The organism is Streptomyces sp. NPDC052721, from assembly GCF_040678315.1.
In the GTDB taxonomy this organism is placed as follows: domain Bacteria; phylum Actinomycetota; class Actinomycetes; order Streptomycetales; family Streptomycetaceae; genus Streptomyces.
In genome coordinates, this window is record NZ_JBFATL010000002.1 from 1 (window position 1) to 56,842 (window position 56,842).

Annotated in this window: 50 protein-coding genes and 3 pseudogenes (1 of these 53 cut by a window edge); 25 read left to right on the plus strand and 28 right to left on the minus strand. The window is 71.1% G+C overall.

All coding sequences use genetic code 11. From position 1 onward, the window contains the following. Positions 1-92 precede the first annotated feature (92 nt). On the minus strand, positions 93-857 hold the full coding sequence (locus AB0L21_RS02020; protein ID WP_365782028.1) for a DUF4142 domain-containing protein: 765 nt from the start codon (positions 855-857) through the stop codon (positions 93-95). Positions 858-1,082: 225 nt separating this feature from the next. Between AB0L21_RS02020 and AB0L21_RS02025 the strand changes: the two genes are divergently transcribed. The 3 genes from AB0L21_RS02025 to AB0L21_RS02035 all read left to right on the plus strand — a co-directional run bounded on the left by AB0L21_RS02025 (position 1,083) and on the right by AB0L21_RS02035 (position 3,574). Further along, a complete protein-coding gene (locus AB0L21_RS02025) occupies positions 1,083-1,769 on the plus strand; it encodes a DUF6445 family protein (protein WP_365699000.1) in 687 nt (228 codons plus the stop codon). An 81-nt stretch (positions 1,770-1,850) separates the two neighbouring features. Next, positions 1,851-2,516 (plus strand): SDR family NAD(P)-dependent oxidoreductase, encoded by a 666-nt coding sequence (locus tag AB0L21_RS02030; RefSeq protein WP_365699001.1) that lies wholly within the window; start codon positions 1,851-1,853, stop codon positions 2,514-2,516. A gap of 110 nt (positions 2,517-2,626) precedes the next feature. Next, on the plus strand, positions 2,627-3,574 hold the full coding sequence (locus AB0L21_RS02035; RefSeq protein WP_365699002.1) for an MIP/aquaporin family protein: 948 nt from the start codon (positions 2,627-2,629) through the stop codon (positions 3,572-3,574). 79 nt (positions 3,575-3,653) lie between these two features. Here the strand turns inward: AB0L21_RS02035 and AB0L21_RS02040 are convergent, their stop codons facing one another. The 4 genes from AB0L21_RS02040 to ctaD form a co-directional block, all read right to left on the minus strand. Next, positions 3,654-4,286, minus strand: a complete 633-nt coding sequence (locus AB0L21_RS02040; protein ID WP_365781670.1) for a hypothetical protein — start codon at positions 4,284-4,286, stop codon at positions 3,654-3,656. A gap of 25 nt (positions 4,287-4,311) precedes the next feature. Further along, on the minus strand, positions 4,312-4,665 hold the full coding sequence (locus AB0L21_RS02045) for a hypothetical protein (protein ID WP_365781672.1): 354 nt from the start codon (positions 4,663-4,665) through the stop codon (positions 4,312-4,314). A gap of 87 nt (positions 4,666-4,752) precedes the next feature. Next, the gene (locus AB0L21_RS02050; RefSeq protein WP_365699005.1) at positions 4,753-5,103 is read right to left on the minus strand and encodes a cytochrome C oxidase subunit I; all 351 of its coding nucleotides are present in this window, start codon (positions 5,101-5,103) and stop codon (positions 4,753-4,755) included. Next, positions 5,100-6,824 (minus strand): cytochrome c oxidase subunit I, encoded by a 1,725-nt coding sequence (gene ctaD / locus AB0L21_RS02055; RefSeq protein ID WP_365699006.1) that lies wholly within the window; start codon positions 6,822-6,824, stop codon positions 5,100-5,102. The genes AB0L21_RS02050 and ctaD overlap by 4 nt, the downstream gene beginning before the upstream one ends. 272 nt (positions 6,825-7,096) lie before the next feature. Here ctaD and sigJ point away from each other — a divergent pair, with 272 nt between their 5' ends. Then, the gene (gene sigJ / locus AB0L21_RS02060; RefSeq protein ID WP_365781674.1) at positions 7,097-8,041 is read left to right on the plus strand and encodes an RNA polymerase sigma factor SigJ; all 945 of its coding nucleotides are present in this window, start codon (positions 7,097-7,099) and stop codon (positions 8,039-8,041) included. 115 nt (positions 8,042-8,156) lie between these two features. Beyond that, positions 8,157-9,350: an FAD-dependent oxidoreductase gene (locus AB0L21_RS02065; RefSeq protein ID WP_365699008.1), complete on the plus strand. Its 1,194-nt coding sequence runs from the start codon at positions 8,157-8,159 to the stop codon at positions 9,348-9,350. Between the two features lie 275 nt (positions 9,351-9,625). Here the strand turns inward: AB0L21_RS02065 and AB0L21_RS02070 are convergent, their stop codons facing one another. From AB0L21_RS02070 to AB0L21_RS02110, 9 genes are all read right to left on the minus strand, one after another. Continuing rightward, positions 9,626-10,108 (minus strand): DUF5994 family protein, encoded by a 483-nt coding sequence (locus AB0L21_RS02070; RefSeq protein WP_365781676.1) that lies wholly within the window; start codon positions 10,106-10,108, stop codon positions 9,626-9,628. Between the two features lie 16 nt (positions 10,109-10,124). Continuing rightward, the gene (locus AB0L21_RS02075; RefSeq protein ID WP_365699010.1) at positions 10,125-10,430 is read right to left on the minus strand and encodes an SCO5918 family protein; all 306 of its coding nucleotides are present in this window, start codon (positions 10,428-10,430) and stop codon (positions 10,125-10,127) included. 88 nt (positions 10,431-10,518) lie between these two features. Further along, positions 10,519-12,042 (minus strand): DEAD/DEAH box helicase, encoded by a 1,524-nt coding sequence (locus AB0L21_RS02080; protein ID WP_365699011.1) that lies wholly within the window; start codon positions 12,040-12,042, stop codon positions 10,519-10,521. 178 nt (positions 12,043-12,220) lie between these two features. After that, positions 12,221-12,424 (minus strand): cold-shock protein, encoded by a 204-nt coding sequence (locus AB0L21_RS02085; RefSeq protein WP_007383480.1) that lies wholly within the window; start codon positions 12,422-12,424, stop codon positions 12,221-12,223. Positions 12,425-12,652: 228 nt separating this feature from the next. Then, on the minus strand, positions 12,653-12,991 hold the full coding sequence (locus tag AB0L21_RS02090; RefSeq protein WP_365699012.1) for a MerR family transcriptional regulator: 339 nt from the start codon (positions 12,989-12,991) through the stop codon (positions 12,653-12,655). Between the two features lie 144 nt (positions 12,992-13,135). Then, the gene (locus AB0L21_RS02095; protein WP_365781678.1) at positions 13,136-13,774 is read right to left on the minus strand and encodes a response regulator transcription factor; all 639 of its coding nucleotides are present in this window, start codon (positions 13,772-13,774) and stop codon (positions 13,136-13,138) included. After that, positions 13,771-14,970, minus strand: a complete 1,200-nt coding sequence (locus AB0L21_RS02100) for a sensor histidine kinase (RefSeq protein WP_365781680.1) — start codon at positions 14,968-14,970, stop codon at positions 13,771-13,773. The genes AB0L21_RS02095 and AB0L21_RS02100 overlap by 4 nt, the downstream gene beginning before the upstream one ends. Before the next feature lie 5 nt (positions 14,971-14,975). Next, positions 14,976-17,177 (minus strand): MMPL family transporter, encoded by a 2,202-nt coding sequence (locus AB0L21_RS02105; RefSeq protein WP_365781682.1) that lies wholly within the window; start codon positions 17,175-17,177, stop codon positions 14,976-14,978. Positions 17,178-17,325: 148 nt separating this feature from the next. Then, on the minus strand, positions 17,326-17,757 hold the full coding sequence (locus AB0L21_RS02110; RefSeq protein WP_365781684.1) for a CBS domain-containing protein: 432 nt from the start codon (positions 17,755-17,757) through the stop codon (positions 17,326-17,328). A gap of 196 nt (positions 17,758-17,953) precedes the next feature. Between AB0L21_RS02110 and AB0L21_RS02115 the strand changes: the two genes are divergently transcribed. From AB0L21_RS02115 to AB0L21_RS02125, 3 genes are all read left to right on the plus strand, one after another. Continuing rightward, entirely contained in the window at positions 17,954-18,397 is a 444-nt protein-coding gene (locus AB0L21_RS02115; protein ID WP_365781686.1) for a DUF2267 domain-containing protein, read from the plus strand. Positions 18,398-18,524: 127 nt separating this feature from the next. Then, entirely contained in the window at positions 18,525-19,301 is a 777-nt protein-coding gene (locus tag AB0L21_RS02120; protein ID WP_365781688.1) for an SDR family oxidoreductase, read from the plus strand. Between the two features lie 1,074 nt (positions 19,302-20,375). Then, the gene (locus AB0L21_RS02125) at positions 20,376-22,139 is read left to right on the plus strand and encodes a SpoIIE family protein phosphatase (RefSeq protein WP_365699019.1); all 1,764 of its coding nucleotides are present in this window, start codon (positions 20,376-20,378) and stop codon (positions 22,137-22,139) included. A gap of 1 nt (position 22,140) precedes the next feature. Here the strand turns inward: AB0L21_RS02125 and AB0L21_RS02130 are convergent, their stop codons facing one another. Beyond that, positions 22,141-22,923 carry a GntR family transcriptional regulator gene (locus AB0L21_RS02130; protein ID WP_365781690.1) on the minus strand — a complete coding sequence of 261 codons (783 nt, stop codon included), beginning with the start codon at positions 22,921-22,923 and terminating at the stop codon, positions 22,141-22,143. An 80-nt stretch (positions 22,924-23,003) separates the two neighbouring features. On the opposite strand from AB0L21_RS02130, the gene AB0L21_RS02135 reads away from it, so the two are divergent. The 3 genes from AB0L21_RS02135 (at position 23,004) to AB0L21_RS02145 (ending at position 26,512) form a co-directional block, all read left to right on the plus strand. Beyond that, on the plus strand, positions 23,004-23,873 hold the full coding sequence (locus AB0L21_RS02135; protein ID WP_365781692.1) for a carbon-nitrogen hydrolase family protein: 870 nt from the start codon (positions 23,004-23,006) through the stop codon (positions 23,871-23,873). Between the two features lie 63 nt (positions 23,874-23,936). Then, on the plus strand, positions 23,937-25,301 hold the full coding sequence (locus tag AB0L21_RS02140; protein ID WP_365781694.1) for an APC family permease: 1,365 nt from the start codon (positions 23,937-23,939) through the stop codon (positions 25,299-25,301). A 419-nt stretch (positions 25,302-25,720) separates the two neighbouring features. Continuing rightward, positions 25,721-26,512 (plus strand): DNA-formamidopyrimidine glycosylase family protein, encoded by a 792-nt coding sequence (locus tag AB0L21_RS02145; protein WP_365781696.1) that lies wholly within the window; start codon positions 25,721-25,723, stop codon positions 26,510-26,512. A 110-nt stretch (positions 26,513-26,622) separates the two neighbouring features. Here the strand turns inward: AB0L21_RS02145 and AB0L21_RS02150 are convergent, their stop codons facing one another. Together AB0L21_RS02150 and AB0L21_RS02155 are read right to left on the minus strand one after the other, a co-directional pair. Then, entirely contained in the window at positions 26,623-26,931 is a 309-nt protein-coding gene (locus tag AB0L21_RS02150; protein ID WP_365781698.1) for a hypothetical protein, read from the minus strand. 167 nt (positions 26,932-27,098) lie between these two features. Beyond that, positions 27,099-27,944 carry an RNA polymerase sigma factor SigF gene (locus AB0L21_RS02155; RefSeq protein WP_365699024.1) on the minus strand — a complete coding sequence of 282 codons (846 nt, stop codon included), beginning with the start codon at positions 27,942-27,944 and terminating at the stop codon, positions 27,099-27,101. Between the two features lie 188 nt (positions 27,945-28,132). On the opposite strand from AB0L21_RS02155, the gene AB0L21_RS02160 reads away from it, so the two are divergent. Then, positions 28,133-28,555, plus strand: a complete 423-nt coding sequence (locus tag AB0L21_RS02160) for an ATP-binding protein (protein ID WP_365699025.1) — start codon at positions 28,133-28,135, stop codon at positions 28,553-28,555. Positions 28,556-28,629: 74 nt separating this feature from the next. On the opposite strand, the gene AB0L21_RS02165 is transcribed toward AB0L21_RS02160, so the two are convergent. Beyond that, a complete protein-coding gene (locus tag AB0L21_RS02165; RefSeq protein ID WP_014673915.1) occupies positions 28,630-28,800 on the minus strand; it encodes a hypothetical protein in 171 nt (56 codons plus the stop codon). Between the two features lie 133 nt (positions 28,801-28,933). Next, positions 28,934-29,329 carry a CBS domain-containing protein gene (locus AB0L21_RS02170; protein WP_365699267.1) on the minus strand — a complete coding sequence of 132 codons (396 nt, stop codon included), beginning with the start codon at positions 29,327-29,329 and terminating at the stop codon, positions 28,934-28,936. Between the two features lie 166 nt (positions 29,330-29,495). Here AB0L21_RS02170 and AB0L21_RS02175 point away from each other — a divergent pair, with 166 nt between their 5' ends. From AB0L21_RS02175 to AB0L21_RS02190, 4 genes and pseudogenes are all read left to right on the plus strand, one after another. Continuing rightward, positions 29,496-30,056 carry an HdeD family acid-resistance protein gene (locus tag AB0L21_RS02175; RefSeq protein WP_365781700.1) on the plus strand — a complete coding sequence of 187 codons (561 nt, stop codon included), beginning with the start codon at positions 29,496-29,498 and terminating at the stop codon, positions 30,054-30,056. Positions 30,057-30,505: 449 nt separating this feature from the next. After that, a pseudogene (locus AB0L21_RS02180) lies at positions 30,506-30,812 on the plus strand (sigma factor); the annotation flags it as partial. Between the two features lie 215 nt (positions 30,813-31,027). Continuing rightward, entirely contained in the window at positions 31,028-32,323 is a 1,296-nt protein-coding gene (locus tag AB0L21_RS02185; RefSeq protein ID WP_365781702.1) for a hypothetical protein, read from the plus strand. Positions 32,324-32,389: 66 nt separating this feature from the next. Next, positions 32,390-33,193 (plus strand): calcium-binding protein, encoded by an 804-nt coding sequence (locus AB0L21_RS02190; RefSeq protein ID WP_365699028.1) that lies wholly within the window; start codon positions 32,390-32,392, stop codon positions 33,191-33,193. Positions 33,194-33,717: 524 nt separating this feature from the next. Here AB0L21_RS02190 and AB0L21_RS02195 read toward each other — a convergent pair. Continuing rightward, positions 33,718-34,575, minus strand: a complete 858-nt coding sequence (locus AB0L21_RS02195; protein WP_365781704.1) for a hypothetical protein — start codon at positions 34,573-34,575, stop codon at positions 33,718-33,720. Between the two features lie 616 nt (positions 34,576-35,191). Between AB0L21_RS02195 and AB0L21_RS02200 the strand changes: the two genes are divergently transcribed. Both AB0L21_RS02200 and AB0L21_RS02205 read left to right on the plus strand, forming a co-directional pair. Beyond that, a complete protein-coding gene (locus AB0L21_RS02200) occupies positions 35,192-36,451 on the plus strand; it encodes a protein kinase (RefSeq protein WP_365781706.1) in 1,260 nt (419 codons plus the stop codon). 727 nt (positions 36,452-37,178) lie between these two features. Next, positions 37,179-38,636: an FG-GAP and VCBS repeat-containing protein gene (locus tag AB0L21_RS02205; protein ID WP_365781708.1), complete on the plus strand. Its 1,458-nt coding sequence runs from the start codon at positions 37,179-37,181 to the stop codon at positions 38,634-38,636. Between the two features lie 95 nt (positions 38,637-38,731). On the opposite strand, the pseudogene AB0L21_RS02210 reads toward AB0L21_RS02205, so the two are convergent. From AB0L21_RS02210 to AB0L21_RS02235, 6 genes and pseudogenes are all read right to left on the minus strand, one after another. After that, positions 38,732-39,316: pseudogene (locus AB0L21_RS02210) on the minus strand (SUKH-4 family immunity protein); the annotation flags it as partial. A 4-nt stretch (positions 39,317-39,320) separates the two neighbouring features. After that, positions 39,321-39,743, minus strand: a complete 423-nt coding sequence (locus tag AB0L21_RS02215) for a PIN domain nuclease (protein ID WP_365699032.1) — start codon at positions 39,741-39,743, stop codon at positions 39,321-39,323. Continuing rightward, on the minus strand, positions 39,740-39,955 hold the full coding sequence (locus AB0L21_RS02220; protein WP_351239434.1) for a type II toxin-antitoxin system VapB family antitoxin: 216 nt from the start codon (positions 39,953-39,955) through the stop codon (positions 39,740-39,742). Before AB0L21_RS02220 ends, AB0L21_RS02215 begins: the two co-directional genes overlap by 4 nt. A 565-nt stretch (positions 39,956-40,520) precedes the next feature. Continuing rightward, entirely contained in the window at positions 40,521-41,126 is a 606-nt protein-coding gene (locus AB0L21_RS02225) for a hypothetical protein (RefSeq protein ID WP_365781710.1), read from the minus strand. Then, a complete protein-coding gene (locus AB0L21_RS02230; RefSeq protein ID WP_365781711.1) occupies positions 41,123-41,482 on the minus strand; it encodes a hypothetical protein in 360 nt (119 codons plus the stop codon). The genes AB0L21_RS02225 and AB0L21_RS02230 overlap by 4 nt, the downstream gene beginning before the upstream one ends. Then, complete coding sequence (locus AB0L21_RS02235) at positions 41,479-46,566, minus strand: caspase family protein (protein WP_365781713.1); 5,088 nt, start codon at positions 46,564-46,566, stop codon at positions 41,479-41,481. Before AB0L21_RS02235 ends, AB0L21_RS02230 begins: the two co-directional genes overlap by 4 nt. 756 nt (positions 46,567-47,322) lie before the next feature. Here AB0L21_RS02235 and AB0L21_RS02240 point away from each other — a divergent pair. From AB0L21_RS02240 to AB0L21_RS02270, 7 genes and pseudogenes are all read left to right on the plus strand, one after another. Continuing rightward, on the plus strand, positions 47,323-47,676 hold the full coding sequence (locus AB0L21_RS02240) for a hypothetical protein (protein ID WP_365781715.1): 354 nt from the start codon (positions 47,323-47,325) through the stop codon (positions 47,674-47,676). Then, the gene (locus tag AB0L21_RS02245; protein WP_365781717.1) at positions 47,673-48,965 is read left to right on the plus strand and encodes a hypothetical protein; all 1,293 of its coding nucleotides are present in this window, start codon (positions 47,673-47,675) and stop codon (positions 48,963-48,965) included. The genes AB0L21_RS02240 and AB0L21_RS02245 overlap by 4 nt, the downstream gene beginning before the upstream one ends. Continuing rightward, positions 48,962-49,840, plus strand: a complete 879-nt coding sequence (locus tag AB0L21_RS02250) for a hypothetical protein (protein ID WP_365781719.1) — start codon at positions 48,962-48,964, stop codon at positions 49,838-49,840. Before AB0L21_RS02245 ends, AB0L21_RS02250 begins: the two co-directional genes overlap by 4 nt. Before the next feature lie 1,186 nt (positions 49,841-51,026). Beyond that, positions 51,027-53,558: a hypothetical protein gene (locus tag AB0L21_RS02255; protein ID WP_365781721.1), complete on the plus strand. Its 2,532-nt coding sequence runs from the start codon at positions 51,027-51,029 to the stop codon at positions 53,556-53,558. A gap of 571 nt (positions 53,559-54,129) precedes the next feature. Next, on the plus strand, positions 54,130-54,543 hold the full coding sequence (locus AB0L21_RS02260) for a hypothetical protein (RefSeq protein ID WP_365781723.1): 414 nt from the start codon (positions 54,130-54,132) through the stop codon (positions 54,541-54,543). Then, the gene (locus AB0L21_RS02265) at positions 54,530-55,165 is read left to right on the plus strand and encodes a hypothetical protein (protein WP_365781725.1); all 636 of its coding nucleotides are present in this window, start codon (positions 54,530-54,532) and stop codon (positions 55,163-55,165) included. The genes AB0L21_RS02260 and AB0L21_RS02265 overlap by 14 nt, the downstream gene beginning before the upstream one ends. 201 nt (positions 55,166-55,366) lie before the next feature. Beyond that, positions 55,367-55,542 (plus strand): annotated as a pseudogene (locus AB0L21_RS02270) (IS481 family transposase); the annotation flags it as partial. 52 nt (positions 55,543-55,594) lie between these two features. Here the strand turns inward: AB0L21_RS02270 and AB0L21_RS02275 are convergent. Both AB0L21_RS02275 and AB0L21_RS02280 read right to left on the minus strand, forming a co-directional pair. Then, on the minus strand, positions 55,595-56,380 hold the full coding sequence (locus AB0L21_RS02275; protein ID WP_365781728.1) for a phosphotransferase: 786 nt from the start codon (positions 56,378-56,380) through the stop codon (positions 55,595-55,597). A 19-nt stretch (positions 56,381-56,399) separates the two neighbouring features. Further along, positions 56,400-56,842: the 3' end of an aldo/keto reductase gene (locus AB0L21_RS02280; RefSeq protein ID WP_365781730.1), read on the minus strand. Its footprint extends 466 nt past the window's final position; only the last 443 of its 909 coding nucleotides appear in the window; its start codon lies beyond the right edge, outside the window — the gene reads right to left on this strand; its stop codon occupies positions 56,400-56,402.

Consider the following 56,842-nt stretch of genomic DNA (forward strand, 5'->3'; position numbering starts at 1 on the left):
GTACGAGGGCCCGGGCCCGGCACGCCGAGAGCACGCACCTGACGCCGCGCGGCCCGCCCTCCGGGCGGACGACGGGAGTTTGACGACAGGACCTACGGCGCCGTCGGGGCCGGGCTCGGGCTCGCCCCCGGACCGGCGTTCCCGCCGCCCGTGTTCCCGCCGCCCGCGATGCCGTCGATGTCCACGGGGGTGGACGTGGCGGTCGGCGGCGGGGTGAGCACCACCTCCGGCTGGCCGACGGCCGGGGGCGGCGGGGTGACGTCGGAGTCGGGGAGCTTCGGCGGGGTGGTCTGCTGGAAGAGGGTCTGGTCGAAGTCGACCAGGCCCGTCTTCTCCATCACGGTGATGTGGTCCAGCACGGTGTCGTTGGCCTGGTCGGCGAGCGCCCGCACCAGCGAGTTCTTGGTGGTGGAGCGGATCTTCGCGACCGTGTTGAAGATCGAACCGTGCGTCATCCGCAGGATGTTGGCGAAGTCGGTGTCGAACTGCTTGCCGCTGTCGCTCTTCAACTGGTTGACGAAGCCGACCTGTTGCGGACTCGCCACGTTGGGCAGCGTGATGTTCAGCATCGGCGCGATCTTGCGGCAGGTGGTGTCCAGCGCCGCGTGCCCGTCGATCAGGTGCTGGCTGGCCGTGATCACCCCTTTGGAGCTGCCCTTCTGCAAGCCGATCTGCCCCACCGGGTACTCCCACAGGCCGGCCGCCCGCACCTTCACCACGAAGTCCCGGTCGGCCTCGGTCAGCGGGCCCCACTGGGTGTCGGCGATGACCCGCGACGGCGAGCTGGAGACGGTGCTCAGCCCGAGCACGCTGGGGTAGGCGAGGGCCGCGAGGGTCAGGGTCATCGCACCGCCCACGAAGAGAGTTCCCGTCGCGTTCCGCGAAAAGCGCACCGTTCCTCCTGCCTGTGAGTCCCGCCCATGGTTCGGACGCACAGCAGTACGGATGCGGAGGCGGTTCGTATCAGTGCTCGCGAGTAAAGAATCTCCCGGGTGCGGTTGGCGGAAGGTTGACCGCTCCCCGGTACAAGGTTGACCACTCCTCGGGAGAAGGCAGACCCGGGCCGCCCCTAGATTCACCGCATGCCCCCACCGTCACCGCCCCGGCCCCCCGCCGCGCTGCCCGTCCTGCCCTACCGCAAGCCCACCAAGGGCCGCGACTACTGGGTGCTGGACGACGTCCTGCCGGACGCCGACGCCGTACGGGAGCGGTGCCTGGCCAAGGACGACTGGGTCGAGGGGTATCCGTACACCTCCGAGACCTGGCCCGGCCTGCGCGCCATGCCCGGCCTGGAGCCGGGTGAACTCGCCCGGATCGAGCGGCTGGTGAGGAAGGCGACCGGGGCGAAGGAGCTGTGGGTGCAGCGGACGCCCGGCGGCGGCACCCTCAACCACAACTGCGTCCAGGTGGTCGGCGAGGGCGAGAGCGAGCCCCGCCCGCACACCGACTCCCGCGCCCTGTGCCGGTACGCGGCCGTGCTCTACCTCAACCCCGGGGTCCCCAAGGACTGCGGGACCGCGTTCTACCGCCAGTCGCTGCCCGGCGGCCGGCTCGGCGGCAACATCGTCCAGGCTCCGCACACCAACCTCGTGGAGGCGCTCGGGACGCGGTACGTCCCGGCGGACCACTTCGAGGAGGACGTCCGCGTCCCGCACCGGTACAACCGCCTGCTGCTCTACCACGCCAACCTGGTGCACAGCGCGACCGGTTACTTCGGCCGGACGCTGGAGGAGAAGCGGATGACGGCGGTGTTCTTCTGGATGGCCTGACCGGTACGGCCGGCACCGCCCGCCCTGGTGTGTGGCCGCGGGCGGTGTGAGGAGGCCGGGTGTGCGGTACGGATGACCGGTATGAGCAGTGTCGCCATCGTGGGAGCCGGGCCGGGGCTCGGGACCGCCGTCGCGCGGCGGTTCGGGCGGGAGGGGTTCGCCGTCGGGCTCGTCGCCCGGGACCGGGGGCGGCTGGACGCCATCGCCGGCGCACTCGTGGCCGAGGGCGTCACCGCCCGCGGGTTCGCCGCGGACGTGCGCCGGCCCGAGCAGCTGGCCGCGGCGCTGGGCGAGCTGGCCGACGCCCTCGGGACCGTCGAGGTGCTCCAGTACAGCCCGGTGCCGCACCGCGACTTCATGCGGCCCGTGCTGGAGACCCGGCACCGGGACCTGGTGGGGCCGATCGAGTTCTCCGTGTACGGGCCGGTGGCCGCCGTGCAGCAGGTGCTGCCGGGCATGCGGCGGCTCGGGCGCGGGACGATCCTGTTCGTCAACGGAGGGAGCGCCGCCGCACCCCATCCCGAGCGCGCCGGCACCTCGATCGCCTTCGCGGCGGAGAGCGCGTACGGGCATCTGCTGCACGACCGGCTGGCGGGCGAGGGCATCCATGTCGCCCAGCTGATCATTCCCGGGGCCATCACGGCAGGTCACGCGCGCAAGGACCCGGATGTGCTCGCGGAGAGGCTGTGGACCCTGCACCGGGAGCGGCACGGGTTCCGGCACTACGCCGACGACCTCGACAGCTGACCGGCCGTGGACGGGGCGCTGACCGGCCGGAAGCGGTCACCCTGCGGGGAGTGACATTGTGAGCCAATATGGGGCTATTGGCCGCTTTGCTCTCTTCAAAGGGGGCCTCAATGGCTGTGGAAATCCCTCCGCTCGTCAAACCGTCACGGCTCAGAAGCCGGGGCGGGCTGCTGGGCGAGTGCCTGGCGGAGTTCCTCGGAACCTTCGTCCTCATCGCCTTCGGCTGCGGTGTGGTCGCGATGGCCGTCGCGGCACTGCCCGGTTCGGGCCGGGCCGCCACCCCCACCACGATCTTCCTCGCGGCCGGTGACTGGCTCCTGATCACCTGGGGCTGGGCGCTGGCCGTCGTCTTCGGCGTCTACGTGGCCGGCGGCGTCAGCGGCGCCCATATCAACCCGGCCGTGACCCTGGCCATGGCCGTGCGTCGCGGCTTCCCCTGGGCCAAGGTGCTGCCGTACTGGTTCGCGCAGGTCGTCGGCGCCCTCACCGGTGCCGCGCTGGTCTACCTCGTCTACCACAACGCGATCAGCGCCTACGACAGCGCCGCGACGGGGCCGAAGGTGAACGGGCACACGAACGCCACGTTCTCGATCTTCGCGACGTTCCCGGCCCCCTACTTCCACGGCGGGATCTGGGGGCCGCTGATCGACCAGATCGTCGGCACGGCGTTCCTGCTCATGCTGATCGCGGCCGTGCTCGACCTGCGCAACCAGGCCGTGAAGGCCAATCTCGCCCCGCTGATCGTGGGCTTCGTCGTCGCCGCGATCGGCATGTCCTACGGCGCGAACGCCGGCTACGCCATCAACCCGGCCCGTGACTTCGGGCCGCGCCTGCTCACCTACGCGGCGGGCTGGGACAGCCTGGCGTTCCCAGGGAGCGTGTCCGGCTCGTTCAGCGCGTACTGGTGGATCCCGATCGTCGGTCCGCTGATCGGCGGCCTGATCGGGATCCTGATCTACGACCTGTTCATCGGTGACGTGCTGCTCGTCCGCTCCGAGCTGGCCCAGCTGCCGGAGCCGGGCCGGTCGACCCCGGTACAGACCACCGACGAGGAGTAGCCGTCCAGGCTCCGGCCCGGGTCCGGGGCGCGGGCTCCCTGCCCCGGCCCGCACCGGCGCCCGGAGCTGAACCGGAACCTCAGCCGGTCCGAGTGGCCGGCCCGCGGCGCGCCCCGGAAGGCCGGCGGGTCGCCACGGTCGTGACCACCCGTACGGCGCTGGGCCTGCGGGGTGTCGAACCGAACCCGAACCGCACGGGCGGCACGACCGGCGCGAGCGGGCCTTGGTCCCGGCCGCCGTACACCGTGCCGGCCGACACGACCGGAAGCAGGTCGAGGGCGCCGTACCACTCGCGCCGCCCGCCGCCCGCGCTGCCCCGGGTGCGCACGCCGAGCAGCAGTCTCGCGGGCGGGTAGGTCACCACGGTCCAGGCCGGCCGGGCGGCGAGCGGCGCGGGGACGGCGCGCAGGAGCCGGCCCGTGAGGCCGCGCCGGCCGGTGGTGAGGCGCAGGTCCAGCGGGCCGGCCGTGATCTCCCAGCGCCGGCCCGCGACCCGCACGGTGACGGGCGTGACCCGCACGTCGTCGAAGGCGTAGGTCGCGGCGATGAAGTCGGCGGTCCGCCGGGAGGGCGCCAGCAGCAGCCGGTGCCCGTCCGCCCGCTCGACCATGACGTCACTGAACCGCCCGAACGGCGACCGGGCCCAGTGGCCCAGCACCACACGGGTGCCGGACGCCGTCCCGGTCCCGATGATCCACCCGTCGAAACGCATCCGCGTCTGCCGGCCGGGCATCGCGTCACCGCGGCTTTCCGTACCGCCACCAGGCCGCCAGCCAGCCGGCCTGCATCGCCGCGTCGAGCAGGTACGTGGGCCGGATCCGGCCGAGGGGTACGTAGACGAGGTCCACGGCCAGCAGGGTCACGGCGGACCCGATGCCCGTCCGGCGCGCCTGGCCGAGGGATTCCGGGGCCGGGCCGGTGCGCAGCAGGCTCCAGCCGGTCGTGGCGAGCAGCCCCGCCGTCGTCCGCTGGAGCCAGACGTCGGTCTTCGGCCCGAAGACCCGCTCGAAGCTCCGCAGGTGCAGCAGGGGCCACCCGCCGCCGACGAGATTGAACAGGCCCTGGGCCCGGGCGACGGTCAGCGCACTCATCGGCTTCCTCCCGGTCACCTCATGTCCCCCTGGACACCACCGGCCCCGAGTGACCCGCGCGTGCCCCGGCAAACCGGCCGGCGCGGGTCAGAGGGCCAGAAGCAGCGCGGCCAGGGTGGTGAAACCGGCGCACACCGCGAGCGCCACGCCCACGCAGCGCCGCCGCAGCTCGGCGTACCGGTGCTCGTACTCCGCCCGCAGCGACACGCACCGGGCCGCGATGCGTTCGAGGTCGGCCCGTGCCCGCAGCAGGCTGTCGGCGACGTACCGCCGCTCGACCTCCTCGCGCTGTGCCGTCGTCAGCCACTCCAGGGAGCCGGCGAACTCACGCGCGCGCTGCTCCGCCTCCGCGACCCTGGCCTGCCACAGCAGGTAGCCCTCGACCTCGTTGCCGAGGTCGCCGCTGACTCCGGCCCCCTGCTGGGGCGGACCGCTCACCCCCGGCCCCGGTCGCTCGTGATCGCGACGGTGTGGCCCTCCTGCTCCCGCATCGCGATGTCCGGGTGGTGCAGGTCGAACGCCGGGGACTCGCTGCGGATCCGCGGCAGGGTGAGGAAGTTGTGCCGGGGCGGCGGGCAGGAGGTCGCCCACTCCAGCGAGCGGCCGTAGCCCCACGGGTCGTCCAAGCCGACCGGCTTGCCGTACTTGGCCGTCTTCCAGACGTTGTAGAGGAACGGCAGGATCGACAGGCCGAGCAGGAAGGAGCTGATGGTCGACACCGTGTTCAGCGCGGTGAAGCCGTCGGCGGCCAGGTAGTCGGCGTACCGGCGCGGCATGCCCTCGGCGCCCAGCCAGTGCTGGATCAGGAACGTGCCGTGGAAGCCGGTGAACAGGGTCCAGAAGCAGATCTTGCCCAGGCGCTCGTCGAGCATCTTGCCGGTGAACTTGGGCCACCAGAAGTGGAAGCCGGCGAACATCGCGAAGACCACCGTGCCGAAGACGACGTAGTGGAAGTGGGCCACCACGAAGTAGCTGTCCGTCACGTGGAAGTCCATGGGCGGGGAGGCCAGGATGACACCGGTCAGGCCGCCGAAGAGGAACGTGACGAGGAAGCCGCTCGCCCAGAGCATCGGCGTCTCGAAGGAGAGACTGCCCTTCCACATCGTGCCGATCCAGTTGAAGAACTTGACCCCGGTCGGCACGGCGATCAGGAAGGTCATGAAGGAGAAGAACGGCAGCAGCACGGCCCCGGTGGGGAACATGTGGTGCGCCCACACCGTGACGGACAGGCCGGCGATGGCGATGGTCGCGGCGACGAGACCCATGTAGCCGAAGATCGGCTTGCGGGCGAAGACCGGGATGACCTCCGTGACGATCCCGAAGAACGGCAGCGCGATGATGTACACCTCGGGATGGCCGAAGAACCAGAAGAGGTGCTGCCACAGGATCGGTCCGCCGTTGGCCGCGTTGAACACATGCGCGCCGAACTTGCGGTCCGCCTCCAGCGCGAACAGCGCGGCGGCCAGCACCGGGAAGGCCAGCAGGACCAGGACAGCGGTCAGCAGCACGTTCCAGGTGAAGATCGGCATGCGGAACATGGTCATGCCCGGGGCGCGCATGCAGATGATCGTGGTGATGAAGTTGACCGCGCCGAGGATGGTGCCGAAGCCGGAGAAGGCCAGGCCCATGGCCCACAGGTCACCGCCTAGGCCCGGGGTCCGGGTCGCGTCCGACAGGGGGGTGTAGGCGAACCAGCCGAAGTCGGCGGCCCCGTTGGGGGTGAGGAAGCCGCCCACCGCGATGAGCGAGCCGAACAGGTACAGCCAGTAGGCGAACATGTTCAGCCGGGGGAACGCCACGTCGGGCGCGCCGATCTGCAGCGGCATGATCCAGTTGGTGAAGCCGGCGAACAGCGGGGTGGCGAACATCAGCAGCATCACGGTGCCGTGCATCGTGAACAGCTGGTTGTACTGCTCGGGGGAGATCATCTGCAGCCCGGGACGGGCCAGTTCGGCCCGGATGATCAGCGCCATGAGTCCGCCGGCCAGGAAGAACGCGAACGACGTCGTCAGATAGAGCGTGCCGATCGTCTTGTGGTCGGTGGTCGTCAGCCACTTCACCACGACATTGCCGGGCTGCTTGCGCCGGACCGGCAGCTCGTTCTCGTACGAGTCCTCGGCTGGGGCGCCACCGCCCTGGGGTTCGTTGAGGATGCTCACAAGTCGTCCGTCTCCCGATGCTCGCCGTCCGCCCACGACAGGACGTCGGTCACCCGCCATCCTCGCCACGCGAGCCCGCCCCCGGGCCCCTGAGCGTGCGACGTGCCGCCATTCGGATGACGGATACACCCGACCGGCCCAACGAGCCCCGGCCGCACCCCCACCCGACACCGCCCCGGCCCTCCCCGCGCCTTCTCTCACAGGGGGCGTGCCGAGCGGTGGGTTTGATCGTCCCGGGGTCCGCGGAGGCCGTGGCGGCTAGGATCCCGGGCATGGCCCTGACCCTGAGCGACGTGGAGCGGTTCGAGGCGTCCAGGCCCCGGCTGGAGGCCATCGCCTATCGCCTGCTCGGCTCCGCGACCGAGGCCGAGGACGCCGTGCAGGAGACGTTCCTGCGCTGGCAGGCCGCCGGCGCCGGCCACATCGAGGTCCCCGAGGCCTGGCTGACGAAGGTGCTCACCAACCTCTGCCTCAACCAGCTCACCTCGGCCCGCGCGCGGCGCGAGACCTACGTGGGCCAGTGGCTGCCCGAGCCGCTGCTCGCCGGAGACCCGATGCTGGGCCCGGCCGACACCGCGGAACAGCGCGAGTCGGTGTCGTACGCCGTTCTCACCCTGCTGGAGCGCCTGTCCCCGGGCGAGCGGGCGGTGTACGTGCTGCGGGAGGCCTTCGACTACCCGCACCGGGAGATCGCCGGGATCCTCGACATCAGCGAGGCCGCGAGCCAGCAGATCTTCCACCGGGCCAAGAAGCACGTCGCGGACGGCAAGGCCCGCACCGAGATCGACGAGGCCGCCGCCCGGCGGATCGTCGAGGAGTTCCTCGCCGCGGCCACCAGCGGCCGGACCGAGCCGCTGGTACGGCTGCTCACCCAGGACGCCGTCTCGATCGGCGACGGCGGCGGCAAGGTCCCGGCCCGCACGAAGGCCTTCGAGGGGGCGCTCGCGGTCGCGAAGTTCATGCGGGGCCTGTTCAAGCCCGGCAAGGCCAAGCGCCGTCTGGTCGGCGGCTCGCCCGAGGTCTACGCCACCACGGCCAACGGCGAGCCGGCGGTCGTGGCGGTCCTCGACGGACGGGTCATCGGCGTCATCTGCCTGGAGGTCACCGCCGACGGCATCCGCGCGTTCCGCGGCCAGGCCAACCCCGACAAGCTCGAACGCGCGACCCGGCACTGGGCGGCCACCGACCACGGCGAACCCCTGCTCCACGCCTTCTGATCCCAGGCTCCGCCTTCTCTGCTCCCGATGTGAGGTGCTTCACACCGCGTTCCTGTCAGGAAACGGCGGGCCGCCCGGTTCAAGGGGGGAATCCGCTCAAGACAGGAGTCAGGAAATGCAGCACCGCATCGTCGTCCTCGGAGCCGGATACACGGGCGCCATCACCGCCGGGCGCCTCGCCAGGCGGCTGCGCCCCGAAGACGTCGCCATCACCCTCGTCAACGCCGAGCCCGACTTCGTGGAGCGCGTCCGGCTGCACCAGCTCGCGACCGGCCAGGACCTCAAGCCCCGCCCGTTCAGCGAGATGTTCGCGGGCACCGGTGTGGAGCTGAGGATCGCGCGGGTCACCGGCGTCGACGTCGACCGCAGGACCGTCGCCGTCACCGACGCGAACGGCGCAGGGGAACTGGAGTACGACACCCTCGTGTACGCCCTCGGCAGCGGCTGGAACGACCAGGGCGTCCCCGGCGCGGCCGAGCACGCCCACGAGATCGCCGGCCGCGCCGGAGCGCTGCGGCTGCGCGAGCGCCTGGCCCGGCTGGCGGCCGGGCAGCCGGTGGTCGTGGTCGGCGGCGGCCTCACCGGTCTGGAGGCGGCGGCCGAGATCGCCGAGGCCCGCCCGGACCTCGATGTCGCCCTGGCCGCTCGCGGCGGCCTCGGCGACTGGCTCTCCGACAGGGGCCGCGCTCACGTGCGCAAGGTCTTCGCCGGGCTCGGCGTCACGGTGCACGAGCACACCGCCGTCACCGCCGTGGCGGCCGACCACGTCACCACCGCCGACGGCGCCTCGATCCCGGCCGCCGTCACCGTGTGGACCACCGGCTTCGCCGTCCACCCGATCGCGCGGGCCACCGGCCTGGAGGTCACCGGCAGCGGGCAGATCGTGGTCGACCGGTCCATGCGCTCGGTCTCGCACCCGGACGTGTACGCCGTCGGTGACGCGGCCCTGGCGATGGGACCCGGCGACAAGCCGCTGCGGATGTCGTGCGCCTCGGGCGTCCCGGCCGCCTGGCAGGCCGCCGACGCCATCGCGGCGCGCCTGACCGGCGGCAAGCTCCCGAAGGTGCCGCTGCGCTACTTCAACCAGTGCGTCTCGCTGGGCCGCAAGGAGGGCCTGATCCAGTACGTCACCGCCGACGACCGCGCGGTGCGGGCGGCTCTGACCGGTCGGATCGCCGCCGTCTACAAGGAACTGGTCTGCAAGGGCGCGGCCTGGGGCGTCGCCAACCCCCTCCTCGTACCGGCCCCGAGGCGGCGCGTGGTGCGGGAGCGGGCGGATGCGGTGGCACCGGCGAACGCACCGGCCTGAGCCCGGGGTTCCGCCCGATGTTCCGCTTCGGGCGCGCGCGAAGGGCGTCCGGCGCCGGCCGTGCGGGCCACACCGGTTGTCGTCGGCGGTTCGGCGGCGACAACCGGGCGGCGCGGGCCGTGGCGGCCTCGCGCGGCACGCGGCTCGTGGCCGAACCGTGTGCCGCACGGGACGCGGTGCGCGTGTCCGGCCCGCTCCGGGGACGGGTGCCACATCCCGGGTCGCCCACACCCCCGAACCAGGATTCACCCCGCTCCCCGTCCGTGGACCGTGACTCAGGTGCCGTCGCCGTCGAATCCGGCCTCGGCGAGTGCCAGCATGTGCGCGGCGGACAGAGCGTTCCCCGGGTCGGCGGCCGTGGTCAGCAACCAGGTCGCTGCCGCGACGGACGAGCCGGGCGGCACGACCAGCAGTTCGCGGCGGCCCACCGCGCCGTGGCCCAGGACGATGGCATGCGCCTCCGCGTCCACGGCCGACAGGGCGACTTCGATGACGCGGCCGGCCACCCGGACCAGGGGTGGGACGTCGGGCCAGGCGACGGCGTCCACGCAGACGCGCGTGACGGTGCCGAGACCGGGGCCCAGGGCACCGACCAGCGCCGGGAGCTCCAGTTCCAGCAGGTCGCAGCGCGGCCACCAGGCCCCGCCGAGGGGACCGCGGCCGACCCCCGGGATGAGGGTCAGCCGGGCGGCCGGCATCCGGTAGGTACGGGGACCGTCCGGGGGGACACCCTCGGCCGGCGTTCCGGTGACGTCCACCGCGCGGACCGGGACGTCACCAGCCCCAGGCGCCCTCGTCGGCGCGCGTGGCCGGGGCGGGCGTTGCAGGCGCGGCCGGCGTGGCCGGGGGCGCGTCGTGGCAGGTGAAGCCGAGCCGGGTCAGTGCCCGGCGCATCTCGCCCGACGTGAAGTCCCGGCGGTCCTGCTTGGTGATCACTTCCCCGACCTGCATGACGGGGTAGACGCGGCGGCCGATGCTCACGGAGACGCCGGTGACCGGTTCGGGTGAGACACCGCTCATCGACTGCTCGACCTCGCTCTTGATCAGGTCGAAGGGGAAACGGGCGATGACACAGCGCATGGCGGACTCCACAGGGTTGGGGGGCAGACAGCGGAGGGATCGACCGTAGGCTCGCCCCGAACGCGGGGAGCGAATCCCGGTACCTGGACTACGAGTTGTTCGTGGGGGCGGAGCGACGGGCGCGGGGGGCCGCCCCACGGCCCGCGGCCCGCCTCCGACGGCCGCGCGCGGCGGATGCCGTGCGCTCGTTCCGTTCGGCGGCCGGAGCGGTGACCGTGACGGGTACGCCGGAGGGGGTGCGGGCGCCGGTGATGCGGTGCAGTTCGGACTCGCCCGGGCGGACCCGGACGGTGCGCGGAGTGATGCCGGCGTCGGTCATCAGGCGGTCCATCGCGCGCCGCTGGTGCGGCAGGACGAGGGTGACGACCGTGCCGGACTCGCCGGCCCGGGCGGTACGGCCGCCCCGGTGCAGGTAGTCCTTGTGGTCCCCGGGCGGGTCGACGTTGACGACGAGGTCGAGGCCGTCGACGTGGATCCCGCGGGCGGCGACGTTGGTCGCCACCAGGACCGTGACGTGGCCGTCCTTGAACTGGGCGAGCGTGCGGTTGCGCTGCGGCTGGGACTTGCCGCCGTGCAGGGCCGAGGCGCGCACCCCGACGGACAGCAGGTGCTTGGCCATCCGGTCGACCGCGTGCTTCGTGTCCAGGAACATGATGACCCGGCCGTCGCGGGCGGCGATCTCGGTCGCGGCGGTGTGCTTGTCGTCGTCGTGCACGTGCAGCAGATGGTGCTCCATGGTGCTGACGGCTCCCGCGGACGGGTCGACCGAGTGCACCACGGGGTCGTGGAGGTAGCGCCGTACCAGGAGGTCGATGTTGCGGTCCAGGGTGGCCGAGAACAGCAGCCGCTGGCCGCCGTCGGCGACTTGGTCGAGCAGGGCGGTCACCTGCGGCATGAAGCCCATGTCGGCCATCTGGTCGGCCTCGTCCAGGACGGTGACGGCGACCTGGTCCAGCCGGCAGTCCCCCCGCTCGATGAGGTCCTTCAGGCGGCCGGGTGTCGCGACGACGATCTCGGCGCCGCCGCGCAGCGCGCTGGCCTGACGGCCGATGGACATGCCGCCCACCACGGTGGCGAGCCGCAGCCGCAGGGCGCGGGCGTAGGGGGTGAGCGCGTCGGTGACCTGCTGGGCCAGTTCCCGGGTGGGGACGAGGACGAGGGCGAGCGGCTGGCGGGGCTGGGCCCGCTGCCCGTCCAGGCGGGCCAGCAGCGGCAGACCGAAGGCGAGCGTCTTGCCCGAGCCCGTGCGCCCCCGGCCCAGGACGTCCCGGCCGGCCAGCGCGTTCGGCAGCGTGGCCGCCTGGATCGGGAAGGGTACGGTGACGCCTTCGGCGCCGAGCGCGGCCAGCAGACGTGCGGGCATGTCCAGCTCGGCGAACGTCTCGACCGCCGGCAGCGGTTCGGTGAGGGTGACCGGCAGGGCGAAGTCCTGCCGGCGGGTGCCGGAGCGTGCGCCCGCTCCGCTCCTTCGTCCGGTGACCGGACGGGGGCTCTGCCGACCCTGCTCCTGCGTGCGGGAGCGGCTGCCGCGCGTGCCACCGGCCGTCCGGGTGGACGTCCGGTCCGCGCGGAAGCGACCTGAGTCGCCGCCGGTGCGACGGGTGCGGTTCATGAGGGAACCTTCCTCGATGCGGCGCATCGAGGAATTCCGCTCAGCGGCGAACGAGCCGCGCGTGGATTCACAAGAATGAGCCGAGGGAAATGCGAAAATCCGGACCGGGCCGGGAAAGCAATGGGCTGGGGCCCGCACCCCGAGAGCGCGGGCCCCAGCACCATGTGGCGCGTCAGCGTCAGGCAGGAACGATGTTCTCGGCCTGCGGGCCCTTCTGGCCCTGCGTGACGTCGAAGGTAACCTTCTGGCCTTCCTGAAGCTCGCGGAAGCCGGAGGTGGCGATGTTCGAGTAGTGGGCGAACACGTCGGCGCCGCCGCCGTCCTGCTCGATGAAGCCGAAGCCCTTTTCCGCGTTGAACCACTTCACGGTGCCAGATGCCATATTGAATCTCCCTCGGGGGCAATGCCGGACTCCGCACTTTACGGAGCCGAGTCGCCGCAATGATCACCCCTCCGGAAGAATCCGGAAAGCTCTGCAAAGAAAAAATCTCTGGCAACCAAAACTGCAACTGCTATCACGCTAACACAGGCCGGCCGGAAGCCCCACGCGTTTTCGCCATCGTCCAGGAATTCTCATCCCGCCGCCGTCCGGATTTCTGTAGTGGCGGGTCTAGGTATCCGTACCGCGTTCATCGAGCCGCCGGCGCATGTCCCGGTTCATGCGGAGGGCGTCGTCGAGCTCGTCCTCCAGGGAGATGATGCGGCACGCGGTCTCGATGGGTGTGCCCTGGTCCACGAGCTCCCGGGCGCGGGCGGCGATGCGCAGCTGGCGGCGCGAGTACCGGCGGTGGCCGCCCTCGGAACGCAGCGGGGTGATCAGTTCGGCCTCGCCGATGGCCCGGAGGAAGGCGGGCGTGGTGCCGAGAACGTCGGCGGCACGCCCCATCGTGTAGGCGGGGTAGTCGTCGTCGTCCAGGTTGCCGGCGGCGGGGGCGTTCTCAGCGGGCATGGCACCTTCGTTTCGGGGACGCGGCCAGGAACCCGGGCGTGCGCGGCACCCGTGCTCCGAGGCGTTCGTCACCCTCCGCGTCGTCCGACAACCCTAACTCCGGCAGTCCAGCAGATCTGTCCTCGCCGGGACAGAATCCCTTCCCTACGGCCGCCGCAGGAGCCCCCGCTCCATGGCCACCACCACCGCCCTCGTCCGGTCGTTCACGTCGAGTTTGGCGAACAGGCGCAGCAGGTGCGTCTTCACCGTGGCCTCGGCGATCATCAGGCGCCTGCCGATCTCGGCGTTGGTGAGGCCGTCCGCGACGGCGTCGAGGACGTCGGTCTCGCGGTCGGTCAGCGGGTCGTGCACGGGCCGCCGCATCCGCGCGACCAGTTTCTCGGCGACCCGGGGAGCGAGGACCGTCTCGCCGCGCGCCGCCGCGTGGATGGCGTCGACCAGCTGCTCGCGGGTGGTGTCCTTGAGCAGATAGCCGATGGCACCGGCCTCCACGCCGCGCTCGATGTCGGTGTCGGTGTCGTAGGTCGTCAGGATCAGCACCCGGGTCCGCGGGTACCGGGCGACGATCTCGGTGGTCGTGGCCACCCCGTCGAGCACGGGCATCCGCAGATCGACCAGGGCCACGTCGGGGTCGTACCGCTCCACGAGGCCGAGCGCCGCGCGCCCGTCGCCCGCCTCGCCGACGATCTCGATGCTGTCCTCGCCGGCGAGCAGCGCGAGGACTCCGGCCCGCATGACGGTGTGGTCGTCCACCACGACGACGCGCAGTGTTCCCGTGCTCATGCCTCCACCTCGCCCGTCAGAGGGACCACCGCCAGGATCCGCGTCCCGTCGCCCACCGAACTCGTCACCGTGAGCCTCCCGCCCAGTTCCGCCAGACGCTTGCGCATGCCGTCGAGCCCGAAGCCCCGCGACTCCTCCACCACGAACCCGGTGCCGTCGTCGGTGACCTCCAGCTCCACACCGTACGGACGCCGGGCCAGCACCACCCCGACCGTGGACGCGCGGGCGTGCTTGCGCACGTTGGCCAGGGACTCCTGGGTGCAGCGCAGCAGCGCGATCCGGGTCTGCTGGTCGCACTCCAGGTCCGCGAGGTCGGCGACCACGGTGAGCCCCGTGTCCTCCGCGAAGCGGTCCAGCGTACGGCGCAGGGTCCGCGCCACCGAGCCGGCCGCCACCCGGCCCGGCCCGGGCTGCCCGGCCGAGCCGACCAGCTCCCGGGCCTCGGCCAGGTTCTCCCGGGCGGTGGACTCGATCGACCGCAACTGCTGGGCGCTGCGCGCCGGATCGCCGGCCATGCCCTCCCGTGCCGCCTCCGCGAGCACGATGATCGAAGCGAAGCCCTGCGCGAGCGTGTCGTGGATGTCCCGTGCGATGCGTTCCCGTTCGTCCGCCGCGCCCTGGCGCTGGTGCGCCTCGGACAGCTGTGCCTGGGTCCGCTCCAACTCCTCGATGAGCCGGGCCCGTTCGCTGCTCTGCGCGACGACCGAGTGCGCCCACAGGCCGATCAGCACGCCCACCGCGACCACGATCAGGGTGGAGACCACCGTCTCGCCGAAGAACTCCGCCGACCAGCCCTGCCGGACCAGGGCCCCGGCCAGCGTGGATCCGGTGGCCAGTGCGAGGAAGACCATCGAGACCCGTGGCGTGCGCCCGAACATCCAGTAGTGCGGCAGCGTCACCATGAACAGCGCCGCGTAACTGCTGCCCAGACACGCCAGCCCGCCGAGTGCGAGCACGAGCACCGACAGGTAGACGTTCGGACGGACGACGGGATTTCCGGGGAAGCGGTCGAGCGCCGCGTAGCACAGCACCACGCAGGCCAGCAGTCCGAGCGCCCGGTACGCGCTCCCGCCGGGCGGGGCCGTCGCCACCAGCCCGACGGCCATCGCCCCGAACAGCGCCCAGCACACCGTGTTCCACCGGCGCAGCGACGTGGCCCAGAAGGCACCGGGCGAGGGGTCGGCGAGAGCGGTCATACCGATCAACGTACGTCGACCACCGCTCGCCCGTCCGCCGGATGCGCCGGAGCATCGGCCCCGCGTCCGGCCGCCCGCGCGGGCCACCAGCTCGCCTCGCCGAGCAGCAGCATCGCCGCCGGCAGGACCATGATCCGGACGATGAACGCGTCGAGCAGCACGGCGACCGCGAGGACGAAGCCGATCTGTTTCATCTCGATGATGTGCAGGAAGACGAAACTGACGAAGACGGTCGTCATCACCACCGCCGCGCTGGTCACCACGCTCGCCGACCCGCGGATGCCGTCGAGCACGGCCTGCCGCGTGGATGCGCCCGCGAGCACGGCCTCCCTGATCCGGCTCACCACGAACACCTGGTAGTCCATCGAGAGTCCGAAGAGGATCACGAAGAGGAACAGCGGTACGCGCGAGCCGATCGAGCCGGTGGAGTGGAAGTCCAGCAGCCCCTCGGCCCACGTCCCCTGGAAGACGAGGACGAGCAGCCCCAGCGAGGCCGCCGCGGACAGCAGGTTCAGCACGACCCCGATGAGGGCCAGCACCAGCGAGCGGAACGCGTAGGCGGTCATCGCGAACGTCACGAGCAGCAACGCGCCGAGGACCAGCGGGAGCGTGCCGTTCTGGTGGGCGGGATAGTCGGTGTACCGGGCCACGTCACCGCTCACTGCGGACTCCGCCCCGCCGACCCGGCCGACGGTCGCGGGCAGGTACTTCTCGCGGAGCCGGTCCAGGGAGTCGTACGCCTGCTCGGAGTTGCCCAGGTACGGCACCCTCAGCTCCAGCACGCTGATCCGGTGGTCGGCCGAGGTCCGCACGGGGGAGGCGCCGCTGAACAGCGGGTCGGCGCCGGCGCGCCGGGCCAGCTCGCGCAGCGCCCCGGCGACCTGACCGGAGCGCGCGGCGTCGGCGCGTACGACGACCTGGTGCGTGACCCGCTGCTCCGGGAACGCCTCGTTGAGGCGGTCGTAGACCCGCATGGCCGGGATGTCCCGGGAGTGGGTGTCCCGGCTCATCTCCGTGATCTTCAGCCCGGCCAGCGGGGTGGCGAGCGCCAGCAGGGCGAGGACGGAGACGCACAGGGTGGCCGACGGGTGCCTGCGCGCCGGCCGCAGCAGGGCGTTCCACACCCGGCCGCCGCTGTCGGCGTCGCGTGCCCGGCGCGGCGGCTTCCCGCGCCCGGCCCGGCGCAGCGCCCTGCGCTCGGCCCGCTGCCCGAGCTTGACCAGCAGCGCCGGCAGCGCCGTCAGCGAACTGGCCACCGCGACCAGGACGACCACGATCGTCCCGGTGGCCAGCGAGGAGAAGATGACGTCGGAGGCGAGGTACAGCGTCGCGGTGGACGCCACGACCGCGCACCCCGAGACCACGACCGCCCGGCCCGAGGTCGCCGCGGCCAGCTCCACCAGCGCCTCGGCGCTCAGCCGGCCGGCCGCGCGGGCGCGCTCCTCGCGTTCCCGCTTGAGATAGAAGAGCGTGTAGTCCACGCCGACCGCGAGGCCGATCATCAGGATGACGTTCGTGCCGACACCGGCGTCGGGGGAGAGGTGCGAGGCCACCATCGACAGGCCGACGGCCGCCGCGATCGACGACAGCGCGAGCAGCAGCGGCACCCCCGCCATCGTCACGGACCCGAAGACGACCAGCAGGGTGACCAGGGTGACGGGAAGGGTGATCTTCTCGGAGAGCGCCAGGTCATGGCCGCGCTGCTCGTCCACGCCCTTGCTGATGGAGGGACTCCCGGTCTCTTCGAGGAGCAGCCCTGGATGAGCCTTCCCCACCGCCTCCGTCTGGGCGGTCAGCGCGTCGACCTTGTCCTTCGCGTCCCGCTCCTCGCCCTTCAGGGCCACCGCGACCCTGAGGATCCGACGGTCCCCGGACCACACCGGGTCGGCCACGCCGGCGACCTCGGGCAGCCGCTCCATCCGCGAGGTCAGCTCCTCGGCGGCGCCCCGGGCCGCTGCCCGGTCGAGAGGGCCCGACCGTGCCGAGATCAGCACCTGCTCGGTCGAGAGCCGTTCCAGATGCCCCTCGGCGGCCATCGCCTCCGCCCGCCCGGCCTCCCCGACCCGGTAGTCGGCCGTCGTCGCGCTGTGCGTGCCGACGGCACCACCGGCCCCCAGGCACACCCCCACGAAAACGAGCCAGCCGACCACGGCCCGCCAGGGGTGCCGGGCGCTCCAACGCGCCATCCGTACGGTGAGTGAATTCATACGGAAAGGCTTGCCGCTGGGGGCAACTCGGGGACAGAGGTACCTGGTTGAACCTGCCGTCCACCGATCGGTGGACGGGGGCGCGCGCTCACCCGTCCCCGGGCCCGCGGCAGCCGGCGCGGGCCCGGGGACGGGGCGGCCGGCTCGGCTATGTGTTGGGGTCCGCCGCGCTGATCTCGCTCAGCGCGGAGTTGGTGTCGCGCTCGACGGCCAGGTCGCCCAGGGAGACGATGCCGACCACGCGGTCCCGGTCGGGATCGACCACCGGCAGGCGGCGTACCGCCTTCTGCCGCATGAGGTCGACCGCGCGGTCGACCGGGTCGTCCGGGGTGACCGTGGTCAGGTCGGTGCTGCACGCGTCCTGGACGCGCACGCCGCTGACGTCACCGCCCTCCGCGAGGATCCGCACGGTGAGGTCCCGGTCGGTGACCAGGCCACGCGGGTGGCCTTCCTCCGTCACCAGGACCGCGCCGATGTCCTCGTCCCGCATACGGCGGGCGACGTCGGCGACGTAGGTCTGCGGGTCGACCTCGACCGGCGGGGCGGTCATCACTTCCCGCACCATGTGTGCTGTCGCCATGGCAGAACCTCCCGAATGTGTGTCTCGTCGTGTCGGCTCTCGTTCGTGCCGGTGCGCTAGCCGGACTACCACGAATACGGCGATCCATGTCTGCTTCGATGCGATATGTGGGGCTGTGTACGTATCTGCCTCCATGGGCACCCGTCAGTCACTCCCACCCCTTCGGCAACACCTGACCGCACCAGCGGGAGGAAGCATGATCAGCCATCAGCATCTGGTGGAAGAGGTGGCGGCACGGGCCCGTCTCGGCGACGAGGAGGCCGCCGACGCCGCCGTTCACCTCGTCCTCGCGGCGCTGAGCAGTCGCCTGGACCCACCGCACCGGGAGCATCTGCGGCAGGCCGTACCGCCCCATGAACGCGGCGCGCTGGAAATCGGTGCGCTGCGGCACGGTGCCGACGTACGGCGCGGTGGCGAGGCGCCGCACGGCCCGGCCGACCCGCTCGACGCGTTGCTGGCCGACGTGGCCCGGCCCGTGGACGCCACCCCGGAGCAGGCGCTGTTCCTGGCGCGGACGGTCGTCTCCCGGATCACGGCCGCGGACACCGGCCTGGAGGCCGACCTGCGCGGCGCCCTTCCGGACGAGTTCGGACCGCTGTTCACCGAACCCGGCCCGCAGTCGGAGCCGCCGGGCCGGTGACCGGGGGAGGCTCCGCCACCTGATCCGCGCGCCGCGGCCTCGCCGTCGGCCGCACCGATTGGACTTGCCGGTCCATTTTTTGCGGCGCACAGTGGCCCGCACACCGCGAGACAAGGGAGATCGCGCCATGAGCGGACGGCTGCGGAACAAGACGGCGCTGGTCACGGGATCGACCAGCAACATCGGACAGGCGATCGCCGAGGCGTTCGCCGCCGAGGGGGCGCACGTCATCGTGTCCGGGCGGAACCAGGAACGGGGGACACAGGTCGTCGACGGGATCCGGGCGTCCGGCGGCCGGGCCGACTTCCTGGCGGCGGACCTCGACGGCAGTGCCGAGGCCGCCCAGGACCTGGCCGCCCGGGCCCGCGAGACCCTGGGCGGGCGGATCGACATCCTGGTCAACAACGCGGGCGTCTACCCGGCCCCCGGCACCACCGCCACCGATGAGAAGACCTTCGACGAGGTCTACGCGGTGAACGTCAAGGCGCCGTTCTTCCTCACGGCGGCCGTCGTCCCGGGCATGACGGAGTCCGGCGGCGGAGCGATCATCAACCTCGGCTCGTGGATCGCCCGCCTGGGCGTTCCTCTCGGCGCGCTCTACAGCTCCACCAAGGGAGCCATGGAGACCCTCACCCGGGCGTGGGCCGCGGAGTTCGGCCCGCTGGGCGTGCGGGTGAACGCCGTCTCACCGGGCGTGATCCAGCCCCCGGCGCCGGAGGGCGGCGAGCCCCATCCGGGCGAGATCATGATGAAGGGCACGCCGGCCGGCGGCCTCGGCACGCCGGACGCCATCGCCCACGCCGCGGTCTGGCTGGCCAGTGACGAGGCGGCCTTCGTGCACGGAACGGTGGTGGACGTCGACGGAGGCAGGACAGGCGTCGCCGTCGTCGCCGCGTCACGCTGACCAGTCGCTGATCAAGAAGATCGTAAGGACCACGCGCTCCGCGTCCCTCCGCTGCCGCCTTCCGTTCCGGAGGGGCGCCCGGTGCTGGTCAGTGCGCCGGGGTCTCTTCTGTCCCATGGGGGGATGTCGTCCACCCGTCCACCCGTCCGCCTGAGACCGGTGCCGAGGCGAGCCCGCCGCTCGCCCCCCGCCCGCTGCGAGGACCTGGCGTAGGCCGCGGCGCGGCAACCGCGGCCCTGTCGGCAGGCGGCGGGTTCTTCCGGTCTCCGGACGCGCCGCCGGGCCGGGCGCGGTCGCGACCGGGGTGGCTGTGCCGGGGCCGTTCAGCCGGGTGCCGGACGCGCGCGGGACGAGGGGTGCCTCAGCACGCGTTCGGGTCTGGCCGGGGGGCTGCCGGGCACCGCCGGTTTCCGGACGCGCCGCCGGGCCGGGCGCGGTCGTGACCGGGGTGGCTGTGCCGGGGCCGTTCAGCCGGGTGCCGGACGCGCGCGGGACGAGGGGTGCCTCAGCACGCGTTCCGGTCTGGTCGCGGGACTGCCGGTCACCCCCGCCGGGCCTGCCGGGCGTTGTCTTCGGTACCGCCCTGACCGGCGCCGGCACGGGCCTGATCACGCCGCCCCGTTTCGCCGCGCCGGCCGCGCGCACGCCCATGGAGCGCCTCGGCCGGACCATGGGCGCCGCCGGACTCGGCCGCGAACGCGGCGACGCGGGCGGGCCTCTCCTCCTCGCCGCGGTCGCCTCGTTCACCACGCTCACCCATGGCTTCGGCGCCCTCGCGGCGCTGGTCGGGGCGGGCGCGCCGGCCCGGGACCGAACGGTGAATCGGCCGCTCCCGCCCCGGCTCGCCCTGGCCGACGTACGGCCGAGTGGTACGGGCAGCCGCGAGGCGAGGCCGTCCACCTCGCCGGCGGGGGCCGGGACGCGTGCCCGGGCAGCCGGTGCGTGCGGCTGTCCGGGCCGGTGCGCCGGTGGTCAGGAGGGTTCCCGGCCGCGACGGGGCATACGGAAGACCAGGCGCCGACGACACCAGGCGACGCACACGCGCGGCGACCCGCGAACACAGGAGGCCACGACATGGCAGGGGCGGAAAGAACCGGGACCGACCGGCAGCGGCAGGGGGCGGAACCCCGTGCCCGTGTCCGGCTGGCCGACGCGCTGGAAGCCATCGGTGCCGGAGCCTACGTCGTCGACGAGCAGGGCCACATCCTCGCCGCGAACACCGGCGCCGAACGCCTGCTGGGCCGGCCCGCCGCTGACCTGCTCGGCCAGGACGCCCACGATCTGCTGCACCGCGGGCCGAAGGGCCAGCCGCTGCCCACGACGCAGTGCAGCATGCGGCAGGCGTTCCACGCCGGGAGCCCGGCGCAGGGCCACCAGGAGTACTTCCTGCGCGGTGACGGTTCCCTGCTGCCCATCTCCTGGACGATCACCCCCTACGACCTCGGCGACACCGGCGGCCGTCGGACCGGCACGCTCGTCGTCTTCCACACCCCCGAGCAGACGGCCTCCACGGAGCCGCGCCCGGAGCAGGCCGCCGAGTCGCTGACCGACTTCGAGCGGCTGGCCCTGCTCGCCGAGACCACCACTCGGCTGACCTCCACCCTCGACGTCGACGAGGCGCTGCGCCGGCTGGTGTCCCTGGTGCTGCCCCGGCTGGCGGACTGGGCCGTCATCGACCTGATCACCGAACACGACGAGGTGTGGCGCACCGCCGTGGTGCACGCCGAAGGCGACCGCCTGGTGCACCACGAGGACCTCGAAGGGCCGATGCCGCCGGTGCCCGAGGAGTCGCTGATGCCCCTGTCCCGGGCCCTGCGCGGCGTGGCCTCCGCCCTGGCCGGGCCCGCCACCTATCGGCGCGCCCCGGATTCCGGCATCGCCGTCGAGCAGCGCCGTCTGTTCGAGGCCACCGGCATCCATTCCGCGGCCATCGCCCCCATCCGCGGCACCCGTGAAGTCCTGGGAGCCCTCACCCTGGGCCGTGCCGAGAAGCCGGGGGACTTCACGACGGGTGACCTGCCCCTGCTGGAGGACATCGCCCGCCGCGCCGGGGTGGCCCTGGACAACGCCCGCCTCTACCAGCGCCAGCGCGCGGTCGCCGAGACCATGCAGAACCACCTGCTGCCGCAGATGCCGCGGGTCCCCGGACTCGAGATGGCCGTCCGCTATCTGCCCGCCCCGGACGCCTCCCAGGTCGGTGGCGACTGGTACGACGCCTTCACCCTGTCCGACGGTGCCACCGCCCTGGCCATCGGGGACGTCGTGGGCCACGACCTGGAGGCCGCGGCCGGCATGGCCCAGCTGCGCAACATGCTGCGCGCCTACGCCTGGGCCGGGCTGGAGCCGCCCAGCCGTATCGTCCAGCGGCTCGATGAGGCGATCATGCCCATCACCGACGTCACCATGGCCACCCTCGTCCTCGCCCGGCTCACCCGGACGGACGACGGCAACTGGCAACTGACCTGGACCAACGCGGGCCACCCCCCGCCCCTGCTCGTCACCCGTGACGGTCTGGCCCACTACCTCACCGAAGGCCACAGCCTCCTGCTGGGAACGGGCGCCGGCACGGCCCGCCCCGACGCCACCACGCTGCTGCCCCCGGGCTGCACCCTCCTGCTGTACACCGACGGCCTCATCGAGGCACCCGGCCACACCCTCGACGAGGGCCTGAACCGGCTGCGCCAGCACGCCGCCGCCCTCGCCCACCGTCCCCTGCCGTCCCTGACCGACCAGCTCCTGCGCCGCGTCCACCCACCCGGCCTCGACGACGTGGCCCTCCTCGCCCTGCGCACACCGCTCCAGCCGAACGCGGGCCGGACGACGCCCCGCAGACGGTGAGTCAGCCGGCCCCGCGCGGCTCGGTCTCGCGGCCCTCGGCCGCCTCCAGCAGCCCCACGAACATGGTCCGGTGGAGCACTTCCACGTGCCGGCGCGCGATGTCGGCCGCCGCCGCGGTGTCGCCGGCGCGCAGGGCGCCGACCAGGGCGTGGTGTTCGCGGTTGGACTCGCGCAGGGCGTCCATCGGGTACGGCAGGTAGTAGCGGTAGAGCTGCTGGAGCACGCCGCGGTAGGCCTCGGCCGCCGCGGGCACGCCGGTGGCGGCGGCGACGGCGAGGTGGAACCGCTCGTCGCAGCCGTGGAACTCCGCCCAGGTCGGAACCTGGTCCATCTCGTCGGCCAGCCGCTGCAGGTGCGCGACGGCGGTCTCGTCGGCGTTGCGGGCGGCCAGATGGGCGAGGCCGCACTCCAGGACGAGCCGCTGGTCGACGAGCGCGTGCACCTCGCTGTTGCGCGCGCGGTAGGAGTCCATCGCGCCCACCACTCCCCGGGCGGGCCGCTCGGCGACGCGGGTGCCTCCGTTGCGGCCCCGGCGGCGCTCCAGGACACCGTCCTGGCAGAGCGTGGACAGGGCGCGGCGGACGGTGATCTCCCCGACGTCGAGCGCGGCGGCGATCCGGTCGGTCGGCGGAAGCTTCTCGCCCGGGGCGAGCAGTCCCAGGTCGACGGCGAGTCCGATGCGCGCGCGCACGGTGTCCAGGGCCGTGAGCCGGCGGATGCCGTCGAGCGCGGGGGCGTTGAACGGCAGAGCCGCCGTGTCGGGGCCGTCCTGGGGGTGAGGCATGTCGTCAATGTAGCGAGACCGGAAAAGGAATCAAAGTGAGCCTATTGCTTAACAGCTCACCTTGAGCTAATTTCCTCGCCATGTCCCGCCCCCTCCCCCTCGCCCTCGTCCAGGCACCTCCCCGCCCGGCGACGGCGCCCCTCTCCGGGTTCGCCGAGGACGTCGAGCAGGTGCTGGCCCGCTTTCCGCAGACCCGCCTCGCCGTCTACCCGGAACTGCATCTGTGCGGCGTCGACGGTCCGCCGTCGTCGACCGAGCAGCTTCAGGAAGCCGCCGAGCCACTGGACGGCCCGCGCTCCCGGCAGCTCGCCGAACTGGCCGGTGACCTCGGCATCTGGCTCGTGCCGGGCACCGTGTGCGAGCGCGGCGAGCGCGGCGAGCTGTTCAACACGGCGCCGGTCTACTCGCCCGACGGCCGCCTCGCCGCCTCGTACCGCAAGATCTTTCCCTGGCGGCCGCACGAGCCGTACGACCCCGGCGACCGCTTCGTCGTGGCGGACCTGCCGGGCGCCGGCCGTATCGGCATCTCGATCTGCTACGACGCCTGGTTCCCGGAGGTGGCGCGCCACCTGGCCTGGCTCGGCGCCGAAGTGATCGTCAACCCGGTCATGACCACCACGGCGGACCGCGCCCAGGAACTCGTCCTGGCCCGGGCCAACGCCATCGTCAACCAGGTCTTCGTGCTCAGCGTCAACACCGCCGGCCCCGTCGGCACCGGCCGCAGCCTGGTGGTGGACCCCGAGGGGCGGGTGCGTGCCGAGGCCCCCGACTCGGCCGCCACCGTGCTGACCGACGTACTCGACCTGGACGACGTCAAGCGCGTCCGCACCTTCGGTACGGCGGGGCTCAACCGCATGTGGGACCAGTTCACCGACGCCGACACCCCGATCGACCTACCGCTGTACGGCGGCCGTATCGACCCCGGCCGCTGGCGCCCCGCCACCGGCTGACCCTCCCCCGCCCGCTCGCCCGTCCCCCCGGAGCTCGCTCCGGAGCTCGCCATGGAGCCCGTTATGGAGAACGCCCCCGCTCAGGGCCTCACCCGTGCGCTGACGCTCAGATCCGTCGTCCTGTTCGGCCTCGCCTACATGACCCCGCTGATCGTGCTCGGCACGTTCGGCGTCGTGGCCGAGAGCACCGGCGGCACCGTACCGACCGCCTATCTGCTGGCCCTGCTCGCCATGCTGTTCACCGCCCACAGCTACGGGAAGATGGCCGCCGCACACCCCGTGGCGGGGTCGGCGTACACCTACGTCCGCAAGGCCATCGACTCCCGGGTGGGCTTCCTGATCGGCTGGGCCACCCTGCTCGACTACTTCTTCCTCCCCATGGTCATCTGGCTGATCGGCGGGGCCTACCTCCAGGCCCAGTTCCCGGGCGTCCCGTTCTGGGTGTGGATCATCGGCTTCATCGTGCTGACCACCGCCCTGAACGTGCGGGGCATCAAGACGGCCGAGCGGGCCAACGACCTGCTCATGACCTTCCAGGTCCTGGTGATCGGCATCTTCGTCGCGCTGTCCCTGCGGCATGTGCTGCACACCGGGGGCGCCGGGGCGCTGGCCGGCACGGCACCGTTCGCCAACCACGCCACCACCCTGGCGGGCATCTCCGCCGGAGCGGCGATCGCGGCCTATTCCTTCCTCGGTTTCGACGCGGTCACCACGCTCACCGAGGAGACCATCGAACCGCAGCGCACCATGCCCCGGGCCATCCTGCTGATCGCCCTGCTCGGCGGCGGCATCTTCGTCGCCGTCGCCTGGGCCACCCAGCTGGCCCACCCCGGCAGCACCTTCGACGACCCCAGCTCGGCCGCCTTCGAGATCGCCCGGACCATCGGCGGCGACCTGTTCTCCTCGGTCTTCCTGGCCGGCCTGGTCGTGGCCCAGTTCGCGTCCGGCATCGCCGCCCAGGCGAGCACGTCCCGGCTGCTCTACGCGATGGGCCGCGACTCCGTCCTCCCGCGCCGGGTCTTCGGCCACATCCACCCGCGCTACCGCACGCCCGTCCTCAACATCCTCCTCACCGGCGTGGTCGGCCTGATCGCCCTGCGGCTGAGCGTCGCGACCTCCACCTCCTTCATCAACTTCGGCGCCTTCATCGCCTTCACCTTCGTCAACCTCGCGGTCATCGCCACGTATGTGCGCGAACGACGCGCGGGCCGCCGCCCCGGCCCGCTGGGCCATGTGATCGCCCCCGCGATCGGCGCCGCCGTGGACATCTGGCTCCTGACCCACCTCGACACCAAGGCCCTCGTCCTCGGTGCCGTCTGGCTCACCCTCGGCATCTGCTATCTGGCCTACCTGACCCGAGGCTTCCGCACACCCCCGCCGGAGCTGACCTTCGAGGAGGAGCCGCCGGCCGTCCCGGAGCGGGTGTGACCCCGGGCGCGTCGGCCGTCCCGGAGCGGGTGTGACCCCGGGCGCGCCGGCCGCCTCGGCCGGTGAGGGGCCGAGGGGCAGGCGCCGCTGGGCGGAGGTTCTGCCCCGTCCGGTGGAGGCCGGCGCGCGGTGGGGCCGGCGCGCGGGGATCCTTCCGACGGAAGCCTCGGCGCCGGACGGTCAGCGTCGACGGGAAACGCGAGGGAGCAGGGAGGAGGCTGATGTGGACCTGAGCGCTCCTGTCCCGCCCGCACGGCCGTACCCGGCGGCCCGGACGCTCGGCCGGAGTCGGCGCCCACGTCTCCGGTGTCTCCTGGGCGGGCCCGGCACGAAGGAGCGCGCGTCGGGCGCCGGCGCCGTCCCCCCGGTGAAGCCCGTCCTCCCGGCGTCCCGCCTCAGCCGCCGGGGGGACGTCCGCCATGCCTGAGCTGCCGGACGTCGAGGGGTTCCGGAAGGTGCTCGCATCCTGCGCGACAGGACGGGTCATCCAACGCGTGGACGTACGCGACACGGGCGTCCTGCACGGGGTCGGCCCGCGAGGTCTCCGTGACGCGTTGGAAGGCCGACGCTTCACCGAGCCGGAGCGGCACGGGAAGTGGCTGCTGGCCCACACCGCCGACGGCCCCACTGTCCTGCTGCACTTCGGCATGACGGGCAGGCTGGTCTGCGGCGGTCCGCACGATGCGGTGGAGGCCCACGACCGGGTTCTGTTCACCCTGAGCGGCGGCCGTCAGCTGCGCTACCGCGACCAGCGCAAACTCCAGGGCCTCTGGCTGGCCCACGACGACGCGGAGGTCAGCCGGCGGCTGGAGCGCCAGGGCCCCGACGCGATGGCGGTGAGCCGCGAGGAGTTCGAGACCGCGCTGGCCTCACGCCGCGGCCACGTCAAGGCCGCCCTCACCGACCAGTCCGTCCTGGCCGGCCTCGGCAACCTGCTCGCGGACGAGATCCTGTGGCGCGCCGGGCTGCGCCCCGACAGCCGGGCGAGTGACCTCGACCGGGCCGACCGCCGCCGCCTGTACACGCACATGCGCCGTACCCTCCGCGACGCGGTCGCCGCGGGCTGCGTCCCACCGCGCGACTCCTGGCTCACCGGCCACCGCGACGACCCGGACCCGGCCTGCCCCCGCTGCGACTCCCCTCTGCGCCGTTCCCGGATGGCCGGCCGCGGCACGGTGTGGTGCCCGCGGTGCCAGCCGGACGGGTCGTGACCCCAGGGGGCGCGGTACGCCGGCGGAATCGGCGTCACCGGACCGGACAAGGGCGTGGCGCCGTCCACCCGTGGAACGGGCCGGACGGCGCCACACATCGCACCGGAGACTCATCCGGGGAAGGGCTTGCTCGCGTCCTCCTCGGCCTTGATGCACGCGTTGAGCTTCTTCTGGATGGCAGCCGCCTCGTTGAGCGCCTTCCGGGCCGCCGCGGTCTCCCCCAGCCGCTTCAGCTGCGCGGCCTTGTCCTTGAGGGCGGCGATCTGCCGGCGCATCTGGTCCTTGTCGCACCTGATGGCCGCCTTGGTGGAGACCGCGCCCTGGCCGGCCGACGTGGCGGCGTGAGTGGGCACCGACGTGATGAGGAGGCCTCCGACGATGGCCGCGGAGACGGCCAGGGCGGAGAAGCGCTTGGTCATGAGGTGATTCCCCCGGATATGGCTTGAGTTGGTCGAAGCGGATCTTACAAGCGGGGCGCCGGCCGAGCCGTCGCCGCCTCCTGCGGGACCTGCTCCGCCCCGCCTCCGCCGAGGCCGCGCGGATGACGCGTGACGTCCCGGCGGACGTGGACGCGGGACCGCCGGCTTCAGCGGGTGCTGAGCATTCCCTCGCGCAGGCGGGTCAGGCAGCGGGAGAGCAGTCGGGAGACGTGCATCTGGGAGACACCGAGGCGTTCGCCGATCTGGGCCTGGGTGAGTTCCTCCACGAAGCGCATGTGGATGATCTGCCGGTCCCGCTCGTCGAGTTCGGCGATCAGGGGAGCCAGGGCGTGGAAGTCCTCCACCAGCTCCAGCGCCGTGTCCTCGGCGCCGATGAAGTCCTGCAGAGCCGCTTCGCCCTCCTCGCTGCCGTTGATCGTGGCGTCCAGGGAGGAGGAGTTGTAGCCGTTGGCGGCCAGGCGGGCCTCGCGGACCTCGTCCTCGGACAGGCTCATCAGCTCCGACAGTTCCTTGTCGGTCGGGGTGCGGCCCAGCCGGCTGCGCAGTTCCTCGGTGGCGCGGGCGAGCTGGACGCGGGCCTCCTGCAGGCGGCGGGGCACGTGGACGGCCCAGGTGGTGTCGCGGAAGAACCGCTTGATCTCTCCGACGATGTACGGAATGGCGAAGGAGGTGAACTCCGCCTCCCGCGACAGCTCGAACCGGTCGATCGCCTTGATCAGGCCGATCATGCCGACCTGGACGATGTCCTCCATCTCCTCCGGCCCGCGGCTGCGGAAGCGGCCGGCCGCGTAGCGGACCAGGGACATGTTCATCTCTATGAGCGTGTTCCGGGCGTAGCTGTACTCCTGGGTGCCCTCTTCCAGGACCGCCAGCTGCTCGAAGAACAACCGTGAAAGCTCCCGGGCGTCCTTGGGCGCCACCTGGGAGGGATCGGCGACTTCGGGCAGTCCGGTGGTCTGCGTGTCGGCTGCCGTCGTGCTCGTGAGCACCATGCTGTTCCCCTCCCGCGATCGATCTGTCCGCCAGCGCCGACGGGATGCGGTCGGCGTCTTCGCGCTGCTACCCCCTCATCCTGCGCCTACACCCGGGCCCGGACGGATCGGGTGACGCCCTGGCGGACACCAACCGGCGGATCCGGGGCAGACGTGGGGACACAGCGGGACGGACGAAGGAGGAGAACATGGCCGGGGACTCCTCGGTGAGGGCAGTGGGATGGGCGCGCTCGCTGCCGATCAGCAGCGGGGTGAAGGCGGCCCGGGACTGGACGCGCGCCCACCTGGCGGCGCTCGGCTGGACCGAGACGGCGCCGGACCTGGTGGACTCGGTGCTGTTGACGGTGTCCGAGCTGGTCACCAACGCTCACGTGCACGCCCGCAGCACAGCACAGCTGATCCTCACCTGGGACCAGGTGTGTCTGCACGTCACCGTCCACGACGCCTCTCCTCGGCTGCCTGAGCCGCGTGACCCCGGAGCCGGTGCACTGGGCGGACGCGGTCTGCTGCTGGTCGACGCGCTGGCCGACACCGTGGAGGTCCACCGCTGCCCGCACGGCAAGGACGTCACCGCGTGCTTTCAGCCACCCTCGCGCTCGACCGTCACATAGGCGAGCCGGCACACACGCGGGGACCGGCTGAGCTTCAGCCGGTCCCCGCGTGTGGAAGGGATGGTGGGTCAGGGTCACCATCGGTACCAGCGACCGCGGCCACCACCCGCGGTGGTGGAGCGCATGACGAAGCCGAGCAGCCAGAGCACCAGGACGGCGACGGCGACCCACCAGAGAACCTTGATGGCGAATCCGGCGCCGAAGAGAATCAGCGCGAGGAGCAGAACAAGCAGCAAGGGAACCATAGTTATCTACCTCCTGCCCCACCGATTGCCCTGGGTTGGTTCCCGCATTCCTCGAAAACGCCTTGTTTGTGAAGGAAAAGCGGGGGAACCAGTGGGAGCGCATTCACGCGCATTCTGTGGTGCGGACGGAAAATCAGTCGCTGGAGAGAACTTCCAGGAGGTCGCCGACGGCTCGGTCGGGCAGAGCCCGGGCGACGTCTGCGAGGGCGACGACGCCGACGAGGCGGTGGCCGTCGATGACGGGCAGACGGCGTACCTTGTGGGCGGCCATGGTGCGCAGAAGCTCTTCCGCGTCGTCGTCCGCGCCGATCGTGACGGCCTCTTCCTGCGCCAGGTCAGCGGCCTTGACGGCGGCGGGGTCCTTCCCTGCGCCGAGGACCTTGACGACGATGTCCCGGTCGGTGAGAACGCCCCGGAGACGGTCGTCGGTGCCGCAGATGGGAAGCGCGCCGACGCCGAGTTCGGTCATCTTGCGCGCGGCGTCGAGAACGGTCTCCTCCGCGGCCACGCATTCCGCGCCCTTGGTCATGATGTCCCGTGCCGTGGTGGTCACTCGTCCTCCTGAAGGGTCGTAATGTCCGGGACATCTCGATTAACCCGCAAACGGCAGGCGAAACGACCTGCCGGAAGGTCGATGCGCGCCTTTCACTGGGTACCTGGGACAACTCTGTTTCAGCGGACGAAGGGGTGATGGTGTGCGGCGGCAGCTGATGTGGATGCTCGTGGCCCGGGGTACGGCGGCCCTGCTGTTCGGGGTGGCCGCCCTGGTGTGGCCGGGGGTGACCGTCCTTGCGCTGGCCCTGCTCTTCGGCGTGTACGCGCTTGCCGACGGCCTCGCCCTCCTGGTGAGTGCCTTCCGCCGGCAAGGGGACAGGACCCATCGCGCGGCGCACGCGACCGGGGGTGTCCTGGGCATCGGGGCCGGCGTGATCAGCATCGGCTGGCCCGGCGTCACCGCCCTGGTCCTGGCCGCGCTGACCGGGGCCTGGGCCGTGGTCACCGGCATCGCGGAGATCTGGGCGGCCGTGCGCTTCCGGCACGAACTGCACCACGAGGGGGTGCTGTTCCTGGCCGGCGCGGTATCGGTCGCCGCCGGAGTGCTCGTCTGGGCCCGGCCGGGCGTGGGCGCGCTCACCATCGCGCAGGTCATCGGTGTCTACGCCCTGATCAGCGGCGTGCTGGTGCTGGCCGCGGCCCGGCGACTGCGCGGTACGGCCACCGCCGGACAACCGGTCCGCCACGCGCGGCACGCCTGAGCGGGAGCGCCGAGGTACACGGCGACGCGGAGATGCCCCGGTCCGTGAGGCCCGGGGCATCACTCTGCGTGCCCGAGGCGGGAGAACACAGCATGTTCACGTGAACGCCCGGTGGCCGGCGGCCCTGTGGGCACCCGTCCACGGTTGCCTGCCGGGAGGGAGCCCGACCGTGGTCATCGTTGCCTGCCTTCTCCTGCCCTTTGTGGGACTGATGTTGTACGGCATGGACCGTGTGGAGGACTGGCTGACGCGCTCACCGAAGTCACCCCGTCATGGAGCGCGTCATCTGCGTCTGGTCCAGGGCGGCAGGCGGGAACTCGTCGCCCGCTCCCGGACAGGCCGGCGCTCGTCCCGCGCCGCCTGAGCGGCGCCGAATGCCGCCGCGGGCGTCACGCGGGAGCACCCCCACCGCGTGCAGGAGATGACGTCCGACCACGAAAGGACACACGGTGGGGGAAGCACCCGCGGACCACCCGGAGTTCGCAGCCGCCCGCAGCGGGCCGCTGTTCCGGACCGCCTGCCTGCTCACGGGCGACTGGCACCTCGCCGAGGACCTGGTCCAGGAGACCCTCGCCAAGATGTACCGCTCCTGGCGGCGGACCAGCCGCGCGGAATCCCCGGTGGCCTATGCCGGCACCGTGCTCGTACGCAGCTTCCCTCTCCCACCGCCGCCGCAGCTCCACGGAGCGCCCCAGCGGCCGGCTGCCCGACGCTGCCGCCCCCGCGCGGGACGCCGAGCTGCGGATGACCCTGCTGGAGGACGCCCGTGTTCGGCTCCGCAGTCCCGATGGGGGGCAGCCGGCCGCGGCCACGTCCACCAGACCGCTCACCACCGCCTGTGACGTTTACCCCTGCGGGTGCGCTGGGTATTGCGGGCAGCCTGTGTGACGGCTGTGAACCACTGTGGTCAAGGCACAAGAACGAAGCGGGGGATGAGGGTGGCGCCTCGTGCAGCACGTCATCGGCGTTCGGTGAAACGTCGTGTCCTTGCCGGGGTTTCCGTCGCCGCGGCGGCGGGGATCGCGGTCACCGCGACGATGGCCATGAACGCCGAGGCGGCGTGGACGTCGGCGTGGAACGTGTCGGCCTCCGGCTGGACCCCGGACGATTCCCCCACGGTGTCGGTCGACCGGCAGGGTGACGCCCTGCTGGCCTGGAACGCCTGCGACCTCTCGACGCCGGGCTGCTACTACCGGATCCAGACCAGGGTGAAGACCGCGAGCGGTACGGTGACACCGATCCGCACCCTGTCGCCCGACGGTGCCGCGCCGTCCTGGCCGGAGGCCGCCTCCGACGACACGGGCGACTCGGCGGTGGTCTGGCAGCAGGACAGCCAGGTCGTGGGCCGGCGGGTCTCGGCCTCCGGCAGCCTCGTCGGTCCGTTGCGGAAGCTGTCCACGTCGGCGCCCGCGACCACCCCGGTGGTCGCCGTGACCCCGGGCGGCACCGCGATGGCGGCCTGGACGGAGAACCGCGACGGAAGCTGGTACGCGGTCGCCCGCCGTCTCCAGCTCGACGGCACGGTCGGGGCGGCCGTCACCCTCGGCTCGGGCTCGGCGGAGAAGCCGGCCATCGCGGTGGACCGCAGCGGCCGGTTCGTCGTCGCCTGGGTACGCGGTTCGGACGTCGTCGCCAGGCGGATCACGTCGACGTCCGTGTCCTCGACGAAGGTGCTCACCTCCCCGATCGCGTCGTACGGCGGTTTCGGCATGGTGCGGGCCGGCGTGGACCGGGACGGCGACGCGGTCATCACCTACCACTCGGGCGGTGGTGCCCGCCCGCAGGTCTGGGCCTCGCGCTGGAGCCGCACCGGCACACTGGCGTCCCCCCTGCGGATCTCGGCCTCCACCGACAACGTGGGCTTCCACCACGCCCTCGCGACCGACCTCGACGGCGACTCGATGATCGTGTGGACCCGCTACAACAGCAGCGGCAAACTCGAACTGCTCGGCCGCCGCCTGTCCGCGGCCGGCGCCCGGGGCGCTGTCACCAGCCTGGGTCTCGGCGACCGCCCCGACCTGGCCCTCGACGACGACGGCGACGGCATGCTGGTCTTCCACACGGTCGTCCCCAAGTCGACGCCCCCGTACAGCTACACCAGGACCAGCGCCCGCGTGATCAGCCGCTCCGGCACCTTCGGCACCACGAAGACACTCACGTCGGACGGCCGGGTGCCCCAGGTCGACAGCCGCCCGACCGCCCGGTTCACGGTGATCTGGCAGCAGGAGAGCTACCCGTACACGATCAAGTCCGTGACCGGTCCCTGACCGGATTCGGCCACCCCGCCGCTCCCGCTCGGCGGGTTCCCCCTCTTCCCTCTGTGAAGGAGACACATGCGCAAACGCGCTGCCTCTGCTCTGCTCAGTGCCGTCGCCGCGCTGGCCGGCTTCGCCGCCCCCGGCGCCTACGCGGACGAGACCCAGACCGACGTCCAGATCAGCAACGTCTCCTTCGACGGTGGCAGGGACATCGTGGTCGGTCTCTACGCCAAGACGATCACGGTTTCCGGGACCTTCACCCACCCGTCGGGCATCCAGGACGCGGACTTCGTCCTGTGGCGTGGACCGGACGGTGCGAACCCGTACGAGACCTACGACGACCGCATCGTGTCGAACGAGTACTACTCCCACGCGGACTGCGTCGCCCTGAGTGCCACCACCTCCACCTGCTCGCAGACGATCTCCCTCGAACCGGACTGGAAGTACGGCGGCACCGCGCTCACCAACGCGCACGCCGGCACCTGGAAGGTCAGCGTGCAGGGGGTGGCCAACGACGACAGCTGGACCCAGTCGGCGAGCTACACCACGACCCGTCTGCAGCGGGCGTCCAAAGTCACCGTGGACGCGGGCCCGGAACCGATCGCCAAGGGCAAGTCCCTCTCCGTCACCGGCAAGCTCACCCGGGCCGACTGGGACAATCTCGATTACCGGGGTTACACCAACCAGCCGGTCAAGCTCCAGTTCTGCAAGGCCGGTACCACGACCTACACCACCGTCAAGACCGTGTACACCTCCAGCACCGGCACCCTGACGACCACGGTCCCCGCGTCGGAAGACGGCTACTGGCGCTGGAACTTCGCAGGCACCTCCACCACCCCGGCCGCCAAGTCGACCGCCGACTTCGTGGACGTGCAATAACCCGACCGTCGTCGAGGGCCCGGACGAACGCACGTCGTCCGGGCCCTCGGGCCGTCGCCCGGCGCTGTCACGTGGCGAACGGTCCGCCAGGACGCAAGCGGCCACCGCGCACCAGCCGTTCGGCTGCCGAGCGCACCGACTGGCACGCTCACCGCTCTGTGCGCGCTCGTCAAGGACCGCCTGGGAGTCCGGCCCGGCCCCTCGGCCAGGGCGTCCCCACCGACGCGCACGGCCTCACCGGCCAGCGGGCCACCGCCCGCGCCTTCTCGCCGAAGGCCACACCGAAGCGGCCATGGCCAAGCGCCTCGGAGTGTCCCAGCGCACCGCCCGCCGCACCGCCTCCGGACTGAGGGCCGCCTCGGCGCCCGCAGCCGGCGTACGCGCCGTCCCACGACGCCGGCTCCGTGCCCTCCCCTGACCCGACGGCTCGCTGATCGAGCACAACGGTCTTCAGCCCGGGACCACTTCGTCGATCAGTCCGAGCCGCTGAATTCCCTGGGGGCCGGGGGAGTCGCTCCGGCGCGTCAACCGAGGCAGAGGACCAGCAGACACACCTGGGTGGGTGACGTCGCCGCCGGGGCGGGCGTGGTCCCGGAGGTGTCCGGTTCCGTGCCGCCGGTCGTCGGGGCGGGAGCCGGCCGGGTCGCCGTGCCGGTGTGGTCGGGGACCGAGCCGTCCGTGCTCGCCGTGCCGCCGGAGGACGCGGGCGCGGTGGTGTGCCGCTGCGGGGACGACGTGACGACCGGGCGGGGAGAGGGGACGGTGTCCGGCCGGGTCACCGGGGGCGCGGTGCCGGGCGTGGCCGGGGCGGCCTGGTGCCGAGGGGTGACGCGGATCGGTGCGTGGGTCCCGGGCGTGGTGCGGGGCGCGCGGTGCGCGGGGGCCTGCGCGACCGGCCGAGCGGGCTCCGTCTCCACCCGCTCCTTCGCGCCGCCCATGCTCCGGTCCTCCGGTGCGGTGGCCGCCTGTGCCTGGCTGGTGGTGTGCCGGTCCATCGTGGCGAGCGACAGGCCGCCGCCGACGAGTGCGAAGGCGGTGGCGACCATGGCCCGCCGCTGGTGTTTCTTCAGGCGGGCGAGCTGGCGGCGGCGTGCCGCCCTGCCCGGCCGCGCGGGAGGTATGCCCGGGGTGTCGGCGGACGGTCCGGTGGTGGACTCCGCGTCCTGCTCCGGCTGGGACGCACGCTCCCAAGGGGCTTCGCCGCCGCCGCAGGTCCCAAGCGGAGCGGCGGTGGGCGCACTCGTGGTCGCCGACTCGGCGGACCGGCCGGGGCCGAGACGATCGGTGAGGGCCGGCGGCGCGATGTCCGGGGCGTATGCACCGCACCCGGGGCAGACCAGGGCGCCATTGAGATGCCGACGACACGTGGAGCAGTAGTCCATCTGCGGTCTTCCTGGGTTGACTGCGCCGTCGGCCCGCGCGGGCCACGGCCTGGTCACGCTCGTACGGGGAGTCGAGCGGCCAGCAACGCTAACGACCCCTTTGAAAGGCTGTGTGCAGCCCGTGTGGCGCTCCTGCGCAGATTTCCGGAGCCGGTGGCGGGCCTCCGAGCGGTCCGGTCCCGGTGTGCGCTCCATCGGTGAGTGCTTCGTGACGGCCGCGGGTGCCCTTCTTCACAAGAGTGCCGGTCCGGCGATGATGTCCGTCACCCCGTGACACGGCCGCGGTCCGGTGCGCTGATGAGAGTGACCCCCCGGCGGGGTCGTGGCGCTCACCCTCCGGGGGGAGGCGCGTGGGCGCCGACGTGCAGGGGCAGTGCCGGTTCTCCCCCGTGACCGGTCTGCCCCTGCGCCTGAAGGTCAGGCGTGACATCTTTCGGCGTCCTTGCGCTCCTTGTAGTGGTCCCACGCCCAAGTGGACCCGCGACCAAGGGTCCCGTGGCGCTCGCTCGCCCCCCTTCTGAGCGGGTGGTCGTGTGCGGGGGGGCCGGAAGGCTCGTTCACTGTGGTCTGCCTGCCTCATGCGGATCGTGGGCGTGCGGGGACGTACGGTGTCGTGGTGATCGGGGTGGGTGTGCAGGGGTTGCTGGCCGACCGTTACCAGTTGCAGGACCGGCTGGGGAGCGGCGCGATGGGCGAGGTGTGGCGGGCCGACGACCGTCTTCTCGGCCGACCGGTGGCGGTCAAGCTGTTGCGGACCGATGAGGCCGCCGACGCGGAGCGGTTCCGGCTGGAGGCCCAGACCGGGGGCCGGCTCAGCCACCCCAACGTCGTCGGCATGTACGACTTCGGCTCGCACCACGGCCGGCTCTACCTGGTCATGGAACTCGTCGACGGCTGGAGTCTGGCCCAGGAGCGTTCCCTGCGCGGCGCCCTCGGCGCGCAGGAGGCGGCAGCCCTCGCGGCCCAAGTGGCCGCCGGCCTGGCCGCCGCGCACCGGCAGGGGGTGATCCACCGGGACGTCAAGCCCGCCAACGTGATGCTGAGCGCCGACCGTACGGCGAAGATCGCCGACTTCGGCATCGCACGCTTCGCCGACGAAGCGGCCGCCGGCCTGACGGCCACCGGCAAGATCCTCGGTACCGCCGACTACCTCGCTCCCGAACGGGCCCTCGGCCGCCCCGCCCACCCCGCGTCCGACGTCTACTCCCTCGGCTGCGTGCTCTACGAACTCCTCACCGGCCGGCCTCCGTTCCGCGGGGCCACCCCCTTGGCCGTGGTGCAGCAGCATGTCGACGCCCCGCCCGCGCCGCCCGCCCGGCTGCGTCCCGGCATCCCCCAGCAGCTCTCCGACTACGTACTGCTCCTGCTCGCCAAGGAACCGGCACACCGTCCCACCGCCGACGAGGCGGCCGACTGGCTCGCGTCGTACGGCCGGGTGTCCCAGGCGCCCGGACAGGACGGCACCGCACTCGCGCCGGCCCCAGCCATCGTTCCGGCCCCACCCGCGCCCACCACTTCGGCACCCGCCCCGCCAACCCGCGTGTCGCGCACCGCGACGCACTCCCGTCCGCAGGTCCGCCGCAAACTGACCGCCAGGGCAGTGGCCGGCGGGATCGGCCTGACCCTCTTCGCCGCGGCGGCGGCCCTCGGAGCGTCGCTGAACTCCGGCGACGACACCCCTGCGTCCCCGCCCGCTTCCGTTCCCACCACGGTCGCCACGTCCGTACCGGCGACGGAGGCACCGACGCCGGCCTCGACGCCCGTCACGTCGCCCACGCCGCGGCAGACACAGGAACAAGACGGTGACCAGGAAGAGGGGCGCGAGGACAAGCACGGCAAGGACAAGCACGGCAAGCGCCACGGTTCCGACGACTGACCGCCCCCGCGACCGGGGCGCGACCCGCACCCCCGGGTTCCCGGCGCGAGCCCTGACGCAGGGGCCGTCGACGACCGCGCCCTCGCCCGCGAAAGCCCGCTGATCGTCCGCCCTGTCGAGCAATGCGCGACGCTGTGGACGGGACGCGCCGACTCCCGTCCCGCGGCCTCCTTCGGCCGCTCCGCCCGCTGCCGGAACCCGGTCCGGGCGAGGCCCGCGGCCATGGCCGTGCACGCTGCGGCGATGCCCACGGCCGGCTGGTAGCCGTGCAGGAAGGAGTCGACGGTGGCCTGCCGGAAAGAGGTGCCGAGCGTTTCCACCACGGTGTGCGCGTCCGCCGCCCCCATCGTGCCCCTGCCCGAGTGCCGCGCTGCGTGGCGTGTCGGGTCCAGCCTGGACACCTTGCCCTGCCAGGCGGAGCCGGCCGCGCTGACGCCCACGGTGCCGAGTACCGCGAGGCACACTGAGGAGCCGATCCGCCATGACGCGATCAGCACGCCGGAGGTCCCACCCGGGACACCGGAGGTCACGGCGGGCACGAACGTGCCGAACCCGCCGCCGTACAGCGCATCCGAGGGCGCGCGTATCCGAGGGCGCTGACTGTCCGCGTGGCTGACCACGATGATCAGCCGGATCTGCCTGAACTCGCTCACTCCTCTCCCGTGCAACCCTTCAGGCGCACCGAAGGTCATCTCTGTGCCCGTACGTACGTCCTGGAGAGGAACCCATGCCCCGGTCCCCCCACAAGCGCTCCCGGCGTCCCGCCGTCCTGGGCGCCACCGCCGTCGTGGTCGCCCTCGCCGGTGGCCTGGTCATCACTTCGCCCGGCGGCGCGAGCGCCGCCCCGTCGGGCCTCGCCGACGACTTCAACGGTGACGGCTACCGCGATCTGGCGACCGGCGCCCCGGGTGCCGTCGCCGGCGGGAAGGCGAAGGCGGGCGCCGTGGTCGTCAACTACGGCTCGTCGAGCGGGATCAGCGCCGCGCGCCACAAGACCACCTCGCAGGATTCCCCCGGCGTGCCCGGCACCTCGGAGACCTCCGACCGCTTCGGCACCGAACTCGCGCACGGCGACCTCGACAACGACGGCTACGGCGATCTCGTCGTCGGCACACCGCTGGAGGACGTCGGCGGCGATGCCGACGGCGGTTCCGTCACGATCCTGTGGGGCGGCTCGTCCGGCCTGTCGGGCGGCACGACGATCGGCGACCCGAACGCGTCGGGCCACGACCGCTTCGGCCAGTCCCTCGCGGTCGGTGACTTCACGGGTGACGGGAAGGCCGATCTGGCGGTTGGTTCCACCGGCAAGGACGTGTGGATCTTCAAGGGCGGCTTCACCAAGTCCGGGGGCGCCGCCGGGAAGCTGCGCTTCGACGCCAAGATCGAGTCCGGCGCGTACCCCAAGGGCGCCGTCCAGCTGGCCGCCGGGAACTTCGACAACGACAGGGCGGACGACCTGGTGGTGGGGTCCTCCGCGGGCAACTTCGTCTACCGGGGCGGCTCGACCGGGCCCACCTTCCAGACCGAGGCAGGCCCCGGGTTCGCGGGCGCGCTCACCGCGGCCGACTTCGACCGCGACGGACACGACGACCTGGTCGTCGGCACCGACTTCCTCGACATCTTCGACCAGACGGCCAAGGGCGGCTACGTCACCGTGTTCTACGGCGGTACGGCGGGCGTCGACACCACCCGCAGCGCCGTCTTCAGCCAGGACACCGCGGGTGTGCCGGGAGCGGACGAGTCCGACGACTCGTTCGGCGGCTCACTCGCCGCGGGCGACGTCAACGGCGACGGCTATCCGGACCTCGCCGTAGGCGCGAACTTCGAGACCATCGGCTCCGCGAGCCACGCGGGCAACGTCTGGGTGCTGCGCGGCGGCGCCTCCGGCCTGACGGGGACCGGCGCCCAGTCCTTCAACCAGGACACCTCGGGCGTCCCCGGCGCCAACGAGTCGTCGGACATGTTCGGCGACGCCCTCCACCTCGCCGACCACAACAAGGACGGCCGCGCCGACCTGTCGGTGGGCGCGGCCGGCGAGAACAGCGACGACGGCGCCGTATGGGTCCTGCGCGGCTCCACCAAAGGCATCACGGCCACCGGCGCGGTGAGCTTCGGTGCGTCGTCCGTGGGCATCGGGAAGTCGGGGGACGACCCCATGTTCGGGGACACCATGCCGGGATCCTGAGCACCTACGACTCAGTGCGTGACAGTCGGCGGCGTCGCCTGTCGCGCACCCGGGCATACGGCGCTGGCCGGGCAGGTCGATGAGGAGGCCGGCGATCACCCGTGGAGCGAGCGGGCTCCCGGGCTGTTGCCCATGAAGCGCTGGCCCGCGGCGATCTCCTCCCCGACCACCGACCAGACGGTCTCGTCGTCCTGGAAGGGGAGCGGGTCGATGCCGCTCGTCTCCTGACGGATCCGCTCGATCTCGCGCTCCAGGCGCTCGAAGCCGGCTTCCTCGTCATCGCCGCTGAAGGTGAACTCTTCGAGCAGGCGCTGGAACCGGAGGGTGACCTGGACGAGGGAGGAGACGTCCGTGTGGAGCCGCTGCACGGTTTCCTCGTCGGCGTCGAAGGCCTACACGCTGCCGGAACCGGGGTCGAGGGCGAGGTGGGCGTTGAGCAGCCAGCCGATGACGGGCCATTCGCCCGCGTCCTTCGAGGCGTCCTCGAAGTCCTCCGCGTCGACGACCTCCCGCACGAGGGGCAGCCGCCCCGAGTCCTCCTCGGGCTCACGCAGCAGCAGCGTCCCGGTGGGGGCGCCGACGGTCTGCAGGTGGCGGGCGCCCTCGGTGTCCGCGACGGCGGGCGGGAAGGCGGTGGCGGGCTGGGTCGCGAGTCGGTCCTCACCGAAGATGCCGACGAGTGGTTCATTTGCCGGCTTCGGGCCCGTACCACTGGAGCGCCTGGCCGGTGACGGCGGCGATGCACTCGAAGTCCCGGTCGCGGTGCAGCAGAGTGAGTCCCTGCAGCTCGGCCGTGGCGGCTACCACCAGGTCGACGGCTCCGGCGCTGCGGTGCTGTCCGCGCTGGGTGAGGAACTCCTGGACCCGCCAGGCGCGGTCGTAGGCGCGGTCGTCGACCGGCACCCAGCCGAAGAGTAGGCGCATGTCTTCGATGCCTTGTGCACGGTCGGCAGCGGAACGCGAGCTGTAGAAGAACTCCAGCTCGGTGATGGGGCAGGTGGCGATGAGTCCGGCAGCTGCCGCCTGGTCCCATCCGTACTGCTCGGCGTCGCCGCGGAGCATGCGGGCGAGTGCGCTGGTGTCGATCAGGTATTGCGCGGCGTTCACCGGCGGTAGTTCCCCTTGTCCTCGAAGAGATCGAGGTCGAAGGCGCCCTCTTCTGCCGAAGCCCGCAGACGGGTGAGCGCCAGGGCCCGCCGCCGATTCTCCAGTACCTCGCGCAGCGCGGTGTTCACCGTCTCCTTCTTGGTGCTGGTGCCGAGGGCCTTGGCTACGTCTGCCAACAGCTGATCGTCGAGGTCGATCACTGTCCGACTCATGGTGCACCTCCTGGGATATAAACGATGGTGCTCATTATATCTTGGGCAGAATCGGCCGAGGGGAGCGGTGTACGGCCGTGCGCGAGGTGTTCGCCGGGGCGCTCGGCATGGCCCGAACGGCAGACACCGCTTCCGGGCGATTGCTCCCTCGCCATGCATGGTTGTCGGTGCCCGAGCCCGGGGTGCCCACGTGACCACGTTCCGATCTGGCTTCACGCTCCGGCAAATGGTCACTGCTCCTGGAGATCCTGGAGAATTACCACGACGACAAAGCGCCCGCGACCTCTTCCGCGGCACAGCCCACTCCACCGACTACCTGAGCCTCGGGGACGGCGAGGGCGGGGTCCGGCTTTCCACCCGGAGGTGAGGCGGTCCGGGATCCTCCACCACGGTCCGCAGGGCCGCCAGTGCCTGCCTGAAGAGCCCTCTGCTCGGCTTGAAAAGATCACAGAAAGCGTGGCCGGCGCACTCCGTCACGGGGCGCGCTGCCTGATCGCCGTATCGTCCGTCGAACGGTCCTACTGGACGACGTGTCGGTCTGGGCCGAGACTCCACGGGCACTGGGCTACGGCGCTCCGTCGCAGGTATTGCCAGGCTTCACGCTCACCACGGCCGTCCATGGCAAGGAGACCTTGCCGTCCGTATCGGAGCTGATCTCCACGTGATTCCGGTCGGCGAGGACCAGCTCGCCGCACAGCACATCGGTGTCCGTCCGCACCACGACCGGTCGAGGGCCGGAATCACGCGTCGTCACCCATGCGACGCCGAGTGCCCCGACCACCAGGATCACTCCGAGGCCGCAGCACAGGGCGGCCCAGGCCAGCGCCCGTGTCACCCGGGCCACTTCCTGTTCGGTCCAGCGGCGCAGGGCCTGTCCGCCCAGGAGGATCTCGCGTTCCGCGGCCCCGTGCGCCGCTCGCGTGGCCAGGAGTGAGCCCATGAGCAACAACACGAAGGCGGTCATCAGCAGCCCGGTGGCGGTTGCGCGAGCCGCCTCGGGCAGGTCGCCGAGATCGTCGCGGCCCTTCAGCAGTACGAGGACCGCGAGCAGGGCTGTCAGCCCGGTGAGACCGGTACGCCAGCCTTCCGCCTGTCGGCGTAGATCCGGAAGCCTGGTGAACTCCAGTTCACGGGCGAGTTCGGCCCAGCGACGCTCGGAACGGGTGCTCATCGCAGGAGTCTCCAGATCGCGCCGCAGCCGACGAACGACGTGTCGGGCGGGCATTGCGGATGGGCGTGGCCGCACTCGCAGAAGTGCACCTCCGCCAGCAGCGGTTCGGGCCCGCTCTCCGCCCTGCGGGTGGACCCTCTGCCGAAGAGCAGACTGAGCGCGCCCTTCGTTCCCGCTCCCGGTCGGCCCCACGGGAACAGCGTTCTGGTGGCGCCGTGACATCGGGGACAGGTCCCCGCGACGACCAGGCCTTCTCCGTCCGGGGCAGGCCGCTGGGTGAACAGGGCGGCGTCGATCTCGCCGAGGTCCTCGTCGGCGTACGGCATACCGTGGTCGTGCCGGGCGGGCCCTGTCATCCGTCTCCCTCGTTGGCGGTGTCCTCCAGACGGAGTGCGAACATCCCCGCATAGGTCTTAAGGCGTTGCCGCACCCACTCGGGCGTCTCGTCCACGGCCCGGGCACAGCGCTCCAACCGGTCCCGCCCGACACGACCGGTCAGCGCAGGCAGCTTCCCGTCGTGGCCCTCGGAGAGGATCGCCAGTTCCTGCCAGCTGGGTACGACGTCGGGTACCTCGGTGATCGACGGCGGCGTCTCCTCCAGGGCGAGGTACGGCTCGATGCGCCGCTGCCAGGTGTGTCGCACCGACTCGCCGAGACGGCCCGCGATGCTGACCAGGTCGAGTGGCACCAGCGGGGCCCCGGGCTCGGAGACGCGGTACGCCGGGTCGACCGCCACGGCATCGTGGGCGGTGGGCACCTCGTCCGGCAGGGCCGCCTCGGCCTCGGCGGTCAGCTCCGGCACGAGTGCGCCGATGGCGCGGAAACGAGCCAGGGCCCGGTACGCCGTCCGGGCGCCGATGGTGCGGGCGCGGGCGTAACCCACCAGTCCCTGCGGGGTGAGCGGAACCCAATGAGGGCTCTCGAACCACTCGTAGTCCGCGTCCTCGTCCGCTCCCTCGCCGACCAGTGCCGCGATCTCGTCCCACGTCGGGACTAGCTCGCTCAGCTCCTCGGGCGGACGTGGGGCCACGAGGCCGTCGCTCAGCCCCAGGTTCTGAGCCTCTCGCTGCGCGGCGTCCCACAGGACGGACAGCGTCTGGCGAAGCCGCTGACTTCCGGTGAACAGCACGGCCGAGGTCGCCGGTACGGGATAGTCGGCGCCGACCCAGCTGGGATCCTCACCGGAGAACGCGTATCTGCTCGGCGTGGGCAGGCCGTCCCAGGCGCGCAGCAGGTTCGCCGCGTCGGGGAGATCCACCTCTGCCTCCCTCAACTCTTCGAGGCTCCAGGAAAGTTCCTCGAACGACGTCTGGTGCGAGCGGACGAAGGCGAGGTCTCGTAGCGACACGCCGTCCTCCAGGCGGATGCCCGCCTGGTGCAGCCACCGTGCCAGATGACCCGTATCGGGTGAGGGAATGGCGTCCCGCCCGGGGGAACGCCTGGTGTAACGCCGCCGGTGGACCACTCCGAGCAACTCCGCCTCACGGGCGAGGGCGCGCTCGGCCTCCCACACGGACAGTTCGCACTCCGCGGCCAGTTCGACGGTGGCGGCCCAGGGCAGTACGGGACGGCCGTCGGCGCCGGGAACGAGGTAGTCGCGCAGGACGGTGACCACCTCCGGCGGGACGCCGGCCCATCGGGCGACCAGGACCGGATCGGGTGTGGGGCGGCCCAGCCACGCGAACTCGGCCATGCGCCGCTGCACCTCGCCCACGTCCAGGCCCGTCTCGGCTGCCACCAACGGCACGTCCCACGGGTGCACGGCGGGCCGCCAGTGGTGCTTGTCCTCCTGGAGGTACAGCAGCCGCAGCTCGGTTTCCGCGCAGACATGGTCGCGGTGGTGGTCCGGGACAGTGTCCAGCGGATCGCCCACGAACGGCGCGTACCGGGCACATGCCTCGGCCAGCCTGCCGAGCGGCTCCCGGGAATGCGCGGAGGCGCGGGCGATACCGGAGAGATCCCCGGGCGGGTGCCGGTAGTAGATCTCATGGGAGGCCCGGCGCTTGGGCGGCAGAGGACGGCCCCAGACGGTGATCCTCAGGTCGTCCAGCGGATCGGGTTTGCTGCCCAGCAGCCCCTGCATGACGTACCAGTCGATGAACTCCGGCTTCCAGTCCAGGTCGCCGTCGCCGACGACGGCCGGTCCCGCCAGCCGCGGATGGGCGATGCGCAGGCCCCGCGTCGCGCGAAGCACCTCCGCCACGGTGGTGTCCTGCGCATGGGCCGCCAGCACCGCGTTCCGCCAGTCGCCCTCGACCTTCGCCGCGATGTCCGACCAGCCCGGTTGCGGAACCGGGTGACCGGCGAGGGACAGCGGAACCGCTTCCTTCCGGGTCCGGAACTCGGGGCCGAGGGCGGCCAGCCGCCAGGGACGGACCGCTCTTGAGGGCTTCTCCTCCTCACGCCCCCCGCGCTGCCCCTCCAGGGAGGCGTCCATCCGGAACCAGCCCACCTGGTCGAGGTTCACCCGCCGGCCGAGATCGTCCGACGCGAGCGTCCCCCGACCCCGTAGCGCCTTCCAGAGAATGCGGGCGACCGAGGGCTCCCGGGCTTCCATGCTCCACAGCCAGCGAAGGCTCAACGCGGGGCTTTCCGCCAGCACGCGCACGCCTCGCTCGAACTGCTCGGCCGCCCACCGAGTGTCGTATCGCTCCAACTTCTTGCGGTTCACGCTGAGTTCACCGGCATGCGGGCCGGACAGGTTGAGCACGTACCCGAACGTCCGCTTGTCCGCGGCGATCCCGTCGCACACGATCGCTCCGTCGCCGGAGACCCACCACAGCGTGCCCGGCACCGCCTCGATGGCGAACCTGGTGGAGAACGCCCCCTTCTCGTCGGAGAACTTGAGACGTCCGGGCAGCCAGACCTCCTCCGTGCCGTCCCCGTCGCGCACCTCCAGCCGGAACTCGCTGATCAGGACCAGCGAGCGCAGCACCGATACGGCGGAGTCCGCGGGAAGTGCCCCCGACCGGCGCAGATGAAGCCGGACGCGTGTACCGCCCTCGGGCAGCGCCGCGCCCTCGCGCTCGCCCTCCTCCCGGACCCGGAAGAGACTGCCGCTGACCGGGATCTCGACCCGCAGCGCCCTCGCGGCGGGCCGGCCGTCCGGGCCGACCGGGCGGGTCACGATCGTCATCTCGTCGGCCAGCATGAAGTAGCTGAAGACACCGATGCCGAAACGGCTGTTGGGGTACAGCCGCAGCGCATTGTCGTGGCGCAGCCACGCGGCTTGCTCCCGGCGGAACGAGTGGGACTGGTCGAAGCGGCGGCCGGCCCGGGTGAAGGTGTTCTTCAGCTGGTCGGCCGTCATGCCGACGCCGTTGTCCACACACTCGACGTACAGGCCGCGGCTGTCCTCACCCACCTCGATGCGGATCCGACCCGCCCACGGCCCCTGCTCCCGGCCCAGAGACCGCAGATACCTGGAGCGCATCTCCCGGTACCGGCAGGCGTCCATGGCGTTCTGGTACAGCTCCCGTAGCGCGAGGTCGGGCTCGCCGTCGTACAGCTTCTCGCCCATCAGCAGCCGGCGGATCTCCGTCTGCGCCAGCGAGAACCGGGCGAGCGGGACGTCGTAGGCGTCCACGCCGTGTTCGCGGTCCGCCCGGAGCCGGTGGTCGGACAGGCGCGCGGGGAGTCCACGCAGCAGCGCAGCCTCCGCCTGTGGAAGGTGCCGGGCCGACTCACGCAGCAGGTGACTGAGGTCGTCGGCGTCCTCGACGACCGAGGCGAGCGCCGCGTGGATCGCCGGGTGCGGGCAGACCGCGTCGAGATGCAGATACGACGGGGCGTTCCCGTCCTGGTCGAGGTACCAGAGGGCATCCCGGAGCACGGAGATGACCTCGCTCGGCACCACCGGGTCGGAGACTGCGAGGTGCTCGGCGAGGACTTCCGGCAGGCACCGGGCGTCGAGGGCGAGCAGCCCCGCGAGCCGCAGCAGCGCCGCGAGGGGGCGTACGCGCAGGCGATACGGCGTTCTGCGAACGACGTGATGCTCGCGTGGCAGCCGCTGGTCGTCCGGTGGTGCTCCGACGGCGAGGCCCGCGGCGACCGTGCGCAGCGCCGTGGACAGTGCTCCTGCCCGGCCGCTGAGCCGGTCCCCCGCTGCCGGCGGCGGCAGATCGAGGAGCCGGGCGACGAAGCCGTCGGCCGTCACGGCCGGAACGGCTTCCTCGTCGGTGGCGAACCGCTCCACGATCCAGCGGTGGACCAGCCACAGCGTGACGGCGTGGCGGTCGTCCGTGGGGTCGGCCAGCCACAGGTACGTGTCCGTGAGCTTTTCGGTGATCTGGGGGTAGTGCTCGGTGATCTGCTCGTAGTGCCGCCGCCGGTCGTCCGCCCCGGTACGGTGCGTGACGAGCTGGGGCACCAGCTCGGCGGCTTGGCTCAGCCGCTCGGCCCACGCCGTCTCGTGCAGCAGAACCGCGGCGATCAGCGCGGTGACCTCCAGGGCGGACAGCTCGGCGCCCTTGGGCAGGAGCTGAGGCAGGCGGTCGGTGAGCAACCGCACCGGAAAGTCGTCGTCCGCCCATGGATCGGGCAGCCGCTGCTGAGCCCGGTGGACGTGGCGAGCGGTCTGCGCAGCCAGGGAGGACAGACAGTCCTGGAAATGGGCGACGGTCTCCGCAGCACCATCCGCCACCCGCTCCCAGAGGGCGGGCGCGCGTACGGCGGCCTGCCAGGCCTCCAGCAGCCGTCGGCCCTCGGCGACCTTCAGGGCCCTGGTCCGTGCTTCCAGATCAGTGCCGTAGTGGATCAGAACCTGCTGCGGGCCTGCCTGAGCGCGCAGCGAGAAGGCCCGGGTGTCCCGTCTGGTCTGCTCGTACACCTGCTCGACGGTGGTGGCCTCGGTCAGTGGGTCGAAGGCATGGGCGAGCGCCGTCGTGAAGAAGCTGCCCCGTTCCGCGAAGCCACTGGGCTCACCCGGCCCGCAGCTGGTCATCATGGCGAACCCGCTGTGCGGCGGTCCCTTGACGACGTTGCTGCCGAAGGCGGGCCCCTGCTCCGCCCAGCGGCAGGCGTCGATCAACCACAGCACGGTGTCTGCCCTGCACTTGGCCAGATACCGGCTGATGTCGGCGTCCAGGAGCGACTCCCGGACGTAGGGCTGCTCCCACCCGGCCGCGTCGTCGCCGGCAGGAGCAAGCGCGTCGGACGGCACCAAGTAGTCCGTGGTCCCGATGCGGACCCCGTGGCCGGTGAAGTAGAGCAGCAGGGTGCTTCCGGGCGGCGCGCTCGACGACAGAGCGGAGACGCGCCCGGTGATCGCGTTCCGGGCGGGGTTCAGCAGCGTTTCCACCGCGTAGCCGCTGCCCTTCAGGGCGGCGCCCAGCACACGCAGGTCCGTGGCGACCGTTGCCGCAAGGGAGGGAAGAAGGTGCTCCGCTCCCGGATTCTCGCCCACGCCGATGAGCAGGGCTATGCGTCTGTTGTCTTCCACTCGCCCCTCATTCCCCCTCCGACTCGCCCTATTTTTCACCGGAACCGGCCTTGGCGGGGGCGAATCGGTCGAGTGGCCGGCGGACGAGCCGACATGCCGCAGTGATCTGTCGGGACAACAAAAACCCCCGGGTCCATGACCTGGGGGTTTCAATCTGGAGCGGGTGACGAGAATCGAACTCGCGCTCTCAGCTTGGGAAGCGACGGCGCTTCGGCGGCCAGACCAGTTGTGACCTGGACGTATGCAATCTCGTGATGCTCTCGTGTGGGCGAGATGGCACCGCTGTTGACCGTAGTTGTCCGTCCCGAAGGGCACGCCAAGGGCACGACCGCGTAAGAGCGTGTGGGGTCCTGCGCGCATGTGCTCTACAGACCCTGGTACTACGTCGGTGCGAGGACCGGTCTCGGAAGATTCTTTGCGCGTGCGCAGGCGGACGGGCGAACGGTTCGAGTCCGTCATGGTGCACGCTCTGCCGGCTGCCGCACCACTACTGTGCCGGTCCTTGCAGGCGAGGGCCGCCGTCCGCCCTTCAGCGACTCCTGGAAACCCAGGAAGAAGGCTGAGCCCCGAACGAGGCAAGCACATCGGGCCGTACGGGCGAGCCTGCTCACGCCTCTCGGGCCGCTGACCAGTGACAAAGCTCACGACTCCCCAGCAGACCTTTGCTCGGCCTTTGCGTAGCTCGCGGACGTGAAGGGGCGATGGCTAACTAGGGTCGAATGCCCGGGTAATCGACGGAGGGGGAGACCTCAACTCATGGGCGACAGCGGCGAGGTACTCGACATCAAGATCGCCGACCTCAAGGCGACAGCGCCTCACTTTCACGATCAGAGCGTTGCCCTCGCGCAAGCGCTCACGAAGTTGAAGCGCGGGCTGGCTGCGGCCGGCTCTCCTTGGGGCGACGACGAGCAGGGCGAGAAGTTCCATAAGGCGTATGGCCCGCATGTCAAGCGGATCGAGCAGTCCACCCAGATCCTGGCTGATGGCCTGGCCAGCATTCGCGAAGCCATGGTCGACATGGCCGACGGGCACATCGACAACGAAGAACTGATCCGAGGCATGTTCAGCCGGATCCGCGTCGATCGCGACGCCAAGGGCGATGGCAAGTGAGTGTCGCGGACAAGGCCCGCAAGGTCGTCCAGGACCTGACGGGCATGTGGTGGCCGGACGCCGATGAAGAGGGGTTGCGGGACGCCGCGAAGGTGTGGAGGAACTTCGCCGACGACGTCGACGATGTCACCTCCGGCGCCAACAAAGCAGCTCGCTCCATCATCGAGCACAACAAGGGCGAAGCCATCTCCGCCTTTGATGACCCGTACTGGCGCCGCTACTACCACGATGGGCAAGGCTGGCTGAAGGATCTGGCTGACGCCGCCCGCGACATGGCCAAGGCCCTGGACGCGTACGCGGATGCCGTGCACAGCGCGAAGAAGAAGCTGGAACACGAGCTGGAGATCGTCGGCGCCACCCTCGTCGCCGGTACCGCCCTGGCCATCTTCACCGCGGGCATCTCGGAGGGCGCGGCAGCAGCGGCAGCGGTCACTGTCGCGGACATGGCCGCCGGCCTGGGCATCGCAGTGACCGAGGAGATCGCCACCATCGCGGGCACCACCCTGGCCACGGCGGCCTTCGCCGGCGTCGAATCCATCACGGTGGATCTCGCCGTCACGCAGCCTGTCTCTATCGCTTTGGGCGAGCAGAAGGGCGGACTCAGCCTCGATGAGGCACGGCAGGCCGGCGCGTACGGAGCCCTCACCGGTGGTCTCCTCGGAGGGGCCGGCGCCACTTACCGAGCCGTTCGCGCCGGAGGCTTGATCAGCTTTTTCGACAGCATCGACATCGATCTCGCCGGACCTCGCATGGCCCTGGCCGGGGTACCGGGTGATCTCGCGGCCGGCGACGCCTATGCGATGAGGGTCAGCGGCGCCGGCGGCGCCGCTACCGGACCGGGTAAGGGGCCGTGGCCTGTGGTCAGCGGTGTCAAGGGGCCCGCGGCTGGGAAGAGTCTCCTGCCTCCGAACGGTCGGCATACTGTCTCAGGGGCGGGGAGCGGCGAGATCAAGGAAGTGAACAGTGTCATCCTGCGAGGCTATGAGCGGCACGTCAATCAAGACGTCGCTGACATCGCTGCCGGCAATGCCACCTGGAGGGCGCAGATCAGCCGCTATGAGATCAACGGGCGCACGTACGAGGTCGAACCCTCCGGCAGGGTGTTCCCCGACAGCGGGGAGGGCATCGTCAAGCTCGACCGGAACGAGTACGCCGCGCTCCAGCAGATCGTCAAGGCCAAGGGTGACATCAGTGCGGCCCCGCAGCTGACCCGTGCCCCGCGCTTTGTGAACAACCCACAGGCCGTGCAGAAGGCCTTGGACATCTACAACGGGACCTATCCGTCATGACGTACAACTTCCTCACCGTAGAGCCTTTGAGCGTCGACGTTGTCGCTGCGGTACTTGCGCAGTGCCTGAGCGTCCGTGTGCAGGAGGTCGACGTCGCTGACGAGGACACTGACCAGGAGCTGCGCAACTGGGATGCCTTGGTGTTCTGCGACAAGGTCACGGTGCTGGGTGACGTGTCCGCGTCCCTGGACATCTATGTCCAGGAGTCCGTGCAACCGCAACCCAGCGAGCGCGACCTGGCGTCCGCCTTCGCCCGGGCGGCAGACACCGTAGTTCTCTTCCCCGCCGAAGAAGCGCCGCCGAGCGCGTACTGGCTGGCCAGGGAAGACGGTCTGGTCACGCGAGCACGCCTGTACGGTTCCGACGACGAACCTCGTTACACGATCGACCGGGTGGAGGATCCCGTCGGCGGCCGACTGCCGCATGTCACGGTGGCCCGGATTCCGGAAGTGGTCCGCGAACTGAAGATCGCAACGCCACTCGCCGACGCCTTCGCCGCGAACTTGCGACGCATGCACCCGGACGAGGCCGGCACCTTGGGATCGCCGGCCTGGACGGCGAGCGATCGCCTCGGTGCGTGGGAAAAATTCGTCCGCCAGATGGAAGCCGCGTGGGCGCCTTCCGGTTGGTATCCCCCGGACCTCTACGGTGAACGCCTCGAAGTGCGCGACGAACTGGAGCAGGTGCGCACTCGACTCCCGCAGGACCTTACTGTCTTGCTCCGGGACTCTCTTGCGTCTCTGGACGCCCTCTTCGCCGAGCTGACAGTCGATGACACCGGCGGTCTGCTCCGCAAGGAGCTTCTTCCGGCGGAGGGCGCCGCTTCGTCCCACGGATGGTGGTGGGACCGCCGCCCTGAACCTCTGCCCTGGTGATACGACGGACCGGTGGCGCCGACTGCGGTCCAGCCTGGCCGGACCCGGTCTTGAGACGTTCCGGGAGTGCCTTTGGCTCCGGGATGCGCCGACGGCGCTGCGCGATGCGGTACTACGCGACCTGCCGGAAGCTGTGGCTTCTGCGCGCCGGTTTCCACCACCGCTTCTTCGGGCCTGACCACCTTCACCCACAGGCTCGCCGGTGAGCTTGCTGATCAATCGCACAAACAAGGCCCAGGTCTCTGACCTGGGCCTTCACTCTGGAGCGGGTGACGAGAATCGAACTCGCGCTCTCAGCTTGAGAAGCGACGGCGCTTGGGCGGGGGCTATGCCTCTGACCTGGACAGACGTCATCTCCCCGGGGTGGTCGGGCGGGTCTGTTCGCACCGCTGTTGACCGTGGTTTTCCGCTCTTAAGGGCACGCTATGGGCACGGCGTCCTGGATCGGCGGAACATTCCGTGAGCGCGATGGCCGAAGTGCTGGGATTGGTTCGCTCCGCTGCCTGGACCAGAAGCCCCGTCGCGAGTGCACACACCGTCTTGGCGGGGAGCCCTTCAGCGGCTGGACGATAACCTTCACCGACCCCAATTCTGCACTGCCATCGTCGACAGCCTGACCTTCAACGGCGCGATCACCCTGACCGGTATCAAGTCCTACCGCTTCGCCCGTTGAGGAGCCGCCTGGCTGTAGCTGCCGTGGCTGCTGCGGCCGATTGCTGACCTCTTGACCGAGGGTGCACCGAAGACCGTCTGCCCAAGTCCGTGGGCGTTCGCACCGCGCAACAGCTCCGGCATCCTTACCGCGCTTATCTCAACAGCCATGCATAGCCAGAAAATTACTAGGTAACTCACCCGATTGGGTGAATGCTGTCGAGGTGAATGGGCGCAGCTGGACACTCCGGTGGCAGAGTCCACCACGCACGTCGGTGGTCTATCGCTGGCGTCCGCCTCATGCCGCCGTCGGCGGAGCAGGAAACCAGTCGAGAGATCCCCAGGCCCATGGTGCCGTTCGGGTTGATCCTTCTGCGGGCGTCGACAGCTGGACCGTACGAAGCGGAACACGCCGAACAACCGGGGTTGTCGGCTTGCGTCCCGCTGCCGCGAGGCTTCGCCTCGGGTGCGTGTCACGCGCCCGGCGGACGGATGCGTGCTGTCACCCAGCTGCGGCTGGGAGAAGGACTACTCCATGGCAACCAAGCGGCCTGACGGCATCTACCCCTACATCGGCACCGATACATGGGGAGAGCGACTCGCGGACGCCGTTGAGAACACCTGTGAGCAGGCGGGCGTGATCCCGCCCCCGCGTTCCGCGATCACCGAGGGCATCGCCACTGCCCTCGGCGACACCGAAATCAAGAAGATCGTTGTCACCTCTCGTGGCAAGAAGGTCCTCACCCCCTCCGCTTGGCGCGAGGTCAACTCGGGTGACGACAAGGTCCTATTGCTCATCTGCGACGTCCACGGTGCTGCCGTGGTCCCCTGGGACCTCAACGACCGCACGGTCAGTTCCTGGGCTCCGCCCAGCCCGGAAGCCACCCAGCGCGTCGTTGAACTCGTGACCGCTGAAGCCGACTTGGAGAACGCGGAGAAGGCCAAGAAGCTCGCCGAGAAGGAGTGTGACGCCCGGCGACGCGCACCCGGTGATGATCCGCACGCCGCTGCGGCCCTCGCCGCGGCGCAGGAGAAGTACGTGCATGCCAGCAAGCGGGTGCGGGAGGCTGAGCGCACGAAAGCCGCCTTGCTTTCCGCACTTGGCCAGCGCCGGCCGCGTCCGGTAGTTCACGCGGCAGAGGAAGACGGCGAGCCCAAGACCGCCCTCGTCCTGGCCGAGCAGCCGTACGAGGTGGCAGTTCATGTTCACCGCTACGCCGTGGAGAACCTGCGGCGCTCCGGCAAGACCCGCGGCTACGACCTCGCCGAGTCCCTGGTCACCGCCGGTCAGCTGACGCGTGGCATGAGTGTTCTCCAGCAGTGGCAAGTTACCAACGCTGATGGCAGTACGTCCCGGCTGTGGCGGATGGTCGCAGTGACTGCCAATAACCGCGCCCTGGCCCGACTCGATGTATTCGGTCTGCGCTCAGAGCACCTGGTGACCGGGATGCCCCAGTCCGCTGTGCCGCTTTCCAAGGGGCCGAACGACCCCACCGTGCTGCTGCTCAACCAGCGGGAGATCCTTAACCGCGTCTCGCATGGCTTCAACGAGGACAGTGCCGCAGATGCGACGGAGCCGGACCACAAGGCCCTGCGCGCAATGAAGATCGCCACCGTGCCGGCCGAGATTGTCATCGGCTGCAGCAAGCCTGCCGCGCTGGAGCACGTGCTGCGGGCGTTGAACGTCAACGACCACCTGCGCGGTATCCAGCCGTACGACGAGGATGCGCGCCTGATCGCCTTGTTTGCCACGCTCGTGGACACCTATGCCAAGGAGGGCAAGCTGGGACCGATCCTTGCGGACGCCTTCCCCACCGCCCAGGGGGCTGATCTGCTGGACCTGGGCGGCGTGCGCGACGCCCTCACCGCAAACGGTTCCCTCGACCCGCTGGCTCCCCTGCTGCCTGCCGACGAGAAGGTCTCACCGGTCACCCTGCGGGACATCGCCATCCGGGCCATCACCACCCTCGTCTTCCCGGACGTACCCCCCGCCGGTCCGGAGACCGGCAAACGTCAGGTTCGGGACACCGGACCTTACTGGCCCATCGTGAAGGCCGCCCTGCAGGAAGCCCCGTGGAGCCAGATCCGGGCCAAGACCGCAGAGGCCCGTACCAGGCTCTGGTCCGCTGCTATCGCACAGATGTTTCTGCATCGCGCCAACATTCTCTCCGCGCTCGGCCTGTTCGGCGTGCCCGAAGTCAAGGACGGCTCCGGGCAGGATCCCAGGCCGCTAAAGGAACTGCTTCTCGGCGCCGAGGCTGGAGATGCCACCGCGTGGGCGGCACTGGTGCGGCGGATGGCACCCGCACTGATCCACTCTCCCGAACCGCTGATCACCCCCGGTCAGGGCAGTGAGGCGGGAGCGGGGCGCAAGGGCGTCCGTCGTACCCCGACGAATGCCCTTGCGGCCCTGACGCTCGCTTACACCGAGAATGCGCCAGGCGTCAGCAGGGAGCTTCTGCTCGCGTTCGCCCGGTCCGTGCTGCAGCACCCAGACGCGACCCAGGCGCCTGAAGCGCCCGGCGGCGGACGGCTTGTCTGCTACGGCGAGAGCCTCTGGAGTGAGGAGGACCAGACCCCGATCGTGCCCGGGATGGTGCTCGCTCCTGACATCAATGGTGAAGCCACCTCTTTCGTCGCCGACAAGGCGTGGTTCGATCACCTCTTCCCGGCGGAACTGGGCCGTGCCTCACGGACTGGTGCCTCTGGTAGCAACGCCGGCGACGGGGGGAGCGACTCTGAGAGCACCAACCAGTCGGATGGCGCCACGACCATCCATGGGCAGGTACCACCATCCGACCCGCGAGACCGGCTGGCCGAACTCCGACGGGAGCTGCCAGCCCGGATCGAGCTGGCCGAAGGCATCTACCAGCGTGCCGTCGAGGCGGCCAACGCTCTCCTGGTCGACTTCGATGAAGCGAGCCGCCTGCGCTCCCAGTTGGGCGAGGAGCCATTGCCTGCCGACCAAAGGATCCAGTGGATGGAACGCCTGGCGTCCGCCCGTAAGACGGCTCAGGACAGTGCGACGGTGCTGAGCCAGGTGGAGGCCCTCATCCTGCAGGTGTAGGGGCTGCTCGATCCTGGAACAGACCGACTTGAAGTGGTGCTCGACTGACGGCCGTGCACCAACCACCGGGGTTGGTGCACGTAACCCAAGGCGTCACCGTTCACCGTGGTGCGCCCAGATCCAGCCAGGGCAACTGAGACCCAAACAGAGACCACGGCACGACGATGGCCTCGCCCGAAATCCGGTTGGGGCCTTCGTTTGCCCAGGTCGGCTGCGGCGGAGGATACGAGATTCGAACTCGTGAGGGGGGTGCCCCAACACGCTTTCCAAGTCTTCGCCTGGGGGTTCGGTAGGGGACGGGGGGCTGACCTGGGGCGGAGCGGGTGGTGGCGGCGGTCTTGGACGGCGCCGGACGGGGCGAATGAGGCCAGAACTGAGACCAAGGTGCTCGGTTTCTGCCTGGTCAGGCGCCGCGTTCGAGTCCCCGCGACGCGCCGATCAGGAGCTGGTGTCGCCGGGTCGGCTGCGTGGCCCTCTCGGAGTCTGTGTATGCGGATTATCCCCTCGGAGTGTCGGTGGTGCCCGGTAGGTTGCTGCGGCACGCCACCACGAACGGGGAGACATCTCGATCATGTACGACGCTGAATTAATGGCCGTGGCCACCGGTGCGGCCGGCACGCTCGTCGCGGCCATAGCCACGTCGGGCGCTGAGAAGATGCGCCTGAAGGTCGCGCACTTCTTCCGCCGGGCCACTCCGGATCAACAGAGAGCGGCTGCCCAAGCAGTGGATGACACTGCCGTGCAGCTCACCGCGCCCGGTCCAGAGGCTCAGGCGCTGGCAGCGACCGCCTGGGCGCAGCTCATCGCTCAATACCTCGCCGAGCACCGCGACGCCATGAGCGAGGTGGACGAACTCGCGGTGCCTACCCCGCCGGCCTCGAAGGTCTGGAACCAGTACAACACCGGCACAGGAACGTTCATCGGCGGTGACGTCCACGGCGGCATGACGTTCAACTACGGCAGGGCGACAGATGGCGGACGCTGAGCACCGTGAACAGCACAACCACGGCTCTGGCACGTTTGTGGGCGGTGACGTCCACGGTGGCTTCTGGCAGGTCTTTGTCCCGCCCTACGGGAAGAACACGTCCAGCAAGTCGGCGCCGACGAAGCGACAGCCCGAGCAGGACGACGAGGAAAGGGATGACTACGAGGATCGTGTGGCGTCCCTGCTCGGGGCTGCATGGATTGCCGCTTCGGCGGGTCTGGCCGTCGTCTATGCAGTGATGGGCTGGCCTTGGACCGACCATGGGCCGGCTCCGGGCATCGGTGCACGCATTGGTGGAGGGCTCGTCGCCTTCTACGCCTGCTTGGCCGCGGCGGCCGCCTTCTTGGCCCGTCTCGCTCAGGTCTTCGAGGTCTGGTCGGAACAATGTGCCATCACGGCTACGCAAAGCCGAGGTCGGTTGGTTGCCAGGCCACCTGCGTCAATGTCCAGGGCGATGGCTGGCTTAACCGCAGCGGCGGCTGTTGGAGCCGAACTGCTTGCGTCTTTGTACGGCTGGTCGTCTTATGGGGGCGAAGTGTCGCAACGGGCACATCTGGCCCGTCTCAACGCAGCTGCCAACGCGAATTCGGCTCGCGCCGCGACGAAGAGGCGCAAGGCGTAGTCACGGGGGTGGCGCTCACCTTTTGTGGCCGGAACTGCTACGCACCCAGCCCGGTCTGCCTCGCGTGGACTCGTACGGCTGGCCGCCCGCACCGCCATCGCCGCCTCCAACGCCCACCGCATTCTGCGCCACCACCTGGTCCGTTCTGGCCGCCTGCGACAGGGCTACCGGCGAACCCGACGCCGCGACGAACGCAACCGGCCCGACGAGCTGGTCCACATCGGCGTCAAGAAATTCGGCCGCATACCCGACGGCGGCGGCCACAAAGTCTTCGGCCGCGCGGCTGGCTGGCCAACCAGGACCGGCGGGACGGCACCGGATTCGTCTACCTGCACACCGCACTGGATGACGACCACTCCCGCCTGGCCTACACCGAAGGCCAGGACGGCAGCCCCAATGGACTCTCCTTCCACAGTCGTGGAAGGAGAGTCAGGACAGCTCCGTCGCCAGAAGGCGGAGCGCCGGTACGAGTTCGGGGTGGTCTCCGCGGGAGGCCGACTGGAGTAGTTCGGTGATGACGATGATCTGTGCGGCTCGTCCTGGCTCTGTCTTGAGGACGGGGAAGGCATCGCGGACGCGGTGGGCGAAGGCGGGGGTGAGCAGGGAGTAGGCCAGCAGCATGGCGGCGTCGTAGCCGACAGGTGCGAGACCGAAGCCTTCCCAGTCAAGCAGGTACGGGGTGGCGGCGGTGAGGTTGGCGGTGTGCAGGTCTCCGTGGGCGGTCGCCCAGTCTGTGATCGGAGGGCCGGGGATGTCGAGGAAGCGTGGGACGGTGCGGTCCACCCACTCTTGTCGTACGGCCACGCGGTCCGTGGGGACGGTGCTCACGTGGTCGAGGTCGGTGCGGAGGGAATCCCACCAGGCGGTCGGCAGGTCCGGGTCCGTGTGCAGGACGGGGCTGGGGGAGCAGATGGGTTCGGTGACGTACTCGTGTAGCTCAGCCTGGTAGGCGTAACCGTCACAGCTTGACTCCATGCTGTCGTGCAGCAGGGGCTTGTGGATGCGTCCGTCGAAGAGTGCGGCGGCTTGGCGGTTGCCCTCCCAGATCTTTCCCGTTCCCTTGCCCTGGGGCGCGGTTAGCACCCTCAGCCAGCAGGATCCTCGTTCTGGGTGCTCGGCACGGCTGCTGAGGGTGCGGCCGTGCCAGCCCCAGAACTCGGGGCCGGCGATCGTGATGCCCAGTGTCTCTGCGGACCGTGCGAAGGCTCTGCGCATGCGCTGCTTATCCGTGAGGTCAGGTGGCGGCGAGTACATCCAGCACCTTTCGCAGCGTGGTGGTCGGGATGGCCGGGCTTCGTAGGGCGGCTTGGGCTTCGGCCCAGTGTGCCGGGGTGGAGGCGGAGAGCAGAATCCGTGTCACTCCAGGGCATGATGCCGCCGCCAGCAGGCATGCCTGGGCCGTGGTGAGGTGCGGAGCCAGCAACGCGGTGAGTTCGAGGGTGGCCAGGCGCGGTAGCTCGCCGCCGAACAGCGGCGCTGAGGCGTACACCTGCCATCCGAGTTCGGATGCCTGGGCGATGGGTCCCTCCTCGTCCAGAGCCTGGGTGAACGCGGTTGCGGTGACCAGGGATACGGGCAGTTGGATGGCGCGCAGGTGGTGGTGTTCCGTGCCGGCGGCTTCGGAGGCCAGTTGGTGCAGGGCGGGGACGGTCAGGGTGCCGGTGTCGAAGCCGTCCC

Coding starts and splice junctions, on each gene's coding strand:
- AB0L21_RS02090 (WP_365699012.1), bottom strand. CDS start 12,991: ATGCCCGCTGAGAACGCCCCCGCCGCCGGCAACCTGGACGACGACGAC.
- AB0L21_RS02035 (WP_365699002.1), top strand. CDS start 2,627: ATGGCTGTGGAAATCCCTCCGCTCGTCAAACCGTCACGGCTCAGAAGC.
- AB0L21_RS02160 (WP_365699025.1), top strand. CDS start 28,133: ATGGCCGGGGACTCCTCGGTGAGGGCAGTGGGATGGGCGCGCTCGCTG.
- AB0L21_RS02195 (WP_365781704.1), bottom strand. CDS start 34,575: ATGGACTACTGCTCCACGTGTCGTCGGCATCTCAATGGCGCCCTGGTC.
- AB0L21_RS02110 (WP_365781684.1), bottom strand. CDS start 17,757: ATGGCGACAGCACACATGGTGCGGGAAGTGATGACCGCCCCGCCGGTC.
- AB0L21_RS02130 (WP_365781690.1), bottom strand. CDS start 22,923: ATGCCTCACCCCCAGGACGGCCCCGACACGGCGGCTCTGCCGTTCAAC.
- AB0L21_RS02155 (WP_365699024.1), bottom strand. CDS start 27,944: ATGGTGCTCACGAGCACGACGGCAGCCGACACGCAGACCACCGGACTG.
- AB0L21_RS02030 (WP_365699001.1), top strand. CDS start 1,851: ATGAGCAGTGTCGCCATCGTGGGAGCCGGGCCGGGGCTCGGGACCGCC.
- AB0L21_RS02140 (WP_365781694.1), top strand. CDS start 23,937: ATGGAGAACGCCCCCGCTCAGGGCCTCACCCGTGCGCTGACGCTCAGA.
- AB0L21_RS02260 (WP_365781723.1), top strand. CDS start 54,130: ATGTACGACGCTGAATTAATGGCCGTGGCCACCGGTGCGGCCGGCACG.
- AB0L21_RS02240 (WP_365781715.1), top strand. CDS start 47,323: ATGGGCGACAGCGGCGAGGTACTCGACATCAAGATCGCCGACCTCAAG.
- AB0L21_RS02190 (WP_365699028.1), top strand. CDS start 32,390: ATGCGCAAACGCGCTGCCTCTGCTCTGCTCAGTGCCGTCGCCGCGCTG.
- AB0L21_RS02165 (WP_014673915.1), bottom strand. CDS start 28,800: ATGGTTCCCTTGCTGCTTGTTCTGCTCCTCGCGCTGATTCTCTTCGGC.
- AB0L21_RS02275 (WP_365781728.1), bottom strand. CDS start 56,380: ATGCGCAGAGCCTTCGCACGGTCCGCAGAGACACTGGGCATCACGATC.
- AB0L21_RS02125 (WP_365699019.1), top strand. CDS start 20,376: ATGGCAGGGGCGGAAAGAACCGGGACCGACCGGCAGCGGCAGGGGGCG.
- AB0L21_RS02230 (WP_365781711.1), bottom strand. CDS start 41,482: ATGACAGGGCCCGCCCGGCACGACCACGGTATGCCGTACGCCGACGAG.
- sigJ (WP_365781674.1), top strand. CDS start 7,097: ATGGCCCTGACCCTGAGCGACGTGGAGCGGTTCGAGGCGTCCAGGCCC.
- AB0L21_RS02115 (WP_365781686.1), top strand. CDS start 17,954: ATGATCAGCCATCAGCATCTGGTGGAAGAGGTGGCGGCACGGGCCCGT.
- AB0L21_RS02220 (WP_351239434.1), bottom strand. CDS start 39,955: ATGAGTCGGACAGTGATCGACCTCGACGATCAGCTGTTGGCAGACGTA.
- AB0L21_RS02170 (WP_365699267.1), bottom strand. CDS start 29,329: ATGACCAAGGGCGCGGAATGCGTGGCCGCGGAGGAGACCGTTCTCGAC.
- AB0L21_RS02065 (WP_365699008.1), top strand. CDS start 8,157: ATGCAGCACCGCATCGTCGTCCTCGGAGCCGGATACACGGGCGCCATC.
- AB0L21_RS02085 (WP_007383480.1), bottom strand. CDS start 12,424: ATGGCATCTGGCACCGTGAAGTGGTTCAACGCGGAAAAGGGCTTCGGC.
- AB0L21_RS02105 (WP_365781682.1), bottom strand. CDS start 17,177: ATGAATTCACTCACCGTACGGATGGCGCGTTGGAGCGCCCGGCACCCC.
- AB0L21_RS02120 (WP_365781688.1), top strand. CDS start 18,525: ATGAGCGGACGGCTGCGGAACAAGACGGCGCTGGTCACGGGATCGACC.
- AB0L21_RS02145 (WP_365781696.1), top strand. CDS start 25,721: ATGCCTGAGCTGCCGGACGTCGAGGGGTTCCGGAAGGTGCTCGCATCC.
- AB0L21_RS02025 (WP_365699000.1), top strand. CDS start 1,083: ATGCCCCCACCGTCACCGCCCCGGCCCCCCGCCGCGCTGCCCGTCCTG.
- AB0L21_RS02095 (WP_365781678.1), bottom strand. CDS start 13,774: ATGAGCACGGGAACACTGCGCGTCGTCGTGGTGGACGACCACACCGTC.
- AB0L21_RS02075 (WP_365699010.1), bottom strand. CDS start 10,430: ATGCGCTGTGTCATCGCCCGTTTCCCCTTCGACCTGATCAAGAGCGAG.
- AB0L21_RS02250 (WP_365781719.1), top strand. CDS start 48,962: ATGACGTACAACTTCCTCACCGTAGAGCCTTTGAGCGTCGACGTTGTC.
- AB0L21_RS02045 (WP_365781672.1), bottom strand. CDS start 4,665: ATGAGTGCGCTGACCGTCGCCCGGGCCCAGGGCCTGTTCAATCTCGTC.
- AB0L21_RS02080 (WP_365699011.1), bottom strand. CDS start 12,042: ATGAACCGCACCCGTCGCACCGGCGGCGACTCAGGTCGCTTCCGCGCG.
- AB0L21_RS02225 (WP_365781710.1), bottom strand. CDS start 41,126: ATGAGCACCCGTTCCGAGCGTCGCTGGGCCGAACTCGCCCGTGAACTG.
- AB0L21_RS02040 (WP_365781670.1), bottom strand. CDS start 4,286: ATGCGTTTCGACGGGTGGATCATCGGGACCGGGACGGCGTCCGGCACC.
- AB0L21_RS02100 (WP_365781680.1), bottom strand. CDS start 14,970: ATGACCGCTCTCGCCGACCCCTCGCCCGGTGCCTTCTGGGCCACGTCG.
- AB0L21_RS02255 (WP_365781721.1), top strand. CDS start 51,027: ATGGCAACCAAGCGGCCTGACGGCATCTACCCCTACATCGGCACCGAT.
- AB0L21_RS02205 (WP_365781708.1), top strand. CDS start 37,179: ATGCCCCGGTCCCCCCACAAGCGCTCCCGGCGTCCCGCCGTCCTGGGC.
- AB0L21_RS02150 (WP_365781698.1), bottom strand. CDS start 26,931: ATGACCAAGCGCTTCTCCGCCCTGGCCGTCTCCGCGGCCATCGTCGGA.
- AB0L21_RS02135 (WP_365781692.1), top strand. CDS start 23,004: ATGTCCCGCCCCCTCCCCCTCGCCCTCGTCCAGGCACCTCCCCGCCCG.
- AB0L21_RS02265 (WP_365781725.1), top strand. CDS start 54,530: ATGGCGGACGCTGAGCACCGTGAACAGCACAACCACGGCTCTGGCACG.